The sequence below is a fragment of the Actinoplanes oryzae genome, assembly GCF_030757795.1.
Classification (GTDB): domain Bacteria; phylum Actinomycetota; class Actinomycetes; order Mycobacteriales; family Micromonosporaceae; genus Actinoplanes.
On the sequence record NZ_JAUQWH010000004.1, the window covers coordinates 1 to 57671 of the forward strand.

Annotated in this window: 54 protein-coding genes and 1 pseudogene; 28 read left to right on the top strand and 27 right to left on the bottom strand. The window is 72.7% G+C overall.

Translation table 11 applies throughout. The annotated features are described in order from the left end of the window. Positions 1-44: 44 nt before the first annotated feature. A pseudogene (locus RBH18_RS02510) lies at positions 45-1724 on the bottom strand (ATP-dependent helicase); the annotation flags it as partial. Beyond that, positions 1721-5545, bottom strand: coding sequence for an ATP-dependent helicase (locus RBH18_RS02515; RefSeq protein WP_306204328.1), 3825 nt, complete (start codon positions 5543-5545; stop codon positions 1721-1723). The pseudogene RBH18_RS02510 and the gene RBH18_RS02515, both read right to left, overlap by 4 nt. A 224-nt stretch (positions 5546-5769) precedes the next feature. Here RBH18_RS02515 and RBH18_RS02520 point away from each other — a divergent pair, with 224 nt between their 5' ends. After that, entirely contained in the window at positions 5770-6462 is a 693-nt protein-coding gene (locus tag RBH18_RS02520; RefSeq protein WP_306204189.1) for a DUF4433 domain-containing protein, read from the top strand. 16 nt (positions 6463-6478) lie between these two features. Further along, positions 6479-7534, top strand: a complete 1056-nt coding sequence (darG, locus tag RBH18_RS02525; RefSeq protein WP_306204190.1) for a type II toxin-antitoxin system antitoxin DNA ADP-ribosyl glycohydrolase DarG — start codon at positions 6479-6481, stop codon at positions 7532-7534. 62 nt (positions 7535-7596) lie between these two features. On the opposite strand, the gene RBH18_RS02530 is transcribed toward darG, so the two are convergent. Then, complete coding sequence (locus RBH18_RS02530) at positions 7597-8796, bottom strand: MFS transporter (protein ID WP_306204191.1); 1200 nt, start codon at positions 8794-8796, stop codon at positions 7597-7599. 58 nt (positions 8797-8854) lie between these two features. Here RBH18_RS02530 and RBH18_RS02535 point away from each other — a divergent pair, with 58 nt between their 5' ends. Then, positions 8855-9820, top strand: a complete 966-nt coding sequence (locus RBH18_RS02535) for a DUF5937 family protein (protein WP_306204193.1) — start codon at positions 8855-8857, stop codon at positions 9818-9820. Here the strand turns inward: RBH18_RS02535 and dapD are convergent. Then, the gene (gene dapD, locus RBH18_RS02540; RefSeq protein ID WP_306204194.1) at positions 9813-10757 is read right to left on the bottom strand and encodes a 2,3,4,5-tetrahydropyridine-2,6-dicarboxylate N-succinyltransferase; all 945 of its coding nucleotides are present in this window, start codon (positions 10755-10757) and stop codon (positions 9813-9815) included. The two genes, RBH18_RS02535 and dapD, sit on opposite strands and share 8 nt — an antisense overlap. 71 nt (positions 10758-10828) lie before the next feature. Here dapD and dapE point away from each other — a divergent pair, with 71 nt between their 5' ends. Then, the gene (dapE, locus tag RBH18_RS02545) at positions 10829-11902 is read left to right on the top strand and encodes a succinyl-diaminopimelate desuccinylase (RefSeq protein WP_306204195.1); all 1074 of its coding nucleotides are present in this window, start codon (positions 10829-10831) and stop codon (positions 11900-11902) included. Here the strand turns inward: dapE and RBH18_RS02550 are convergent. Continuing rightward, a complete protein-coding gene (locus RBH18_RS02550) occupies positions 11889-12044 on the bottom strand; it encodes a hypothetical protein (RefSeq protein ID WP_306204196.1) in 156 nt (51 codons plus the stop codon). The two genes, dapE and RBH18_RS02550, sit on opposite strands and share 14 nt — an antisense overlap. Positions 12045-12205: 161 nt before the next feature. Here RBH18_RS02550 and RBH18_RS02555 point away from each other — a divergent pair, with 161 nt between their 5' ends. Then, positions 12206-12979, top strand: a complete 774-nt coding sequence (locus tag RBH18_RS02555) for an LOG family protein (protein ID WP_306204197.1) — start codon at positions 12206-12208, stop codon at positions 12977-12979. A gap of 1 nt (position 12980) precedes the next feature. Then, the gene (locus tag RBH18_RS02560; RefSeq protein WP_306204198.1) at positions 12981-13529 is read left to right on the top strand and encodes an LOG family protein; all 549 of its coding nucleotides are present in this window, start codon (positions 12981-12983) and stop codon (positions 13527-13529) included. Here RBH18_RS02560 and RBH18_RS02565 read toward each other — a convergent pair. Next, positions 13518-14357: a LysR family transcriptional regulator ArgP gene (locus tag RBH18_RS02565; RefSeq protein WP_306204199.1), complete on the bottom strand. Its 840-nt coding sequence runs from the start codon at positions 14355-14357 to the stop codon at positions 13518-13520. The genes RBH18_RS02560 and RBH18_RS02565 overlap by 12 nt on opposite strands. Before the next feature lie 68 nt (positions 14358-14425). On the opposite strand from RBH18_RS02565, the gene RBH18_RS02570 reads away from it, so the two are divergent. The 7 genes from RBH18_RS02570 (at position 14426) to RBH18_RS02600 (ending at position 19752) form a co-directional block, all read left to right on the top strand. Next, positions 14426-15019, top strand: a complete 594-nt coding sequence (locus tag RBH18_RS02570; RefSeq protein ID WP_306204200.1) for a LysE/ArgO family amino acid transporter — start codon at positions 14426-14428, stop codon at positions 15017-15019. 215 nt (positions 15020-15234) lie between these two features. Continuing rightward, positions 15235-16257, top strand: coding sequence for a DNA polymerase III subunit beta family protein (locus RBH18_RS02575; protein ID WP_306204329.1), 1023 nt, complete (start codon positions 15235-15237; stop codon positions 16255-16257). 4 nt (positions 16258-16261) lie between these two features. Further along, on the top strand, positions 16262-17326 hold the full coding sequence (locus RBH18_RS02580) for a threonine aldolase family protein (protein ID WP_306204201.1): 1065 nt from the start codon (positions 16262-16264) through the stop codon (positions 17324-17326). A 31-nt stretch (positions 17327-17357) separates the two neighbouring features. After that, complete coding sequence (locus tag RBH18_RS02585; protein ID WP_306204202.1) at positions 17358-17666, top strand: ArsR/SmtB family transcription factor; 309 nt, start codon at positions 17358-17360, stop codon at positions 17664-17666. Then, positions 17663-18046: an SRPBCC family protein gene (locus RBH18_RS02590; protein ID WP_306204203.1), complete on the top strand. Its 384-nt coding sequence runs from the start codon at positions 17663-17665 to the stop codon at positions 18044-18046. The genes RBH18_RS02585 and RBH18_RS02590 overlap by 4 nt, the downstream gene beginning before the upstream one ends. 100 nt (positions 18047-18146) lie before the next feature. Then, on the top strand, positions 18147-18935 hold the full coding sequence (locus RBH18_RS02595; RefSeq protein WP_306204204.1) for a class I SAM-dependent methyltransferase: 789 nt from the start codon (positions 18147-18149) through the stop codon (positions 18933-18935). A 127-nt stretch (positions 18936-19062) separates the two neighbouring features. Next, on the top strand, positions 19063-19752 hold the full coding sequence (locus RBH18_RS02600) for a carbon-nitrogen hydrolase family protein (protein WP_306204205.1): 690 nt from the start codon (positions 19063-19065) through the stop codon (positions 19750-19752). Between the two features lie 29 nt (positions 19753-19781). Here the strand turns inward: RBH18_RS02600 and RBH18_RS02605 are convergent, their stop codons facing one another. Further along, positions 19782-20912, bottom strand: a complete 1131-nt coding sequence (locus RBH18_RS02605) for a sensor domain-containing phosphodiesterase (protein WP_306204206.1) — start codon at positions 20910-20912, stop codon at positions 19782-19784. 76 nt (positions 20913-20988) lie between these two features. Continuing rightward, the gene (locus tag RBH18_RS02610; RefSeq protein ID WP_306204207.1) at positions 20989-21375 is read right to left on the bottom strand and encodes a RidA family protein; all 387 of its coding nucleotides are present in this window, start codon (positions 21373-21375) and stop codon (positions 20989-20991) included. Between the two features lie 83 nt (positions 21376-21458). On the opposite strand from RBH18_RS02610, the gene RBH18_RS02615 reads away from it, so the two are divergent. Further along, entirely contained in the window at positions 21459-22586 is a 1128-nt protein-coding gene (locus RBH18_RS02615; protein WP_306204208.1) for a beta-galactosidase, read from the top strand. Here RBH18_RS02615 and RBH18_RS02620 read toward each other — a convergent pair. From RBH18_RS02620 to RBH18_RS02645, 6 genes are read right to left on the bottom strand one after another with little or no spacing between them, the layout of a single operon-like run. Then, positions 22565-23698 carry a glycosyltransferase family 4 protein gene (locus RBH18_RS02620; RefSeq protein WP_306204209.1) on the bottom strand — a complete coding sequence of 378 codons (1134 nt, stop codon included), beginning with the start codon at positions 23696-23698 and terminating at the stop codon, positions 22565-22567. The genes RBH18_RS02615 and RBH18_RS02620 overlap by 22 nt on opposite strands. Next, positions 23695-25086: a lipopolysaccharide biosynthesis protein gene (locus RBH18_RS02625; protein WP_306204210.1), complete on the bottom strand. Its 1392-nt coding sequence runs from the start codon at positions 25084-25086 to the stop codon at positions 23695-23697. Before RBH18_RS02625 ends, RBH18_RS02620 begins: the two co-directional genes overlap by 4 nt. After that, entirely contained in the window at positions 25083-26750 is a 1668-nt protein-coding gene (locus RBH18_RS02630; RefSeq protein ID WP_306204211.1) for a phospholipid carrier-dependent glycosyltransferase, read from the bottom strand. The genes RBH18_RS02625 and RBH18_RS02630 overlap by 4 nt, the downstream gene beginning before the upstream one ends. Next, positions 26747-27514, bottom strand: a complete 768-nt coding sequence (locus RBH18_RS02635; RefSeq protein WP_306204212.1) for an SGNH/GDSL hydrolase family protein — start codon at positions 27512-27514, stop codon at positions 26747-26749. The genes RBH18_RS02630 and RBH18_RS02635 overlap by 4 nt, the downstream gene beginning before the upstream one ends. Next, positions 27511-29001, bottom strand: a complete 1491-nt coding sequence (locus RBH18_RS02640; RefSeq protein WP_306204213.1) for a glycosyltransferase family 4 protein — start codon at positions 28999-29001, stop codon at positions 27511-27513. Before RBH18_RS02640 ends, RBH18_RS02635 begins: the two co-directional genes overlap by 4 nt. Beyond that, a complete protein-coding gene (locus RBH18_RS02645; protein ID WP_306204214.1) occupies positions 28998-29546 on the bottom strand; it encodes a glycosyltransferase family 2 protein in 549 nt (182 codons plus the stop codon). The genes RBH18_RS02640 and RBH18_RS02645 overlap by 4 nt, the downstream gene beginning before the upstream one ends. A gap of 274 nt (positions 29547-29820) precedes the next feature. On the opposite strand from RBH18_RS02645, the gene RBH18_RS02650 reads away from it, so the two are divergent. Next, positions 29821-30300, top strand: a complete 480-nt coding sequence (locus RBH18_RS02650) for a 2'-5' RNA ligase family protein (RefSeq protein WP_306204215.1) — start codon at positions 29821-29823, stop codon at positions 30298-30300. Here RBH18_RS02650 and RBH18_RS02655 read toward each other — a convergent pair. The 6 genes from RBH18_RS02655 to RBH18_RS02680 all read right to left on the bottom strand — a co-directional run bounded on the left by RBH18_RS02655 (position 30263) and on the right by RBH18_RS02680 (position 35967). Further along, positions 30263-30850: a hypothetical protein gene (locus RBH18_RS02655; protein WP_306204216.1), complete on the bottom strand. Its 588-nt coding sequence runs from the start codon at positions 30848-30850 to the stop codon at positions 30263-30265. The genes RBH18_RS02650 and RBH18_RS02655 overlap by 38 nt on opposite strands. Positions 30851-31341: 491 nt before the next feature. After that, the gene (locus RBH18_RS02660) at positions 31342-31992 is read right to left on the bottom strand and encodes a hypothetical protein (protein ID WP_306204217.1); all 651 of its coding nucleotides are present in this window, start codon (positions 31990-31992) and stop codon (positions 31342-31344) included. Beyond that, positions 31989-32453: a hypothetical protein gene (locus tag RBH18_RS02665; RefSeq protein WP_306204218.1), complete on the bottom strand. Its 465-nt coding sequence runs from the start codon at positions 32451-32453 to the stop codon at positions 31989-31991. The genes RBH18_RS02660 and RBH18_RS02665 overlap by 4 nt, the downstream gene beginning before the upstream one ends. Before the next feature lie 63 nt (positions 32454-32516). Continuing rightward, complete coding sequence (locus RBH18_RS02670; RefSeq protein ID WP_306204219.1) at positions 32517-33005, bottom strand: hypothetical protein; 489 nt, start codon at positions 33003-33005, stop codon at positions 32517-32519. 535 nt (positions 33006-33540) lie between these two features. Further along, complete coding sequence (locus tag RBH18_RS02675) at positions 33541-34866, bottom strand: DUF4407 domain-containing protein (protein ID WP_306204220.1); 1326 nt, start codon at positions 34864-34866, stop codon at positions 33541-33543. Between the two features lie 459 nt (positions 34867-35325). After that, on the bottom strand, positions 35326-35967 hold the full coding sequence (locus tag RBH18_RS02680) for an SIMPL domain-containing protein (RefSeq protein WP_306204221.1): 642 nt from the start codon (positions 35965-35967) through the stop codon (positions 35326-35328). Positions 35968-36103: 136 nt separating this feature from the next. On the opposite strand from RBH18_RS02680, the gene RBH18_RS02685 reads away from it, so the two are divergent. Then, on the top strand, positions 36104-36961 hold the full coding sequence (locus RBH18_RS02685; RefSeq protein ID WP_306204222.1) for a hypothetical protein: 858 nt from the start codon (positions 36104-36106) through the stop codon (positions 36959-36961). Positions 36962-36998: 37 nt separating this feature from the next. Here RBH18_RS02685 and dapC read toward each other — a convergent pair whose 3' ends face one another. Together dapC and fdxA are read right to left on the bottom strand one after the other, a co-directional pair. Next, a complete protein-coding gene (gene dapC / locus RBH18_RS02690; protein WP_306204330.1) occupies positions 36999-38174 on the bottom strand; it encodes a succinyldiaminopimelate transaminase in 1176 nt (391 codons plus the stop codon). Beyond that, positions 38171-38494 (bottom strand): ferredoxin, encoded by a 324-nt coding sequence (gene fdxA / locus RBH18_RS02695; RefSeq protein WP_306204223.1) that lies wholly within the window; start codon positions 38492-38494, stop codon positions 38171-38173. The genes dapC and fdxA overlap by 4 nt, the downstream gene beginning before the upstream one ends. A 182-nt stretch (positions 38495-38676) precedes the next feature. Between fdxA and RBH18_RS02700 the strand changes: the two genes are divergently transcribed. After that, entirely contained in the window at positions 38677-39687 is a 1011-nt protein-coding gene (locus tag RBH18_RS02700; protein WP_306204224.1) for a GNAT family N-acetyltransferase, read from the top strand. Positions 39688-39802: 115 nt separating this feature from the next. Here the strand turns inward: RBH18_RS02700 and RBH18_RS02705 are convergent, their stop codons facing one another. The 4 genes from RBH18_RS02705 to mshB form a co-directional block, all read right to left on the bottom strand. Further along, positions 39803-40267 carry a hypothetical protein gene (locus RBH18_RS02705; RefSeq protein WP_306204227.1) on the bottom strand — a complete coding sequence of 155 codons (465 nt, stop codon included), beginning with the start codon at positions 40265-40267 and terminating at the stop codon, positions 39803-39805. Between the two features lie 12 nt (positions 40268-40279). Then, positions 40280-42193 carry a VanW family protein gene (locus RBH18_RS02710; RefSeq protein WP_306204228.1) on the bottom strand — a complete coding sequence of 638 codons (1914 nt, stop codon included), beginning with the start codon at positions 42191-42193 and terminating at the stop codon, positions 40280-40282. Positions 42194-42275: 82 nt separating this feature from the next. Then, complete coding sequence (locus RBH18_RS02715) at positions 42276-42728, bottom strand: hypothetical protein (RefSeq protein WP_306204229.1); 453 nt, start codon at positions 42726-42728, stop codon at positions 42276-42278. Then, on the bottom strand, positions 42721-43602 hold the full coding sequence (gene mshB / locus RBH18_RS02720; RefSeq protein WP_306204230.1) for an N-acetyl-1-D-myo-inositol-2-amino-2-deoxy-alpha-D-glucopyranoside deacetylase: 882 nt from the start codon (positions 43600-43602) through the stop codon (positions 42721-42723). The genes RBH18_RS02715 and mshB overlap by 8 nt, the downstream gene beginning before the upstream one ends. A gap of 87 nt (positions 43603-43689) precedes the next feature. Here mshB and RBH18_RS02725 point away from each other — a divergent pair, with 87 nt between their 5' ends. The 4 genes from RBH18_RS02725 to RBH18_RS02740 are packed head-to-tail and all read left to right on the top strand — an operon-like array spanning position 43690 to position 47079. After that, positions 43690-45357 carry a prolyl oligopeptidase family serine peptidase gene (locus tag RBH18_RS02725; protein ID WP_306204231.1) on the top strand — a complete coding sequence of 556 codons (1668 nt, stop codon included), beginning with the start codon at positions 43690-43692 and terminating at the stop codon, positions 45355-45357. Further along, entirely contained in the window at positions 45354-45872 is a 519-nt protein-coding gene (locus RBH18_RS02730) for a Uma2 family endonuclease (RefSeq protein ID WP_306204232.1), read from the top strand. Before RBH18_RS02725 ends, RBH18_RS02730 begins: the two co-directional genes overlap by 4 nt. Before the next feature lie 53 nt (positions 45873-45925). Then, positions 45926-46474: a Uma2 family endonuclease gene (locus tag RBH18_RS02735; protein WP_306204241.1), complete on the top strand. Its 549-nt coding sequence runs from the start codon at positions 45926-45928 to the stop codon at positions 46472-46474. Next, a complete protein-coding gene (locus RBH18_RS02740) occupies positions 46471-47079 on the top strand; it encodes a Uma2 family endonuclease (protein WP_306204242.1) in 609 nt (202 codons plus the stop codon). The genes RBH18_RS02735 and RBH18_RS02740 overlap by 4 nt, the downstream gene beginning before the upstream one ends. Before the next feature lies 1 nt (position 47080). Here the strand turns inward: RBH18_RS02740 and RBH18_RS02745 are convergent, their stop codons facing one another. After that, complete coding sequence (locus RBH18_RS02745; RefSeq protein WP_306204246.1) at positions 47081-48628, bottom strand: GGDEF domain-containing protein; 1548 nt, start codon at positions 48626-48628, stop codon at positions 47081-47083. Positions 48629-48739: 111 nt separating this feature from the next. Here RBH18_RS02745 and RBH18_RS02750 point away from each other — a divergent pair, with 111 nt between their 5' ends. The 7 genes from RBH18_RS02750 to RBH18_RS02780 all read left to right on the top strand — a co-directional run bounded on the left by RBH18_RS02750 (position 48740) and on the right by RBH18_RS02780 (position 57379). After that, complete coding sequence (locus RBH18_RS02750) at positions 48740-50176, top strand: TldD/PmbA family protein (RefSeq protein ID WP_306204331.1); 1437 nt, start codon at positions 48740-48742, stop codon at positions 50174-50176. Beyond that, complete coding sequence (locus RBH18_RS02755; RefSeq protein WP_306204247.1) at positions 50173-51549, top strand: TldD/PmbA family protein; 1377 nt, start codon at positions 50173-50175, stop codon at positions 51547-51549. The genes RBH18_RS02750 and RBH18_RS02755 overlap by 4 nt, the downstream gene beginning before the upstream one ends. Positions 51550-51730: 181 nt before the next feature. Further along, entirely contained in the window at positions 51731-52501 is a 771-nt protein-coding gene (locus RBH18_RS02760) for a hypothetical protein (RefSeq protein WP_306204248.1), read from the top strand. Positions 52502-52684: 183 nt separating this feature from the next. After that, positions 52685-53479: a hypothetical protein gene (locus RBH18_RS02765; RefSeq protein ID WP_306204249.1), complete on the top strand. Its 795-nt coding sequence runs from the start codon at positions 52685-52687 to the stop codon at positions 53477-53479. 9 nt (positions 53480-53488) lie between these two features. Continuing rightward, positions 53489-55369, top strand: coding sequence for a fumarate reductase/succinate dehydrogenase flavoprotein subunit (locus RBH18_RS02770; RefSeq protein ID WP_306204250.1), 1881 nt, complete (start codon positions 53489-53491; stop codon positions 55367-55369). Further along, a complete protein-coding gene (locus RBH18_RS02775; RefSeq protein ID WP_306204253.1) occupies positions 55366-56436 on the top strand; it encodes a succinate dehydrogenase/fumarate reductase iron-sulfur subunit in 1071 nt (356 codons plus the stop codon). Before RBH18_RS02770 ends, RBH18_RS02775 begins: the two co-directional genes overlap by 4 nt. Before the next feature lie 235 nt (positions 56437-56671). After that, on the top strand, positions 56672-57379 hold the full coding sequence (locus RBH18_RS02780) for an alpha-ketoglutarate-dependent dioxygenase AlkB (protein WP_372338848.1): 708 nt from the start codon (positions 56672-56674) through the stop codon (positions 57377-57379). The last annotated feature ends 292 nt before the right edge of the window (positions 57380-57671 follow it).

A 57671-nucleotide genomic window follows, 5' to 3' on the forward strand; every position in this document is an offset into this window, starting at 1 on the left:
GCCATCGCCAGCGGGGCGTACTACGTGCAGACCAACCTTGGTGGGGCCGACCGCGCCGGCGACCCGGCGCTCCCAGCGGCGGCGCCCCCGGACAAGCTCTCATCGGGCGGCGACGAGAGGCCACTTGCCGCCGCTCGGGCTGCGGCGATCGCGCGCGAACGGCGGTGCAGGGCGACCAGGTCGCGGGGGCCGATGCGCCAGCGGGCGCCGGTCAGGAGGCGGAGGAGGGAGGCGCCGTCGGTGGGGTCGGCGAGGACTCGCATGGTGCAGACCACATCGCGTACCTCCGGGGTGTCGAGCAGACCGCCCAGGCCGACCACCTCGACCGGGAGGCCGCGGGCGCGCAGGGCCTCCTCGATGGCGGGGATCTGGCTGCGGACCCGGACCAGGACCGCGCTGGTCGGGCGCTGGTCGACGGGGATGTCGCCGGGCAGCGCGGCGGGGAGGCGGGCGGCGGTGCGCCAGGCGGCCAGCATGCTGTCGGCGATCCAGGAGGCCTCGTCCGCGTACGTCTCCAGCAGCGCGCACGCGACCGTGCGGCGGCCGACCTGGTCGGCGACGCGCTGGGCCGGGATGAGTTCGGCGACCCGGGCGCCGGCGGCGCGCAGCGGGCGGGACAGGGTGTTGGCGACCTGAAGGATCTCGGGGCGGTTGCGCCAGCTCCGGGTCAGCGACAGCACCCAGGCCTCGCGGCCGCCGGGGCCCGTGAACTCGGCCGGGAACCGGTCCAGCGTGCCCGCCGAGGCGCCCCGCCAGCCGTAGATCGACTGGCAGGGGTCGCCGACCGCCGTCACCGGGTGGCCGCCGCCGAAGAGGGCGTTGAGGAGGACGACCTGGGCGTGGCTGGTGTCCTGGTACTCGTCGAGGAGCACGATCTTGAACCGGCCGCGCTCGATCGCGCCGACCTCGGGGTGGTCGCGGGCCACGAGCGCCGCCCGGGCCATCTGGTCGCCGAAATCCATGGCTTCGAGGTCGAGCTTGCGCTGCTCGTACTTCCTGACCAGGGGCAGCAGCGTGAGCCGGTGCCGCTGGCGGCCCAGCATGTCGGCGACGTCCTTGTAGACGCGGCCGGGCAGCGACTGCACGTCGGCGAAGAAGCGGCCGGTCCAGGCGGCCAGGTCGTCCGGGGTGACCAGGTGCTCGGCCAGCTCGCCGGAGAGCGCGAGGACGTCGTCGGTCACGGTGCCGGGGGCGCGGTTCAGCCCGGTCATCTCCCCCGTGTACGAGCGGACGAGCGAGTCGACGATCTGCCACCGCGCCGCCTCGGTGAGCAGCCGGGCGGACGGCTCGTAACCGGCGCGCAGGCCGTGCTCGGTGACGACGCGGGCCGCGTACGAGTGGTAGGTCGCCACGGTCGGCTCGCCGGCCAGCGCGTCCTGGCGCCCGAGGCGGCGTACCAGCTGACCCAGCCGGACCCGGACGCGGTGCGCGAGCTCGCCGGCGGCCTTGCGGGTGAAGGTGAGGCCGAGGATCTCGTCGGGATGGGCGTAGCCGTTGGCGACCAGCCAGACCACCCGGGAGGCCATCGTCTCCGTCTTGCCGGAGCCGGCGCCCGCGACGACGAGCACCGGCTCGACGGGCGCCGAGATGATCGCGGCCTGCTCCGGCGTGGGCGCGTGCAGGCGCAGAAGTCTGGCCAGCTCCACCGGGGTGTAGCGGGGCCCGGCGTCGGCGCGGCGGCGCGGGCGGGGAGCGGCGTCGGGGAAGAGGGAGGGCTGCGTCACGGCTCCACTACCTGGCGGCCATGGCCACTGATCGGGCAACTGCTGCGTACGGGACAGACCCGGCATTTCGAGTTGGCGACCGCCGAGAACGTCGCGGCGGCCATCGTGTCGGCGGTGCGGCGGACCATCGCGTACGCCCAGGCGGGGTCCTCGGAGTCGGCCAGCGGCAGCTGCATCTGCTCGCGCGCCTCCTTGCCCGGCCCGAGCTGCACCAGCGCCGCGCCGCCGCTGGCCGCGCCCTTCTCCAGCCCGTCGAACGCCCCCGCGTCCACGGCCGCCTGGTAGCCCGCGAGCTGCGCGTGCTCCTCGAGATCCGCGCCGGACACCGTCGTGGTGCGGCCCGTCTTGAGGTCGATCACGACCAGCCGGCCCCGCTCGTCCACCTCGAGCCGGTCCACCCGGCCGGTGAGCTGGATCGGGCGGTCGGGGCCGTCCAGCCGTACGGTGAACTCGTGCTCGATCGCGAGCAGCCGCCGCGGGTTCTTGGCGAGCCAGCGCAGCAGCTTGTCCACCATGCCCTGCGCGCGCTCCTGCTCGGGGCCGGCCAGCCACCGCGCCGCCAGCTCGATCTCCTCGAAGCGGGCGGCGACATACTCGACCAGGCGCTCCCGGTCGGCGTTCGCGTCCTCGGCCAGCATCGCGGCAGCATGCACGAGGTTGCCGACGCCCTGCGCGGGACCGGCGGGAGCGGCGCCGCCGTGACGTTCGAGCAGCCAGCGCAGGCTGCACCGCATCGCACTCTCCATCGCGGACGGCGTCACCTTGACCGGCTGACCCGCATCCACCAGCGGCCGGTCGTCGGAGAGCGGCCGCAGCCCCCACCACTCGTCCGGGTGCGCGCCGGGCACGCCCGCCTTGGCCAGCTCGGCAAGCTGCACTGCCGCGGCATGCCGCCGGGCGGGCGTCTCCCCCGCCGACACCACGACGGTACGCAACTCCGCGACGAGAGCCGACAACGTCAGCGCCCGGGGCGGCCGCCCGACCGGCACCTCGAACTCCTCGCCCGATTCCGGCCCTGACGCCGTGGAGCCGTCCTCCTGGGGACCGCTGGCGGCGGACTCGTCCGGGACCAGGTCGGGGGCGGGCTCGTCCGGGTCGTAGTCGGGGTACGGCTCGGCCGGGCCGGGATCGCCGTCGTCGTCCGGGCCGCCCGGCGACGGGTCCCCGGCACCGCTCGGGCCGCGCGGCGGCGTATCGCCCGGGCCACTCGGGGGCGTATCGCCCGGACCGCCCGGGTCCTCCGGCGGCGGGTCGTCGCGGCGCACGGGCAGGGCCAGCTCGGTCAGGAAGCGGCTCGGCTGCTCCTCCCCGTCGGCGCCGCCCACCCCGGCCGACGCGACCGCCGTCACGAGCAGCTGCCGCCGCGCCCGGGTCGTCGCCACATAGAACAGTCGCCGCTCCTCGTCCAGCAGCGCCGACGTCTGCCCCACCACGGCCGCCGGACCGGCCGCGGGCCGCCCGGCGAGAAAGTCGACCAGGCGCTCCGAGCCGAGCAGGCTGCCCCGCAACCGCAGGTCGGGCCAGATGCCCTCCTGCACTCCGGCGAGCACCACGACATCCCACTCGAGGCCCTTGGCGGCGTGCGCGGTCAGCAGGCGCACGGCCTCGCCGCGGTCGGCGCTGGGCGCGATCGAGTCCGCGGGCAGCTCCTGCCCGAGCACATGGTCGAGGAAGACCTCGGTGCGCGCGCCCGGCAGCCGGTCCACGAACCGCGCGGCCGCGTCGAAGAGCACCACCATCGCGTCGAGATCCCGATCGGCCGCCTCGGCCCGCCACTGACGCGCGCGACCGCCCTCGCCGCCGGGCTCGACCGGGGCGCCGCGGGTGCTCAGGGCGTACCACTTCTCGGCCAGCCCGCTGGCCCGCCAGACCTCCCACAGCACGTGCTCGGCAGTCGCCCCGGCGACCGCCGCGGCCTGGCGCGCCGTCTCGATGAGCCGCGACACGTTCTGCGCGGGCAGGGCCCAGCGCCGCTCGACCATGTCCAGGCCGGCCGGGTCGCGTACGGCATCGACCAGCAGCTCCCCCGACGGCCGCCGGTCGCCCGCCGCCAGGGCCAGCGCGCGCAGCCCCTGCCGCAGCCGCCGCTCGGCCAGCGGATCGGCCCCGCCCAGCGGCGAGTGCAGCAATGCGACGGCGGCCTCCTCGTCGAGCACCTCGGGGTCGAGCGCGCACCGCAGCAGCAGCAGGAAGGGAGCCACGGCCGGCTGCAGGTGCAACGGCAGGTCCTCGGCGTGCGTCACGGTCGGCACGCCCGCCGCGGCGAGACCCCGCTGCAGCGAGGGCAGCTGGAGGCTGGTCGACCGCAGCAGCACGGCCATCCGCGACCACGGCACGCCGTGCAGGAGATGAGCCTCCCGCAGGGCATGAGCAATGTACGCAGTCTCACTCGTCGACGACCGGAACGTCCGCACGGTCGCCCGCGCCTCGCCGCCCCAGCCTCCCGGCGCCGCAGCCGACGCACCCGCGGCCTCGGAACCCGGCTCGCTGGACCCCGATCCCGCCGCCTCGCCGACGCCCTCCCGAGTGGACGAATCGCCGGATGCGGACGAATCGCCGGACTCGCGGGGCGCCGGAATCGCCGCGCCCGCAGGCGGCGCCGCGCCGGAACCCGCGCCCGGAGCCGCGCCGGAGGTGACGCCCGGCGCCGTGTCGGAGGTTACGCCCTCAGAGAGCGCATCCGGCGCCGTGTCAGAGGTCACGGCTGGGGCCGCATCGGAGAGCGCATCCGGAGCCGCGCCGGAGGTGCCACCCGCAGCGGCGTCGGCCGAGGGCGGCGGCGGGGGCGCGTGCAACGGCCGGTGCCGCATCCGCCCGCGCATCCGCCGCGCCACCCGGCTCGTCGACTCCAGCAGCGCCGGCACCGCCCGATAGCTCGTGTGCAACGTCACCGTCTCGGCCACCGCCCCCGACGCCGTCCGGAACCGCGCCGGGAACCCGTCCACCGCCTCCGGGTCCGCGCCCCGGAAGCCGAAGATCGACGAGTCCGGGTCGCCGAACGCCACCAGCGCCTTGCCGCCGCCCGCCACCAGGCCGAGCAGCTCGATCTGCGCCGGGTCGGTGTCGGCCAGCTCGTCCACGTAGATGTGCTCGAGCCGCCGCCGCTCCGCCTCCAGCAGCGCCGGGTCGTCGGCCAGCAGGCCCGCCGCGGCCCGGACCAGCTCCGCCGGGTCGTAGGCGGCCGAGCCCCGCGTCGTCACGTCCCGCAGCGCGAGCACCGCGACATACTCCCGGAGGAACCGGGCCGCCGCCGGCCAGTCGTCACGCCCCAGCCGCTCGCCGAGCCGCGCCAGCTCGACCGGCGTGACACCACGCTCGGCGGCCCGCTGCATCAGGTCGCGCAGCTGCTGGGCGAAGGCCCGGGTGGGCAGCGCCGGCCGCAGCGCGTCGGGCCACCCCACGGTGTCGGCGGCCTCGTCGTCGCCGACCACCTCCAGCAGCTCCCGGATGATCAGGTCCTGCTCGGGCCCGGTCAGCAGCCGCGGCGACGGCTCACCCCGCTCGGCCGCGGCCCGGCGCAACAGCCCGAAGGCGTACGCATGGAAGGTCCGCACCAGAGGCTCGTGGAACGCCGCCCCGCTGAGCCGCGCCTCGATCCTGTCCCGCAGCGCGGCCGCCCCGCGCCGCCCGAACGTCAGCACCAGGATCCGCTCGGGATCCACCCCGGACGCCACCCGCGCGGCGACCGCCTCCACAAGCGTCGTCGTCTTCCCCGTCCCCGGCCCCCCGACGACGAGCAGCGGCCCCTCCGTGTGCTCGATCACATGCCGCTGCAACTCGTCCGCGCGCAGCACATCGGCAGCCGGCGCACTGCGGCGCACAAGCCGGTACGCAGGCCGCCGCACGGCAGCAGGGGTCGAGGTCACGGCACCAATGAGACCACGCCCCTACGACAACTCCCACCAAGGCCCGGCCGCCATGAACCCGCGACCGTACACGCGGAGAATTGTCGGACCCCCGGCATAGGGTGACGGGCCACGGCTTGGTTCGGCGCCACCGCACCGGACCCTGGATCCGACGTGGGAGCGGAGAGGAGGAGGCATCCTTGGGCTTTCATGCGGAGTCAGGCTTCGTCGCGCGCGGGGCCGACCTGCCCCGCCGCGACAACGTCCGGGACTGGATCGCCTGGCACTTCATCCACCGCGACAACCTTGTCCAGCTTCGGGACACCGGCCACCTGCTGCCCTCCGCGCTGGTGACTCCCCAGCGCAGCGTGGCCGACCGTGCGGTCAAGGAGCGTCGCGTCTTCTCCGTCCAGCCCGATGCGGAATACCCGCCGAGCACCGTGCGCGAGCACGTCCCGTTCTATCTTGCCGCAAAATCGCCGATGCTTTTCAAGGTGACGTCTCCGGGTCCGGAAGAATATCGTGCGCCGCAGCGAGAGCTGGTATTTCTGGGATGTGCGGTAGGCGACGTGATGGACGCGGGTTTCACCTGGTGCTTCAGCAATGCGAACGCATCGTCCCCGCTCGCCGAGTTCAGTCGCGATCCGGAGCACATCGGCGACTTCGTGGACTTCGATCTGCTCTGCCGGCGGGTCTGGCGCAGGACGTCCGACGATGCCTTCCGGCCGAGCCGGCGCGCGGCGGAGTTCCTCGTGCTCGGCAGTGTGCCGCTCGCCCTGATCTCCCTCGTGGTGACCCGGCACGAGGAGAACCTTGCCCATGCCAGGGTTATCCTGGGCGACGGGATTCCCACCAGGCGCTACAGCGCCACGGACGCACTCTTCTACAGCTGAGGGAGGTGAGCGACAAGTGATCAATTCCGCAGAGGGCGACCTCCTGGCGGCGGACGTGGAAGCCCTGGTCAACACGGTGAACTGCGTCGGCGTCATGGGCAAGGGACTGGCTCTGCAATTCAAGCGCCGCTATCCCGGGGTGTTCCGCAAATACGAGCAGGCCTGCCGCAACGGCGATGTCCGCACGGGACATATGCACGTGGTTGTCACCGATGAACTGCACGGCCCCCGCTATGTCATCAACTTCCCGACCAAGAAACACTGGCGCTCGCCGTCCCGGCTGGAATATATCGACCAGGGCCTGACGGATCTGGTGCGGACGATCCGGGAGCTCGGCATAACGTCCATCGCCATTCCTCCGCTCGGTGCCGGTAACGGGGGGCTGCACTGGCCGGACGTGGCTGCCCTCATCGAAAGACACCTCGGCGCCCTGCCCGATGTCGATGTTCAGCTGTTCGCCCCGGCCACGGGACCGCGTCCGATCGAGGGCCGGCCGGACATTCGCATGACCTGGGGCCGGGCGGTCCTCATCGACCTGCTGCAGTCCTATGTCACTCGACGCGCAGCCGCTGAACCGTGGGAGGACCAGGCGGGTGCATCCCACCTGGAGATCCAGAAATTGATGTACTTCGCCAACGAGATCGAGCCCGCGCTGCGGCTGTCCTTCACGCCGGGCCGGTACGGCCCCTACAGCGAAAGGGTGCGGCACCTCATCCAGGAGATGGAGGGATCGCTGCTCATGGGCCATGGCGACGGCTCGGCCGCCGTCCTTTCCCTGGAACCCATCGCACCGACCGAGCGCGCACGCACGGAGCTGGCGAACTATCAGGAAAGCGAACGAGGGCCGGCCGAACAAGCTCTCGTTCACAAAGTGCTTGAGCAGGTGGCGGGCTTCGAAGGACCGTACGGCCTCGAGTTGCTGGCCAGCACTCATTGGGTGGTCCATCACGACCGGGCCACCGACGACGCCGCCGAGCGTGTACGCGGATGGACGAAACGCAAGGGTCGCATCTTCACCGACGCCCACGTCAGTGTCGCCTATGACCACCTTCAACGAGTCGGCGCTCTGTAGCCGTTCGGTGCTGTGGCCTGCCGGAAGCCGAGCGCAACGCGGTTCCCCATGCGGGGGCATGGTCAATGCACAGGACGCAGGGTGCGGTGCAGGGCGAGGGCGGCGATTGCCGAGCAGGCGCCCGCCGTGGCGATGGCCATTCCGGGCGGGACGAGTTCGGCCAGGGCGCCGGCTGCGGCGACGGCCAGGCCCTGGGCGACCATGATGCCCGTGGTGGCCAGGCCGAAGGCTTGGCCTCGGCGGTCGTCCGGGACGGCTTCGAGGAAGCGCCGCGCCAGCCCCAGCTGGTAGGCCGAGCCGAAGGTTGCCACCGTCAGCACGGCCGCCGCGAGGGTCAGGCCCGGGTTTCCCGCGTACGCGATCAGCGGCGCGCCCAGCAGCACAGCGAGCCAGGGCGTCAGCCGCTCGCGCCACGCGGGTGCGACGAATCGGGCGATGACCAGGTCGCCGAGCAGCATGCCGCCGGCCGCCGCGGCGAGGAGCAGGCCGGCGGCGGATTCGCGGCCGAGCGACGCCGTGTACGGGACCACGACGCCCTCGGCGCCGACGGCCAGCGAGGACGGCAGCCACTGGGCGAGCAGGAGGCGGCGGATCGTGGGCGTGCGGAGCAGGGCCTTGTTGACCTGCCAGGTCGCCTTGACGGTGCCGTGCGCGGCCGTCGTCCGGGGCGCGAGGTCGGGCAGGCCCCAGCGTGACAGGAGCGCGGAGCCGAGGCAGGCGGCCGCGGCGGCCCACAGCGCGCCGTACGGGCCGGTCGCCGTGATCAGCAGGCCGCCGACGGCCGCGCCGACGACCTGCATGGCGCCGGAGATGACGGTGAAGAGGGAGCGGCCCAGCACGTACGCGTCGCCGGTGAGCAGGTCGGCGGTGAGGGCGGCGCGGGCGGCCTGGGCGACCGGGGCGAAGACGCCCGCCGCGAAGACCAGCAGCATCGCGGTGGCCGGGGGCAGCACGCCGAGGGCGAGGACGATCACCACGGCCGCCCGGGCCACGTCGTAGCCGGCCATGAGCCTGCGGGGGCGCCAGCGGTCGGCGAGGGCGAGGAGGAACGTTCCGCCGAGGGCCTGCGGGAGGAAGCCCGACACGTACGCGACGGCGGCCAGCAGCGGGGAGCCGGTGCTCGCGTAGACGAGCACGGACAGCGCCAGCATCTTGACCGTGTCGCTGATCAGCATCAGGGAGAAGCCGCCGAGGACCGCTCGGAACGCGGGCACGGCGAACACGTCCGAGTAGCGGGCGCGGGGCGGGGCTGCGGTGCTCATGGGCTCACGATCACAGCGGGCGGCGTACCGGGGCTAAGGTTTCGGTGGTGAGCGAAACGTGCTGATCCAGGTCTCGCCCGCGGACGTCGCGGGGTGCCGCTACGCGATCTCTCCGCTGTTCGAGGTGGAGGGCGCGCTGTTCCTGCTCACCGGGTCGCTGCCGGCCGGGGCGCTGCACGACTGGGTGGTGCGCACGCGGCCCCGGCTGGCCGAGCTGCGCCGCGCCGAGCCGGCGGTCGGGGCACTGATCAGCCTGCAGCGCCGCGCGGAGAACGCCGACTTCCTGCACCCGCCGCCGCTCGGGCCGCGCCGGGAGTTCGCCGAGGAGCTGGCCGCCCTGCGGGCGACGCCGCTCGCGCGTGCCCGGGCCGAGCTGGCGCGCAACCTGCGCGGGCACAGGACCCCGCCCGAGTACGCCCGGCGGATCCTCGCCGCGGACGACGTCGTCGACCGGCTCGCCGACGCCCTGCAGGCGGCGTGGACGGCGTTCGTCGAGCCGCAGTGGCCGCGGCTGCGGGCGGTGCTGGAGCGGGACATCATGCACCGGGCCGGACGGATCGCCGCCTACGGCTGGGCCGCCGGGCTCGACGGCCTGCACCCGCGGCTGCGCTGGCTGCCGGAGGAGAGCACCATCGAGATCAGGCAGAGCACCGGCCGGTACCACTCCGGTGACCGGGGTCTCACGCTCGTGCCGACGGTCTTCGGGAACCTGGCGATCAGCACGGACCCCGAGCGGCCGGTCACGATCGCCTACCGGGCCCGGGGAGTCGCCGACGTCCTGGGCACCGCCCCGGCGGCGGACCCGCGGCTGGCGCCCCTGCTCGGGCCGGGGCGGGCCGCGGTGCTGCGGGCGCTCACCGTGCCGACGACCACGAGCCAGCTCGCCGCCCGGCTCGGGATGAGCCTGGGCGGCGTCGCGGGACATCTGAAGGTGCTCGCCGGGGCCGGGCTGATCAGCCGGACCCGTACCGGGAAAGCAGTGCTCTATGCCACGACGGAACGCGGCGATGCGCTGCTCAGTTAGCGTGCAGCTCGCTGTTGAGGGTGATGCCCTGGCCCTGGCGGGGCTTGGCCTCCAGCGCGCCGGTCACCGAGTTGCGCCAGAAGAGCAGGCCGTTCACCCCGGACAGCTCGCGGGCCTTGACCACCCGGCCGTCCGGGAGCGTGATCTTCGAGCCGGCCGTGATGTAGCAGCCGGCCTCGACCACGCAGTCGTCGCCGAGCGAGATGCCGATGCCGGCGTTGGCCCCGAGCAGGCTGCGCTCGCCGATGCGCACCTTGTCCTTGCCGCCGCCGGAGAGCGTGCCCATGATCGAGGAGCCCGCGCCCACGTCGGAGCCGTCGCCGACGACGACACCCTGGACGATGCGGCCCTCGACCATCGACGTGCCGAGCGTGCCGGCGTTGAAGTTGGTGAAGCCCTCGTGCATGACCGTGGTGCCGGCGGCCAGGTGGGCGCCGAGGCGGACCCGGTCGGCGTCGGCGATGCGCACGCCGGAGGGCACGACATAGTCGGTCATGCGCGGGAACTTGTCGACGCCGTGGACGGCCAGGTGGCGGCCCGCGGCGCGCTCGATCAGGCGCAGCTCGTCGACGCGGTCGGGCGGACACGGGCCGGCCGAGGTCCAGGCCACGTTGGCCAGCGCGCCGAAGATGCCGTCGAGGTTCTGCTCGTTCGGCTTGACCAGGCGGTGGGAGAGCAGGTGCAGCCGCAGGTACGCATCCGCGGAGTCCTTGATCGGGTCGGCCAGCGACGCAATCTCGGTGCGCACCTCGACGGTCGAGAGCCCGGACAGGGCCTTGGGGCCGGTGAGCCCGGCGGGCAGCGCCGGCGGCTCGGCGGGGAACTCCCCGAGGCCGAGGAAGCCGGACGGGTACCAGGTGTCGAGCACCGTCCCGTCCGAGGTCACGGTGGCGAGGCCGATGCCCCACGCGGGCGAGGTCGAGATCGCGGTGGTCACAGGTCAACCCTACTAGGCGGTCCCCGCCGGGTTCCGTTTCGGGTTCATGTTCGGACTGTAATGTGCGGCTCATGGCGAACCCGCTGACTCCGGACGTGCTTGTCGACCCGGTGGTGCTCACCCGCACCCTCGTCGACATCGAGTCCGTGTCCCGCGACGAGAAGGTCATCGCCGACTGCGTCGAGGACGTCCTGCGGCAGGCGCCGCACCTGAACACCGAGCGGCACGGCAACACCGTGATGGCGCGCACGGACCTCGGCCGCGAGCAACGCGTCGTGCTCGCCGGGCATCTGGACACCGTGCCGATCAACGGCAACTTCCCGTCGACGGTCGTGGACGACCTGATCTTCGGCTGTGGGACGGCCGACATGAAGTCCGGCGTCGCCCTGGCGCTGCACCTGGCGGCCACCCTGCCGGATCCCCGGTACGACCTGACCTACCTCTTCTACGAGGCCGAGGAGATCGAGAGCCGCTACAACGGGCTGGGCCTGGTCGCGGAGGCGCGCCCCGAGTGGTTGCGCGCGGACTTCGCGGTGCTGCTCGAGCCGACGTACGGGGTGGTGGAGGCGGGCTGTCAGGGCTTCATGAGCGCGACGATCCGTACCCATGGCAAGCGGGCGCACACCGCCCGGTCCTGGCGCGGGGTCAACGCCATCCACGCGGCGGGCGAGGCGCTGCGCCGCCTGGACGACTACCGGCCGCGGACAGTCACTATCGACGGATGTACGTACCGTGAGGGGCTCAACGCCGTCGGCATCTCGGGCGGCGTGGCCGGCAACGTCGTGCCGGACGAGTGCTCGATCGACATCAACCTGCGCTTCGCGCCCGACCGCTCCGAGCAGGACGCCCTGGCGCACCTGCACGAGGTGTTCAGCGGCTTCGACCTGGACGTGACCGACTCGGCGCCGGGCGCGCTGCCGCAGCTGGGCGCGGCGCCGGCCCGCGACTTCCTCACCGCGGTGGGCGAGCAGCCCGAGGCCAAGCTGGGCTGGACGGACGTGGCCCGGTTCGCCGCGATGGGCATCCCGGCGCTCAACTACGGGCCGGGCGATCCCCGGCTCGCCCACTCCCCCGACGAGCACGTGGAGATCGGCAGGATCCGCGACGGGGCCGCGACCCTGCACAGGTGGCTCACCGCGTACTGACGGGCTCCCCGTCGTCGGGGTCGGCGGCCGCCTCCGCGGGACGGCCCTGCTGGGCCAGCGCGATGCGGCGCTCCTCCACCACCAGGCGGATGCGCCGCTGCATGCGGCGCTGGATCTTCATGCGCTCATAGCGGGTCGTCACGGGCGGCTCCGTGCGGGAGGAGAAGTTGATAAACGGACGGAGACAGCAGAGCTACCGTCCGTTGCTTCAATCTGGCAAAAAGGTCGCGACGCCGCAATCCTCTTGCCGAAACCCATCCGGTTATTCACCGGTTACGGACCGTCCGCACTACGGTGGGTGCCATGACGGACGGAAACAACGGTCGCGGTCGCGTACCCCAGGAGCGTCATCGCGGCGCCGTCACTCTGCGACGCGAGTCGATCCCGCCGAGCACGGCCGACGAGAAGCTCCTCGACTCCGAGCACCGCGGCGAGTGGAAGACCAAGGACGCGTGGCGGGCGCTGCGCATCCTGTCGGAGTTCGTGGAGGGCTTCGACACCCTCGCCGACCTGCCGCCCGCGGTCAGCGTCTTCGGCTCGGCGCGCAGCCGGCCCGACAGCCCCGAGTGCGAGCTGGCCGCCGACCTGGGCGCCGCCCTCGCCGAGGCGGGCTACGCGGTGATCACCGGCGGCGGGCCCGGCGTGATGGAGGCCGCCAACCGCGGCGCCACCGAGGCCGGCGGCATGTCGGTGGGCCTGGGCATCGAGCTCCCCTTCGAGCAGGGCCTCAACGACTGGGTCGACATCGGCATCGACTTCCGCTACTTCTTCGTCCGCAAGACCATGTTCGTCAAGTACGCCCAGGCGTTCGTCGTCCTGCCCGGCGGCTTCGGCACGCTCGACGAGCTGTTCGAGGCGATCACCCTGGTCCAGACGCGCAAGGTGACCCGTTTCCCGGTGGTCCTCATGGGCACCGAATACTGGGGTGGCCTGCTCGACTGGATCAAGCAGCGCCTGCTCGCCGAGGGGAAGGTGAGCCCGGACGACATGGAGCTGATCATGCTGACCGACGACGTCGAGGAAGCCGTGCAGTACATCGTGGAGGCCGACAAGGCCCTCGCCGCGGGCAAGGAGTGACGTGGCGGCGATCTGCGTCTTCTGCGCCTCCTCCAACCGCCTCGACCAGAGCCACCTGGACCTGGCCACCGCCCTCGGCAAGGCCCTCGGACCGCGCGGGCACTCCCTCGTCTCCGGCGGCGGCTGCGTCGGCATGATGGGCGCGGTCGCCGACGGCGCCCGGGCCGGCGGCGCGCACACCCTCGGCATCATCCCGCAGTCGCTGGTCGACCTGGAGGTCGCCGACACCGCCTCGGACGAGCTGGTGGTCACCGCCGACATGGGCGAGCGCAAGAACGTGATGATCGAGCGCGCCGAGGCCTTCATCACCCTGCCGGGCGGCCTGGGCACGCTCGACGAACTCTTCGAGGTCTGGACCACGGCCACCCTCGACCTGCACCGCAAGCCGATCGTGGTGCTGGACCCGGAGGGCTTCTACTCGGGCCTGTGGACCTGGCTGCGCGAGATCACGGGCACGGCGTTCGTCCGCGAGGCCGCGCTGGCGCAGGTCACCGTGGTCACCTCGATCGACGCCGCGCTCGACCACATCGAGGCCTCGCTAGGGGCGTAACGCCGCGGCCGCGGCTGTGCGCACGGCGCTGGTCAGGGCGGTGAGGGCTGCCGACTCCATGCGCCAGCACTGCCAGTGCAGGGGGACGTCGAGGTGGTGGCCGGGGGCGATCTCGACCAGGCTGCCGACGGCGATGCCGGCGCCGGCGAGGTGCTCGGGCACCATGCCCCAGCCCAGGCCCATGCGGATGGCCTCGCCGAAGGCGGCCGCCGCGGGGACGTAGTGGATCGGCGGGTCGTCGAGGGTGCGGTGGGTCACGGCGGCGCGGAAGCGGTGCTGCAGCCGGTCCTTGCGGTTGAAGAGGACCATCGGGGTCGTCGCGAAGCCGGTGAAGGTCTCCGGGGCGGCCACGCCCAGGTAGCGCATCGCGCCGAGCCGCTCGACCCGGCAGCCCTGGACGGCGACCTGCTGGGTGGTGACGGCGGCCATCACCGTGCCGGCGCGCAGCAGGTCGGTGGTGTAGTCCTCGTCCTCCTGGTGCAGGTCGAACGCCAGGTCGGGCAGGGTGGCCAGGGCCGGCAGGAACCACGAGTGCAGCGAGTCGGCGTTGACCGAGACCGCGATCTTCGTCCGCGTGCTGCCCCGCACCGCGTCGAGCGCCTCCCGCTCCAGCAGCGCGATCTGCCCGGCCAGCCGCACCAGGGTCTCGCCGGCCGCCGTGGGAACGGCCGGCTTGGTCCGCCGGACCAGCACCTGGCCGACGGCCTGCTCCAGCGCTTTGATGCGCTGGCTGACCGCGGGCGGCGTCACGTGCAGCACCTTCGCCGCCGCATCGAAGCTACCCTCCGCGATCACGGCCTGGAAAGTGGCGAGCTGCAGCTGGTCCATAAGACTTCCTAATGTTCCATCAGAATCTTCAATTGGAGTACACCAGCAAACCGGCCTAGCGTCGAGGGGTGCTCACCTCCGCCCTCGCCGGGTTCGCCGCCTCCGCCGTGCTGATCATCGCCATCGGCGCGCAGAACGCCTTCGTGCTGCGGCAAGGTCTGCGCCGCGAGCACGTGCTGCCCGTGGTCGTGGTCTGCGCCGCCTCCGACCTGCTCCTGATCGCGGCGGGGATCGGCGGGCTGGGCGCGCTGGTCACCGCGCACCCCGTCGTGGTCACCGTCATCCGCTGGGCCGGGGCCGTCTTCCTGATCGGTTACGCCGTCCTGGCCGCCAGACGCGCGATCTCCCCGGGCACCCTGACGCCGACGGCCGGCGGCCCGGCGACCCTGCGCGCCACGCTGCTCGCCTGCCTGGCGATGACCTACCTCAACCCGCACGTCTATCTGGACACCGTGCTGCTGCTCGGCTCGGTGGCGCAGCAGCACCCCGACCGGTGGGCCTTCGGGGCGGGCGCGGCGGCGGCCAGCGTCGTATGGTTCAGCGCGCTCGGCCTGGGCGCGCAGCGGCTCGCCCCGGTCCTGCGCCGCCCGGCCGCGTGGCGGGTGCTGGACGGCCTGATAGCCGTGGTCATGGCCGCCCTCGGCATCGGGCTGCTCCTCTAGGATCCCGTGTCCGACAGCCCCGGCGCTCGGGGCCGGTCGAGCTCCGGCCCGGCGGCGGCCACCGTGGCCAGGGAGACGGACCTCGGTTGACTCTCGACCAGGTCGAGGCATCAGGTCGTGCGACGTTGACTCCCGACCAGGTCGAGGCATCAGGTCGTGCGGACGTTGACTCTCGACCAGGTCGAGGCATCAGGGTGACGGGGGTGGAGAGCGGCATGCGGGGGATCGGCGAGGTGTCCCGGGCGAGCGGGCTGGGCGTGAGCGCCCTGCGGTTCTACGACCGGGCCGGGGTGCTCGTGCCGGCCGAGGTCGACGCGGCGACCGGCTACCGGCGTTACAGCGACGCCCAGATCCGGGCGGCGCGGCTGGTGGCCGGGCTGCGCCGGGTCGGGATGCCGGTGGCGGGCATCGCGCGGGCGGTCGCGGCGCTGGACCGGCCGGAGCTGGTCCGGGCGCTGCTCGACGAGCACCTGTCCCGGCTGGAGGACGGGCTCGCCGACGCCCGGCGCGAGCTCTCCCGGCTGCACCAGCTGCTGGGAGGGTCCACCATGACCACGATCACGCTGCCGGCCGCGGAGTTGGCCGCGGCGCTCGACTTCGTCCGCTTCGCCGCCGGCGCCGACCCGGAGCTGCCGATGATCAACGGCGTCCTGGTGGAGGCCGATGAGGCGACGATCACGCTCGTGGCGACCGATCGCTACCGCCTGGCCGTGGCGTCGGCCGGCGCCACGGTGTCGGGACCCCCGGTGCGGGTCGTCGCGCCGCTGCCGTTCGCCGACGCACTGCGCCCGCTGCTGACCGGCGACGTCACCCTTACGGTGGCCGGCGCGCTCGACGTCGGGACCAGCGCCGGGCGGCTGTCCGCCACGCCGCTCGACGTGGACTTCCCGGACTATCGGCGCCTCACCGAGCTGCCGGCGGCAAACCCGCGCCGGATTGCTGTCGACCCGGCGGCGCTGCGGGCGACAGTCACCGCGGCAGCGACCGACGAGCTGGCGGTCCTGGCCGTCGACGAGCAGGGCGCCGTCCGGACGGTCACGGCGGACGAGTGGGCCGCCGACCCGGCCGGCCACGTGGCGGTGAACAGGGAGTTCCTGTTGCAGGCGCTCGACGCGGGTGGCCCGGGCCAGCTGGAGCTGCACCTGGACGGGCCGATCAAGCCCCTCGTGCTGCGCGGCGGGGCGGGATATTCACTGCTGATGCCCGTCCGCGAGGAGAGATCGGCGGGCGCACACTGAAGCCGTGGATGACGAGATTCGAGCGCGGCGCGCCGCCTGCACCGACACCTTCCTCGGCAACGGCCTGGGCCGGCCCCGCGACCTGCTGGCCACGATCGACCCCGACGCGGGCGACGACGTGTACGGCGACGGGGGCGCCGTGACGGCCCTGGAGCGGCACATCGCGACGCTGCTCGGCAAGCCTGCCGCCGTGTTCCTGCCCAGCGGCACGATGGCGCAGGGCGCGACGCTGCGGGTGCACGCCGATCGCCGGGGCGTCCGCACGGTGCTCTGGCACCCGTACTCCCATCTGGAGCAGCACGAGGGCCAGGCGCACCAGCGGTTGCACCAGCTCACCGGCCGGGCCGTGGGCACGGCCGAGCGGCTGCTGACCCTGGACGACCTCACCGGCACCGCCGAGCCGTTCGCCGCGCTGCTGCTCGAGCTCCCCCAGCGTGACCTCGGCGGCCAGCTGCCCGAGTGGGACGACCTGGTCGCGCAGACCGAGTGGGCCCGCGGCCGGGGCGCGGCCGTGCACCTCGACGGCGCCCGCATCTGGGAGGCGAGTGCCGGCTACGCGCGCCCGCCCGCCGAGATCGCCGCGCTCTTCGACACCGTCTACGTGTCGTTCTACAAGGGCGTCGGCGCGCTCCCGGGCTGCGGCGTCGCCGGCTCGGAGGAGGACGTCGCCCAGGTGCGCGAGTGGCGCTCCCGGCTCGGCGGCACCCTCTACGCCCTCTGGCCCCACGCCTCGTCCGCCCTGAGCCTCGTCGACGCCGCCCTGGCCGAGATGCCCGAGCGGATGGCGCACGCCCTGGCGATCGCCGCGGCCCTCGACGCGGTCCCCGAGGTGCGCGTGGTGCCCGGCCCGCCGCAGACCCCGATGATGCACCTGCTGCTGAGCACCACCGACGAGCGCTTCCGGGCCGGCGCGAAGCGGCTCGCCGAGGAGACCGGCCTGTGGGTGTGGCCGCGCCCGTTCGCGACCGGGGACCCGCGGGTCGTCCGGGTGGAGCTCAGCGTCGGCAGCGCCACCCTGCGCCACGAGCCGGCGGCGATCGCCGAGATCATCGGCGGCCTCTGCGCTTGACGTGTCGGCTTTTTCCGACGCATTATGAGGCGTGGCCGAGGACGTGTTCGGAGCGCTCGCTCATCCCGTACGCCGCCAGCTGCTCGTCGCCCTCCGCGACGGCCCCCGCGCGGCAGGCGAGCTTGCCGGCCTGTTCGACCTGAGCAGGCCGGCGGTGTCCGAGCACCTCGCCGTCCTCCGCCACGCCGAGCTCGTCCGCGAGGAGCCCCGCGGCCGCCACCGCTACTACCACCTGGCGGCCGCGCCACTGGCCGGCGTCCAGGACTGGCTCGCGCCGTTCGAGCACTACTGGCGTGCACGCCTGCGCACGCTGGCCGACCTGGAGTGGGAGGACGAGTGACCCGCGACATCGAGCTGGACCAGTTCATCGCGCGACCCCCGGCAGCGGTCTGGCGGGCCCTCACCGAACCGGAGCTGCTCGCCCGCTGGTGGGCGGAGGGCGACATCAAGCCCGTCGAGGGGCACCGCTTCACGCTGGACATGGGCTCGTGGGGCAAGCAGCAGTGCGAGATCCTGGCGGTCGACCCCGGCCGCATGCTGCGCTTCCTCTTCGCCGAAGGCGTGCTCGACACGACAATCACCTGGCGGCTCGAGGCGGAGGGCACGGGAACGCGGCTCTTCCTCACGCAGGCCGGCTTCCCGGACGAGCGCTCCTTCACAGGGATGAGCCGCGGCTGGCCCGCGGTCCTCACCCGCATCGAGGCGGCCGCCGTGGCCTGAGCTGGTTCAGTACCGGCCCGGCGGCGGATGCATCACCGGATGGTAAACCTCCGGCCAACCTGGTCGCGCCCTGCGTGGTCGTGCGGTTACCGTCGCTGCCATGGGTTTCGCACGGCAGTACGAGCAGCTCGTGAGCGAGGCGGCCGGCGTACCGATCACGGGGTGGGAATTCGCCTGGCTGGACGGGCGGGCGGTGGGCTCGGACCCCTCGTGGGCGTTCCCGGAGCTGGCCCGCCCCCTGGTCCGGCACGCGGGCAGCCTGCTCGACCTGGACACCGGCGGCGGTGAGCTGCTGGCCGAGCTGGCGCCGCTGCCCGCGCACACGGTCGCGGTGGAGAGCTGGGCGCCGAACGTGCCCGTGGCCCGCGACCGGCTGCGGCCCTTCGGGGTGTCGGTGGTCACCGAGCTGCCCGGCGGGGAGAACGAGTTCGACGTGGTGCTGAGCCGGCACGGCCGGCTGCCCGCCGACGACGTGGCCCGGCTGCTCGCACCCGGCGGCACGCTGCTCAGCCAGCAGGTGGGCAGCGACGACCTGGCCGACCTGAACGCCGAGCTCGGCGCGCCGCCCCCGCACCCGCGCGCCTGGGACGCCGAGACGGCGGTCCGCGCCCTCCAGGCCGCCGGGCTGACGGTGACGGACGTGCGCGAGGAGCGGGTGCCGCTCACGTTCCACGACATAGGAGCCGTCGTCTACCAGCTGCGGGCGGTGCCGTGGCAGGTCCGCGACTTCAGTGTGGAGAAGTACGACCGGGCGCTGCGCCGGATGGACGCGCTGATCCGCACGTACGGGCACTTCACCGCGACCGCCCACCGCTTCCTCGTCCAGGCCTCCCGCCTCGAGACCTCCCTGGCCGGCGCGGCACGAGCAGGCGTCCGTGCCCACCACTGAGCCACGCGACGGGTCCACCGCCGAGCCGCATGCGCGGGAGAGTGGGTCCACCGCTGAGCCACGCGACGGGTCCACCACCGAGCCGCATGCGCGGGAGGGTGGGTCCGCCGCTGAGCTTGTTCTCGCCGTGGCTCAGCCGGTCTGCCGGGCCCTCGACGTCGAGGCGAACGCCCACGCGCACGCCGGCCTGGTCCGGGCCGCCCGGGCGCGCGTGGTCGTCTTCCCCGAGCTGTCCCTCACCGGGTACGAACTGGACGCCCCGGCCGTGGCCATGGACGATCCACGCCTGCGTCCCCTGATCGAGGCGTGCGCGGACACCGGCACGGTCGCGATCGCCAGTGCGCCCGTCGAGGACCGCTTCCTGGCGCTGCTCGCTGTGGACGGCGCCGGGGCGCGGGTGGCGTACCGGAAGATGAATGTGGCCGGGCACGAGCCGCAGCACTTCCGCCCGGGCCCGGCCCCCGCGGTGCTCGAAGTGGACGGCTGGCGGCTGGGCCTCGCCCTCTGCAAGGACACCGGCGTGCCCGCTCACCAGGAGCAGACCGCGGCCCTGGGCATGGACGCGTACGTCGCGGGTGCGCTCGACCTGGCCGAGGACGCACACGTGCACGAGCAGCGCGCCCGGCGCATCAGCACCGAGCACGGCGTGTGGGTGGCGATCGCCAGCTTCGCCGGCCCGACGGGCGACGGCTACCTGGACAATGCGGGCCGCTCGGGCATCTGGTCCCCGTCCGGCGTTGAAGTGGCCCGCGCGGGCACTGAGCCTGGCGACTTTGCCCGGGCCACCCTCCGGCGGGAGGCGGAGCGGGCCGCCTGAACCGGCGGTCGATCCCCCCGCACAGCCGATCAGGGCAGCGGGCCGGGCTTGGCGAGGTAGTAGCCCTGGCCCAGGTCGACGCCGATGGCGCGAAGCTTGTCGTGCTCGGCCTCGGTCTCGATGCCCTCGGCGACCAGGCGGGCGCCCACCTCGCCGGCGAAGGAGACCAGCGAGCGGGCCAGGGCCGTGCGGACGGGGTCGCGGTCGATGTCGCGGGTGAGGCTGATGTCGAGTTTGATGATGTCCGGGCGCAGCTGGAGGATGTGCTGGAGGCTGGCGAAGCCCGCGCCCGCGTCGTCGACGACGATCTGGACCCCCGCGGCGCGCAGGCGGTTGGTGACCTCGTTGAGGGCGGGATAGTCCTCGACCTGGGTGTGCTCGGTGACCTCGACGCAGATGTCGCTGTCCGCGTGGGCCAGCACGGTCTCCTGCACCGCGGGGTTGAGCAGCGCCTCGGCGGAGAGGTTGACGCCCAGCGTGCGGCCGGGCGGCACGTCGGGCAGCGCCTCGAAGGCCCGCTCGATCGCCAGCAGCTCCAGGGCGACGCCGAGGCCGGTCTGGCCCGCCGCGGCGAAGGCGTGCGCCGGGGTCGGGAAGGTCGCCAGGTCGAAGCGGGCCAGCGCCTCGTAGCCGACGGTGGTCGCGTCGGCGAGGCGCACCACGGGCTGGAAGACGACCCGCAGGGCGCGCTCGCGCAGGACGTCGCGCAGCGCCCGGGCGTCCTCGTGCTCGGGCTGGGCGGACGAGCTGTCCACCTGCTCGCCGATGAGGCCGCCCAGCAGGCTCAGGAAGCGGATCGAGTCGTCGCCGAGGCGCGGGTCGGGCGTCCGGCTCAGGCAGCACAGGACCCCGGTGCGGGTGCCGTCCTCGTTCTGCCAGGGCACGCCCGCGTACGAGCCGATGCCCTGCCGCGTCGTGATCTCCAGGTCCCGGGTCGCGAAGTCGCGCCGCGTGTCGGTGACCATGGCGGGCAGCAGCCCGTGGAACACCCGCAGGCAGAACGAGTCGGTGAGCACCGAGCCGGGCTCGAACAGGTCGGTGTCGCCGCTGACCGCCCGGACCACCTGCCGGCCGCCCTCGATGTCGGAGAGCACGGCGATCTCGCAGCCGAGGTGTGCACGGGCGAGATCGAGCAGGCGCTCGACCATCGTCCAGTCCACGCTCGTCCTCCGGCTCGGCGGGTGGCCGCCGGGCCACCGCGTAGGGGGGAAGAGTATCGGGACCCGGGTCCGCGGCTCAGGGGCGGGCCGCGATCGCCTCCACCTCGATCCGGAAATCCGGGTGCACCAGCCCGCTGACCTGCACCAGCGAGCTCGCCGGCGGCCGCGCCGGGTCGATCAGCTCGTCCCGCACCCGGCGGAAGTCGGCGAGATCACCCATGTTGACGAGGAACACCGTCAGCTTGACGACGTGGCTCAGGTCACACCCTGCCGCGGCGAGGGCCGCCCGCAGATTCCGGAACACCTGCCGCGTCTGCTCGGCCGCGTCGTCGGCACCGACCAGCCGCCCGTCCTCGTCGAGCGGCACCTGCCCGGAGACCACGACCATCGTGCCGGTGAACGACACCGCGTGGCTGTAGTTGTGCGTCGGCGGCATGCCGGCCGGCCGGGTGTGGTGTTCCATGCGCGGCAGCGTAGTGCGACCCGCTACCCGCCCGCACCCCGTCGTCAACCCGCCCCGCCCCCGGCCGCGCCGAAGGTCCCGGTGTGAAGTCAAAGATCGCCGCCGTGGCCGCCGCCGCTCTCGCCCTTGCCTCCTTCGTCCCCAGCGCGGCCCGGGCCGCCTCCGCCACGCCGGCCACGGCTCCGTCCCTCGGCATCATCGGCAACTACTCCGACGCGGACATGACGAGCATGCACTCGGCGGGAAGTGCCGCCGACGCGCTCGTCGAGATGGAGTGGGCGAAGGCGGAGCCCGTCCGCGGTCAGTACGACGAGAGGTACCTGGACTCGGTCGCCGCCCGCATCGCCGGCCTCAAGGCGCTCGGCTACACGATCTCCTTCAACACCGGCGTCCAGAACGCCCCGGCCTGGCTGCTGGCGCTGCCCGGTGCCCGCTACGTGGACCAGAACGGCGAAACCTACGCCGACTCGGACGAGCCCAACCTGGTCTTCGGGACCCAGTACCGCCCGCTGGCGACGCGTTACCTCAAGAAGGTCTTCGCGCGCCTCGGCACGGGGTTCTCCATCGTGCGGGTGGGCGGAGGTCACTGGGGCGAGTTGACCTACCCGTTCAAGCTGGACCCGGCGACGGGCAAGCTGCGCAACCTCTACTACGCGTTCGACATCAACGCCAGGCTGAGCAACCCGGCGCCTCAGTGGAAGCCGGGGCAGCCGAGCCCGAAGGGACAGGCGGGCCGATTCCTCAAGTGGTACCTGAACTCGCTCGCCGCGTACCAGAACTGGCAGATCGCCGCGCTGCGGCAGGCCGGCTTCGCGGGAACCGCCGCGGTCCTCTACCCCTCCTACGGCATGCGGAGCGGTGACTTCGACAAGGCCGTCGCCACCAACCTCGCCGGCACGTCGAGCCCGGAGATCAACGGCGAGGTGCAGCGAGGGTACGACGCCACACGCCAGGTCGCCGCGCTGAAGGACCCGAAGGTCGTGGTCTACGGCACCTGGGCGGAGAACGCGAACACCGTTGCCTATCTGGCCGGGCTCGCGCGCGGCAAGGGTCTGCGGGCCATGGCCGAGACCAGCCACGTCTGCCTGCCCGCCCAGCTGCCCGCCGTCATGGCGCAGGCCCAGCAGAACGACCTGGCTACGCTCTACATCGTGCGGCTGGCAGCCACCGACATCATCGGCAGCTCGCGCTATCTGGCGGCGGCCCGATAGTCCTTCGCCAGGGCGCCGCAGGCACCGGCCAGCCGCGCCGCGGCGGCACACCACGTGAACTGTGCGGCGTGGGCGGCACCGGCGGCCACCAGTCTGGACCGGAGCTCGGCATCGGTGTGCAGGCCGGCGATCGCAGCCGCCCACGCCGTCGCACTTTCCGGAGTGACGTACTGCGCCGCATCGCCGCCGACCTCCCGCAGCACGGGGACATCGGCGGCGAGCACCGGCGTATCCGCCACCATCGCCTCGAGCACGGGCAGGCCGAAGCCCTCGACCAGGGACGGGTACGCGAACATCCCGGCCGCCGCGTACAGGCTCCCCAGCAGGTCCTCGGGCACGAAGGACAACCGGGTGACGCGGTCCCCCACGCCATGCCGGGTGATCGCGGCACCCACCTCGTCGGAAAAGCGCTCGTCGGCGCTCCCGACGAGAACCAGCCGGGTCTCCGGCACCTTCGCGATCGCCTCCACCAGCACCGGTACGTTCTTGTGCGGTCGCTGGGCTCCGACATGCAGGACGTACCCGGGTTCCAGGCCGAACTCGTCCCGCAGCCGTCGCCTGCCGTCGGGGGTGCCGCGCCGGTCCAGGTCCACGCCGTTCGGGATGACATGGCCGCTGGGCACCCGGCGGCCGTACCATCGCTCGACCTCTCGGCCGGAGGCCGCGCTGACCGTCGCCACCGCCGAGGTCCGGACGATCAACGATGTGAACAGCCGATAGGCCAGCCGGACCCGGGGCGAGGGAGCGAAGCGCGGGTCGGCCTCGAATATGCAGTCGTGCACCAGGGCCAGGCTCGGCGTTCCGGCTATCGGCGAGGCGCCGAGGTGGTACGGATACACCATCACCTGCACCCCGGAACTCCGCAGCAGCCGGCGCCAGCGCCACCACTGCCGCACGTCGACCGGGCCTGCCGGCACGGGCCTGACACTGACCGAAGGCTCACGCGCCAGAGCGCCCAGGTCGAACCGGCGAGTGTGGCCGGTCCCGGTGAACACCACCAGCCGGACGTCCGGCATGCGGGACAGCTCGCGGATCCACTCGTAGGCGACCCGCCCGATCCCGTGGTAGCGGTCGGTGAGCACCCGTCCGTCGATGCCGATGCACACGGTCATCGGCGTCTCCGGGGCAAGAGCTCGGGAAAGCTGCTCGCCAGGACCGTCAGGCCGCCGAGAACTGCGATGCCGGACCAGAGGACCGGATCACCGACGACCGCGAGCACTCCCGCGAAAGCCAGCACCCCCGCGACCGCACCGAGGTCTCGGCGGGACGCGATCAAGACGTGCCAGCCCGGCCGCACCGCGGGAAGCATCGACAAGGTCACCACCGCGAGTGCTCCGGCGACGACCGCGCTGCGAGCGAGACCCGGCACGCCGGCCACCGTCGCGGCGGATGTCACCGTGCCGAGATAGGCCACCGTGATCCCGGTCAGCAATCGGGCGGTATGCCTGTGCCCGTCTTCGGCCTGCAGGAAGGTGACACACAGATTGAAGAGACCGATCAACAGCCCCAGAATCGCCGCGTACGGCAACCAGCGCCCGACGGCCGCGAAGGTGTCCGGGAAGAGGACGGACCGGAGCTCCGGCGGCAACGTCACCAGCACCCCGGTCATCGCCGTGCCCACGAGCAGGTACGTCCGCAGCGCACCCGCCTTCCGTTCGGCCGATCCGTCCCGGCTGAGCTGGGGGAACACCGCGGTCGACACGGCGTTGGCGGCGAACAGCGGCACCCGGCCGAGGGCGGAGGCTGCCTGATAGGGCGCCCCTCCAGCCGGGCCGAGGCCGAGCACGCCGACGAGCACGGTGTCCCCGGCAGCGGTGACGGCGACCGACGCCTGCATCCGCGTCTGCCGGAGCACAGCGGTACACAATCCGGCTTCGGCCGCGCGCCACCTCGGGCGGCCTACCAGGCGCCGGAACATCGGCACCGGGATCAGCAGCACAGCACTGCCCGCGACGAACCCGGCCAGGGCGCCGGCCGAGCCGAGATGGCAGGCGAAGACCAGCGCGATGCCGGTACCGGCCTTGATCACCGCTTCCAAGGTCAGCAGGGCCGCCATCAGCTCCATCCGGCCGGCCCCCTGCAGGAAGCCCATGCCGGTCGATCCCATCGACATGAGCAGCGAGGCGCAGGCCACGACGGCAGCGTCCCGGACATCGCCGAAGATCAGCACCGCACCGGTGACAGGAACGGTGAGCGCGGTGCCCAGGGCGACGTTGGCCCAGAACGCGAAGCTCGTCACCGTGACGTGCCACCGGCGATCGTCCGGCCTCCGGCTCAGCTCGCGAGCGAGGAGCCAGGGGACGCCGGCACCGGACACGGCCGCCCGGACCATGAGCAGAGCCTGCCCCGCGGCGAAGGCTGCGTACTGGGTGGGCGCGAGGCCGTGGGTGAGCAGCAGGGCGTACCCGTAGTTGACAACTCCCGCTCCGCTCGTCGCCAGCAGCAGCCAGCCCGCACCGCTGCCCCGGGCGCGGACCGGCTCCTCGAGAACGGCGGTCACGAAGCACGCCGCCGGGCTGCACGGGCGCCCGTCGAGGCCGTGGCTCCCAGGAGGAGCACAGCGCCGAACAACATGAGGAAGCTTGGCGCCGACGCCTGGGACGAGACCGGCGGCCGAGAGTTTCCGCAGGTGACAGCCGCTTCGCCCCGGATCGGGCCGGAGACCTGCCACAGCTCGATCCGCTCGTAACGGCGGCTTGCGAACGCGACGACCGGCGCCCCGTGGCTGCGGACGAACGCGTCCAGCTCCGGCGAGCTCGTGCCGTACCGCATCCTGCTGTCCTTGGGCGAGAGCAGAAAGAGGCGTACACCGGCCGCCACGGCAGTGTCTCCGTCGCGGTAGGCCTCGACGTGGTTTCGAGACAGCACCGGCGCCCACCGCAGAGCGTTGCCAGTGGCATTGACAGGTGCACATGCCGCGTTCGCGGTGAGATAACGACCCATCCGCGCCGTGGCGTCATCGCGCGCGAGCGCCACGGTGAAGGTCCAGGTGGCCACCCCCACCAGCGCGGCAATGAGCCATGCGGCCACGAGCGCCTTCGGTGGGCGCGAACCCCAGGCGAGCACTGTGAGCAGCACCGCGGGCACGGCGGAATACGCGGTCAGTTGTTCGTTCGCCTGGCCGAGCACGACACAGTAGGCCAGGAAGGCGTAGCTCAGCAGGCCGAAGGCGACCAGGGTCGCGGGCCCTGCCGCGAGCCGGCGCCGGTGGAAGAGCCCGCCACGGTAGGCGAGCGCCAGCAGACCGGCAGCACCCAGAGCGAAGATCAGATACCCGCCCGCGTACGTGACGAAGGTGTCCCCGAAGACGCCGGTCGACGAGACTCCGGGCCGGTTGAGCCCGCTCACCTGGAGCAGTCCGCTGATCCGTCGCAGGCTGATGTCGTGCTCGGACAGCCACCATGCCCCGGCGCCGCCGGTGACTGCCCACAGCGGGAAAACCCCCCAGACCAGCAGTCCGACCAGGACGGCGGCCGCCGACCGGCGCACCTGCCGCCCGTCGTGCTCCAGCACGGCGGCGGCGACCGGCACGAGGACGGTGAAGAGCAGCGGCTCCTTGACGAGCAGCGCGACACCTGAAGCGAGCCCGACCACGACGACGTACCGGGGCTCGGACGCGGTCCGCAGCCGTACGGCCAGGTAGACGACCACGACACCGGCCAGGACCGCGGTGGGCTCGATCAGAGCAGTCCGGCCGAAGCGCACGAGGAAGCCGTCGAGCGCGACCAGTCCCATCGCCGCCGCGATCAACCGGCTGTCGGTGGTGAACCGGCGCGCCAGCAGGCCCGTCATGGCGACGGTCAGGATGCTGAACACCGCGCCGAGCAGGCGTGCCGCGTAAAGGGCATCGATGATCGGCCCATGGGCCGTTCCGGTGACCAACGTCCAGAGCCCGACCAGCAGAAAGTGCATCGGAGGATGCACGCTGACCGGCTCAGCTCCCCATGACACCGAGCCCGAGGCGGCGACGTTCTGCCCGGCAAGGGAATACATGACTTCATCGAGATCGAAGTCGAGGGCTTGATCGAGGTTGACCAGATAGACCGCCGCGGCGACGACCATGATGCTCGCGTACGCCCAGCGGCTCCTCCCCGGTGACAGGGAGGCAGCCGCCTGCCCGGCGTCGCCGTTGTCCCCGGGCGCACGGACGTCGAGGAGGCTCACCGGGCGGTGGCGGCGCGCTTGCCGGACGTACGGCCGCTTGTCCCGCCCGGAGCCGGAAGCTCGGGCAGCATCCCGGCGACCCGGTCATGACCGGCATCGTTGAGGTGAGCCCGGTCCTCAAGAAAGTCGTCCCAGTAGCGGACCAGGCCGGCAGTCGCGACGAACGACACGTCCACCCTCTCGGCGGCGATCGCCTGCAACAGGTCGTCGTGGTGCCTGAGCAACGCGTTGGTCCTCGGAAACATGACCTCGTCGACCTGCCACAACCCGACCAGCACCTTCGGGACGCCGCCCAACGCGTCGAGCACCTCACGCAGGCGGGCCGCGAACTGGTCCGACGGCATCCGGTGAAAACCTCCGGTGGCCCGGATGATGAGCCGCTTCAGGGCGACCTTGGACCGGGACATCACCAGCTGCCGGAGCCGCTTCGCCCGGCCGCGCGAGAAGTACGGCCGGGGGTTCAACCCCGCCGGCCCCCGCCAGCCGGCCGGACCGTACCGGTCCAGCAGCGCCTGGAGCAGCCGGCTCGGGTGCACGTGTCCCTCAGCAGCGCCGAAGGAGAGAACCACTACGTCCGGCCGGAAATCGCGGACCTGCCGGATCATCTCGTCGGTGACCTCCGCCACCGTCAGCGCCGAGCGGGAGAGCTGGAGGACCTCCGTCTCCGGCCCGAGCCGCTCGGCGTACCGGACCGCGTAGGAGTGCCCGCCCACGCCGAGCCCCAAGGAACTGCTGCTGCCCAGGATGGCGACCCTGCTCGTCATGTCGTCCTCTGCATGCTCGTCGTCGCGGCGCTGTGGCCTCGGAAAAAGTCCTGCAAGGGGCGGCCCCGGTCGCCGCCCGTACGCCGCCAGCCCAGCAGATCGGCGGGGCGCGCCACCCGGATGTCCGCAGCCGCCGGATCGGCTCCGAAGCGGCGCAGCAGAGCCGCCGCGTCGCCCTCGTCATAGCCGGCTAGCAGCAGCCTGACCCGCATGCCCTCCGGTGCCCCGGCGCCGTCCCAGTCGATCTGGTCGACGCCGCGCAACCGTCCGAAGTCGATCCGGGCGGCCTGCTCCACGGGCAGCTCCACCACGGTCGAGAGATCGCACGTCGGGCGGCGGTCGTCGCCGGCCCGCCGGGCGTCCTCCGTGCTGAGCAGGCCCGCGATCCGATCGGCAGTCGCGTCCCAGGTGAAGCGGGCCGCCCAGGTACGGCATCGCCGCGCCCAGGCCGCTACCGCCCCTCGGTCCTCCAGCTCGAACAGGGCCGAGGTGATCTGTCCGGCCAGGTGCTGGTGCCGGTCGACGACCCAGCCTGTCGAGCGGTCACGCACCGAGTCGCGAAGCCCCGGCGAGGCCAGAACCACTGCGGGGACGCCCAGGCTCATGGCCTCCGTGACCGCGAGTCCCCACCCCTCGACCTCGGAGGTGCACACCGTGAGCCAGGCGGAGGCAAGCAGCCGGTTCCGACGCTCGTGCGAGAGCCGCCCGTGCAATGTCACTCGGTCGGACAAACCCAGCCGGCCGATCAACATCTCCAGCTCACCGCGGCAGGGACCGTCGCCGATGAGGTGCAACTCGACGTCCGGGATCAGCTCGGCCACCCGGGGCATCGACCGCAGCAGCAGGTCCCAGCGCTTGTGCGGCGCCAACCGGCCGACGCTGACGATGCGGGGTGCGGCCGAGCGCACGGCGTCCGGTACGGCCAGCGGTTCCTGCCCGTTGGCGGCGACGAAGACGGGCCCCGACAGACCCAGCACCCGGCGTACCTCGGTCCGGGAGGACGGCGACACGACCGCGATGGTGCGGTCGCCGTAGACCCGGCGATTGCCCACGCGTTCGAGCCAGCGGCCGATCTGCGCCAGCGGAAAGCGAAAGTGCTGGGCGAACATGGACTGGTGCACGTGGTGGATGAGCACCAGCACGGGCACCCGGCGGCCGACGGCGAGGGGCGCGAAGAACGGGATGCCGTTGCAGGTGTCGACGATGCCGTCGATCTCATGGCGGTGGCGGAGCAGCCACAGCAGCGCGAGTGGGTAGACCGAGTACGAGCCGCCCAGCCGGCGGATCATCGCACCCGGCACGTGCGCTCTGCGGGCCGCGCCGCGCGGCCGTGACGTCACGATGGTGACGCGCTGCCCCTCGTTCGCGAGCCGCGCGGTGACTTGATGCATGTACTCCTCGGCGCCTCCGGCATGCGGGTGCACCGAGTCCTTGAAGTTGAGCCAGACCAGATGGTCCCCGGGCTCGGCGCGATACCGCCGGCTCACCTCGCCACCATTTCCAGGACTGCGTACCGATCTCCGTCTTCCGCTTCCCGCATTTCTGCCGCGAGAGTCACCGAGCGGATTCCCGCATGCCCCGGCACATCCTTGACCTCGGGGAGGAGCAACGGCTCGTCCGGCAGTTGTTCACCAAACAGCAGCATCGCGACCGACGTCTCGAAAAGGGCCCCGCCGCACTCTTCCGTGGCGATGGAAACGACATGATCACCCGTACGCAGGAGCCGCAGGGCCCGCTCCAGGCCGGGCCTGACGTCCGGCAGGAGCGCCTCCGGCACCCCACAGAGCACCCAGCGGGCGGCAGTGGTCGTGATGCCACGCAGCATCGCGCTGCCCCACCCCGGAGCCGAGCAGCCCAGCACCCGGATGGGCACGTCGCACCTGGCCATGACCCGGTCCACGGTCTCGACGGTGCGGTCGCTGGAGCCTCGGTCCACCACAGCGATCGACGCCGGCACGGTCAGCCGCCGCAGGCAGCCCGCGGCGCCGGCGAGAAGACGGTCGATGTCGTCCTCTCGGTCGAGCACGGGCATAATCAATTCCACCGCAGGCCGCCCCACCGCTGCCGCCCGGCCGGTGAGAGCATTTCGCATTCGTCCGCCGATCACTCTGTCTTCCGATTCCTGACCATGATGACCATCGTGCTGCAAAATCGGACATCAGACGCACGGGAAACCACCTGGAAGCCAGCCGACCAGCTTTTTCCCACCACCGGACGTTCCGCCGATGATGAGCCTTAAGTTTTGGTAAAAACGGCCCGCGGGGGTGTTGCCTGTGATATCCGCCCAGCTCCCTTAGGGTGGGCCGGTGCACACCGTCGAGCTGACCTTGGACGACGAGCTGGACCGGACGGTGCGGGCCGTGTGGGAGCGGTTGCGGGCGGCCGGGCTCAAGAGCCTCGCCACCCACGGGCACCCGACGAACAGGCCGCACCTGACGCTGGCCACGGGCGCCTCGCTGACCCCTGAGGCGGTGGCTGCGGTGGCGGGGCTGCCGCTGCCGGCCGTACTGGAAGGGGTGGTCCTTTTCGGGCATGCGGTCGCGTGGCGGGTGAGCGCCTCGGCGGAGCTGGAGGCCATGCGGGCCGCGGTGGCCGAGGCGATGGGGAGCGATCGGCCGTGGGTGCCGCACGTGAGCCTGGCGCTGCGGGTGAAGGACCCCGGCGAGTACGAGCCGGTGCTGCGCGGGCTGGCGCCGGCTCGCGGGATGTTCGTCGCCGCGCGCAGCTACGACAGCGAGACGCGGACGGTCAGTCCCTGTCGCCCGAGGCCTGCACCGGAATCGTGAAGTAGCCGCCGCGGCAGGCCGGGTCGGCGTTCGTGCTCATGCTGAGGCCGCCGGGGACCGTGAAGACCGCGACGTTGTTGGCGGCGACCCGCCAGTCGACCGGGAAGGCCGGGCGGGTGAAGGCGACGCCGGTGCGCTCGCAGCCCGCGTCGCGGCGTTCGGCGTCGGCGACGGCGTTGCCCGTGCCGGGACGCACCTCGGCGATCCGGATCGGGAAGCCGTTGGCGTTGGCGACGGTCACGGTCAGGTCGCCGGTGGCGCCGGGCCGCAGCGGGACGGCATAGTCCGAGCGGCCCCGCAGCTGCAGCACGACCTCAGCCGTGGCGCTGCCGGCGGCGGGCTCGTCGCCGGTCAGACGCCAGTAGGTCCAGCCGGCGCCCGCGTTGACCGCCGCCGCCGCGATCGCCGCCACGGCCAGGATCATCCGGGTACGCCGGTCGAAGCGGGACCGCTTGCGGGCGCCCAGCTCGACCGTCTCTTCCTCGCCGCGCTCGAGGGTGATGTGCGACGCCGGAACGCCGCGGCTTGCTACGCCATCCTCGGTCCGCATGGGGTCTTCCTCCTGCACGACGGTGGTTCGGGGTTCGTGGAACTACGGTGCCCGAAACCGGCCCCCGCTGCGATCGGTGAACCGTCCGTACAGGAGCGGGCAGAAAATGGGCAGGAGCGCCCGAGCGGCCTAATCCGCGAGAGGGACGAACGCGCAAGGTCACGGGGTTGCCGCGGGCCGGATGAAAGGTTTTAGCGGGCCGCGTTAACCCAGCGCCCGCGGAAACGCAAACTGCAACTTGCGACCCGGCCGGAAACGGCTCTCACGTCCCCGTTGCGCCGTCCTGCCGACCACTGTGGCAAACGCGCGGGCCGGCCGCATCCGGGAATCGTTTGTGCGTTCGCTGCCGACCGGCCTAATTCCTCGGAGTGGGTTTGTGCGACGCGGTCGGTGATCGGTGCAGATGGTGCACGAAGGGTGCCGCATGGTGGCACGGCACAGCCCCGGCCCCCATGGTGCGTGGGGACCGGGGCTGCGACCCGGGGAGGGACTTATTCACCGCCGGCGGTGCCGGTGCCGTCGCTCGGCGCCGGGACCACGGACGGCAGAGCGGGCACGGCGGTCGTCGGCACCGGCACCTCGGGCTCGTCCGAGGGCGGCGCCGGCTCGCTCGGCGCGACCTTCGCGGGTGCGGGACTCGCCGTGGTGACCGACGGGACCGGCGGCCGGGTCGTGGCGGCCGGCGACCCCTCCGGCGACGGAGACCCCATCCGCGCCACCGCCGCGATCTCCGGCGGGCCGGCGAAGGTCAGGGGCACGCTCGGACCGCTGAGCTCGCCGGTCCACCCCTCGTACGCGGGCCGGACCTGCCACGCCCACGTCCCGCCGGGCACCGCCAGGTCGCGGCACGTCGTCGTGGTGACCTTCGGGCAGACGACGGCCGGGCCGCCGGCGCCTGTCCGCACGACGGTGTAGCTCTGCGCCCGTACCCCCGCGGCCAGGGTGGACGGTGCCCAGGTGACGACGGCGTTCCGGCCGGCCTTCGCGACGCTGGGCACGTTCCCGGCCGGCATCTCGGCCGTGCGCAGCCGCAGGACAGCGGTGGGCGTGGCCGCCGACCAGCCGGCGAACGCGTACACGCTGCCCCCGAGGGCCACGGCGACGGCCACGGACACCGTGGCGAGGGTCTTCGCGGTCCTCATCGGGCCACCCTGGTCGCCCGGCCGGTCACCAGCACCTCGAACGTGGTCCGCCGGCACCGCTCCGGGGCCTCGGGCGACATCGCGATCGGCACGGCGCCCACCTCCCTCGTGCTGCGCGCCGGCACGACCACCGGGAGGCGCCCGGCATAGGGTCGCGCCGACACGGTTCGCCCGCCCGGGCGGCAGGAGCGCCTCGACGAGTCGGTCACCTTGCCGCCGAGGGTGGTGACGCGCAGATCGAAGTCGTACGGATTCCGCAGCGTCACCACCATCGGCTTCACCACCCCCGGATAGAGGCCCGTCACCGGGCGGGCCCGCACCGAGAAGGTGCCGCCGTGCGAGGCCGGGGTGCCGCGGGAGGCCAGCTCGATGGTTCCGTCGGTCGCGGGACCGTTCCCGCCTGTGGCCAGCACGACCGCCACGAGGCCGGCGCCGACGGCACCGATGCGCCAGTACGGCACACCCATCTCCTTCCGGGGGTAGGACGGTGGGCGGAGCCCCTCTCCGCCCACCGGGTCATGGGGTCAGACCACGCTGGTGCCACCGAACTTCATGGTCATGCTGAGCTCGGATCCGGCGCAGGCCTGGTCGATGTCGAGGATCTCGACCGGCAGCTTGATCTCCTGGCCCTCCGCCTTGCCCGCAATCGTGGTCGAGCCGTCCAGCCCACCGAACTTGATGACGCTCGCCGTCAACTTGCTGGCACAGGCAGTGTTGTTCGAGTTGTCGCTCAGCTTCCTCGCGGTGAACGTCGGCGCCTCTGCCTTGTTGAGCGCGACCTTGAACTCGTTCGGGTTGTTCACCTTGACGATCGCGTTGCGCTTCGCACCCGGGAAGATCTTGCCGTCGAGGGTGATCGTCGCCGAGAGAGGCTTGATGTCCTCGCTTTGCGCGGTGCCGGTCGCGGTGCCCTCGGCGAACCAGCCGGCGGCCCAAGCGGTGACGCCCAGCCCGCCCACCGCGATGGCGGCGACGGTGGCGATGACGGCGGAACGCTTGGCGGTCTTGCTCATGGATGTTCCTCCCGGAACGAATTGGTCGCGCACGGTCGCACCACCGGCGTCGGCCGACGGTGGGATGCGCGGAAGAATCGGGTGAGGCCGGGGCTCGAAGCGTTCCGGCGCTGCGACAAAGATGGACGATCGGCGTGGGTGGGTCGATCGTTCTTCCGGCCCCCGGTGACGGGCTTGCCGGACTAATCCGCCCGGGGGACGCGGTGTTTTCACGGCCTTCTAGGAAGGACGGGACGACCCCGGTTGATCAGGGGCGGAGCCGGGCTAGCACAGTTTGGTCGCGGCGGGCTGCCGGAGCGGCTCCGGACGGGCCGCCGGAAATGAATGACCTTGCGCCGGGAGCGGCCGTGGGGAAACTGCTTGTCCGGAAGGATTAGGCCGATCGGCGAGCCGCTCCCCTGAAAGAGATAAACGGCTTACGGCTCTTTCAAACGATGACGGGCCCCTCGCGTGAGGGGCCCGCCGGTGGAGCGGGCGCGCCGCCGATGACAGAGCGTGGGCAGGCGGAGCGCCGGAGTGACATGGTAGTCCGCCGTCAGGCCCGGAGGCGATCCGCCACTTCGTGAGCCGGCTGAGCGGCGGGGTGAACGGCCGAGCGGGCGGACGGACGGGTCGCGGGGCGGGCTGCTGGGTGCCGCTCCAGGAAGGCGACGGGCGACAGCGGCGGGAGGACGCTCGAGGCGACGCTGTCGTACAGGTGGGTGCGGGCGCGTTCCATGGCCATCTCGGCGAGCTCCTCGTCGCGGGACGCCTTGCCGATGCTCTCGGCCATGACCCGGGCGGCCGCCTCGGCGTAGCGGCGGGCGTCGCGCAGGCCCTGCTCGTAGCCGATGGCGGCCTCGTGCTCCTGGCCCCGGGCGGCGCGGGCCTCGATCCGCTCGTAGGCGTTGCCGTGCGAGGCGAACTTCAGCCCGACCGCCGCGCAGTCCAGGGCCACGAGCAGCAGGGCGATGCCGATGTAGAAGATGCCGATGCCCCAGAAGTCGCTGCTGACCAGGTACCACATGGCCGCCGTGCGGGCGCCGAAGCCGGAGTCGGCGCGGATGGCCTCCGCGTTGGCCGTACGCTGATTGCTGATCTTGGCCGTGAGGTCCGCCGCCTCGCGGGCGCGGGAGTCGCGCGCCTCCTGCTGCGACCGCTGCAGCTCCGCGGCCTGCTTGTCCAGCGCGGCGGCCTGGTCGTCGAGGCCGCGGGAGCGCTGCACGAGCTTGTCGCAGTAGCCGCCCGCCGGGCAGCCCGACTTGCGCGACACGCCGTCGCCCTCCGAGTCGGCGAGCGCCTGCTGGTAGAGCTGGCGGGCGTCCCGGCGCTTCTCGGCGGCGCGCGTGTTGAGCGCCTGCACGGCGGCGTCGTCGGCGGCGGTCTCGCGCTTGAGGATCTGCAGCCGGGCGTCGTACGCGGCGATCGCCCCGCTGACCTCGATCTCGCTGATCTGCTCGTTGTGCACCTCGTTGAGCCGCGCGTCGATCTCGCCCTGGTAGCGGGCCAGCATCAGCGGCTCGGTGATCAGCGCGGCGAACAGCAGCGCCAGGCAGAGGCGGCCGGCGTAGAGTCCGACGGTCGGCTTGCGGAGCAGGTCCGCCGGGTCGGGCGACTCGAGGTTCTGATAGTTGATCGCCACGCGGCCGACCACCGCCCGGTCGTACGCGATGACGCCGCTCGCCACGACCGCGCCCACCAGCCACTGCCACCACGGGTGCGTGTAGTTGGAGCTGGCGTCGACGAACGCGGCGCCGCCCACCGTCCCGTACCCGAAGTAGAGGATCATGAAGATCCCGATCGAGCAGTAGAGCACCCGGTCGGAGTGCGTGGTCACGCTGTCCGGGTTCACGTTGGCGATCCGGAGCAACAAACGACGCATGAGCCCGAGTCTGGCCGATCCGGGGCGCCCCGCGTGGCGAAACGTCCGGATCAGCCCGCCGCCGGCCCGGCTCCGCTCGCGCCCCCGATCACCGCCCCGCCCCCGCCGGCCCGGCGACCATCACACGCACGGTCACCGCCCCGCCCCCGCTGGCCCGGCTCGTCTCAGGCGCCCGGCCACCGCCCCGCCGGCCGTCACGCACACGGTCACCACCTCCGGCCGCGCCGGCCCACTGATCACCAGGTGCGCGCTCACCGCCCCGGCCGCGCCGGCCCACTGATCACCACGTGCGCGCTCACCGCCCCGGCCCCGCCGGCCCACTGATCACCGCGTGCGCGGTCACCGCCCCGGCCGAACCGCCTCGGTCATCACCACGCGCACAGTCACCGCGCCAGCGGCGCCGGCGCCGCGGGCATCACGCCCAAGACCGGCGTGGTCCGGGACCCGCGTCGCGCGCGGTCACTGGCTCGGCAGCGTCGGCTCGGTGATGGTCACGCGGACGGTCACCGCGGCGTGGACGGTCTGCTGCTGGGGATCCAGGTCGAGCTCCTCGCTGCCGGTGTCCTTGGCGAACGCCATCGTGCGCATCATCGGGCCGCCCCCGCCGGCGCCCTCGTCGCTGATCTCGACGAGCCGGTCGACCCGGGCGCCGACCGCCGCCGCATATTCATGGGCCCGGCGCAACGCCTCGGCCACGGCCTCCTGCCGCACCCCGGCGCCCGCGCGGCTGCCCGGCCGCAGCTGCCACCAGGGCCCGGAGATGCTGGTCAGCTCGGTGTCGGCCAGGCGCAGCAGCAGCTCGCCCAGGGCGGCGAAGTCGCTCACGGTGACGGTCGTGCTCACACTGCCCACATAGGCGGCGACGCGCTCGCCCTTCTTGAACTCCGGATGCACCTGCACCCCGCTCGTCTCGCGGCGCTCGATCACGTCCCCGTGGTCGTCGAGGAGAGTCCGCAGCTCCGCGGAGCGCTCGGCGAGGCGGCTCAGGGCGGTCTCGCGGGCCTTGTCCCGGGCGGACACGGTGACCGAGAACTGGGCGATCTCCGGCGGCACCTCCCGCACGGCCTCGCCCCGGACGACGATCATCGCTTGCTCAGGCATGCGCCAACGCTAGCCCGTCCCGGGGCGAGACGTGAGTGACAAAAATCAGCCAGGACCATGCCGTTCCCGCCTACTGCCCCGTTATGCCGCTGACCGGCCCGGAGCGGCGGCCCAGTGACGTCACAGGAGGTCCCACGTGAGCGAGAACCAGGCAGCGGAACGCCTCAAGGTCATTCTGCAGGCGCAGTCCCCGGAGACGAAGACCTCCGAGCACCCGATGGTGGTGCCCGCGGTGATGCCGCCGAACCAGGCCCTGCAGGTGCTCACCCTGGCGCAGCGCACCGCCGAGGAGCACGTCGCCATCGCGCACCGGCAGGCGGACAAGATCCGGACAGACGCGCAGGCCGCCGCGGAGAAGATCGCCGACGACGCGCGGGAGCACTCGCGGGAGGTGCGCGGTCAGGCCGACCAGGTGCTCGCCGAGGCGCGCCGGAACGCCGAGAAGTCGGCGCGCGAGGTCCGGCAGCGCAACGACGAGGCCCGCCGGTCCGCGGACAAGATCGTGTCGGAGGCCCGGGCCCAGGCCCACAAGATCACGAGCGCGGCCCGGGAGCAGGCCGAGCAGCTGCGGGCGCAGGCCCAGCAGCGGTACGAGGACGTGGTCGGCAGCCTCGGCACCCGGCGCGAGGACCTGCAGCGGCAGATCGAGTGCCTGGAGGAGTTCGACCGGGAGTACCGGGCGCGGCTGACCACGTTCATGCAGGGGCAACTGCGGGCGCTCTGGGTGGACCAGCCGCAGGTGAGCCGGGAACTGCAGGCCTCAGCGACGGCGATCCAGGGGGAAGCGGCCGGGTCGGCGACGGTCGGTCAGGGGGAAGCGGCCGGGGCGGCGACGGCGGTTCAGGGAGAAGTGGCCGGGGCGGCGACGGCCGGCGACGGCGAGGCGGCCGGGACGGAGCCGGTGGATGCTGCCGGGGACATGACCGAAGAGGCCGAGCAGGACGGCGCCCGGATCCCGGGGCAGCGCGCGGACAAGACGCCCGGCGACGCCTGAGCGGACGCCGGGCCCGGGATGATCCGGGCCCGGCGGCTCAGGCCTGGAGGCGGGCGACCGCAGCGGCGACGCGCTCGTCGGTGGCGGTGAGGGCGATGCGGACGTGCTGGGCCGCGGCCGGGCCGTAGAAGGCGCCCGGGGCGGCGAGGATGCCGCGCTCGGCCAGCCAGTCGACGGTCTTCCAGCAGTCCTCGTCGCGGGTCGACCACAGGTAGAGGCCCGCGGTCGAGTGCTCGATGCGGAACCCGGCCGCGGTCAGCGCCGCGCGCAGGGCGGACCGGCGGGACTCGTAGCGGGCCCGCTGCTCGGCCACGTGCTCCTCGTCCGCCAGCGCCGCAATCATGGCCGCCTGGACGGGCGCGGGGACGATCATGCCCGCGTGCTTGCGGACCGCGAGCAGCTCCTTGACCACCGCGGGGTCCCCGGCGACGAAGCCGGCCCGGTAGCCCGCGAGGTTCGACCGCTTCGAGAGCGAGTGCACGGCGAGGAGCCCGGTGTGGTCACCGTCGCTGACCTCGTCGGACAGGATCGAGACCGGCGTCTCCTCCCAGCCCAGCGAGAGGTAGCACTCGTCGCTGACGATCAGGGCGCCGCGCTCGCGACCCCAGGCGACGACCTTGCGCAGGTGCTCCCGGGGCAGGACGCGACCGGACGGGTTGCCCGGCGAGTTGATCCAGACCAGCTTCACGCGCGGGTCGGGGCCCAGGGCGGTCAGCGAGTCGGAGCGGACCACCTCGGCACCGGCGAGCCGGGCGCCCACCTCGTAGGTCGGATAGCAGACCTGCGGGATCACGACCACGTCGCCGGGCTTCACCCCGAGCAGCGTCGGCAGCCACGCGACCAGCTCCTTGGAGCCGATCGTGGGCAGCACACCCGGCGCGACCCGGCCGCCGAGCGACGAGCCGCCGGGCAACGAGCCGCCCGAGGCGCCCGAATTGTCGCGCGTGATCGGGTCGGTGCCGGCGCCGACGCCGCACGCACGCTGCAGCCAGGCGGAGATCGCGGCGCGCAGGGCCGGCGTGCCGGCGGTCAGCGGATAGCCGGGGGCGTCGGACGCGTCGGCCAGGGCGGCCCGGATCGCCGCCGGCACCGGGTCGACGGGCGTGCCGACCGAGAGGTCGACGATGCCGTCCGGGTGCGCGGCGGCGACGGCCTTGGCCGGCTCCAGCAGGTCCCAGGGGAAGTCGGGAAGCGCGACCGACAGCACGGTCAGTGCGCGTCCTTCGGCGGCTGCGCCACGACGAACGTCGCGTCCTTGTCGACCTTGCCGAGCTTCGAGGCGCCGCCGGGCGAGCCCAGGTCCTCGAAGAACTCGTAGTTCGCGTTCGTGTAGTCCTTCCACTGCTCCGGGACGTCGTCCTCGTAGAAGATCGCCTCGACCGGGCAGACCGGCTCGCAGGCCCCGCAGTCGACGCACTCATCGGGGTGGATGTAGAGCATCCGGTTGCCCTCGTAGATGCAGTCGACCGGGCACTCTTCGATGCACGCCTTGTCGAGCACATCGAGGCAGGGCTCAGCGATGATGTAGGTCACGGGTCAGTCCTTCCAGGGCCGAGCTCCTCGCGCCAGGCCGGCGCCTGTCACGAGCATTGTCATGTCCCATATCGGTGGTCGCACGTCTGCCTTCCCCACCGGCCGGGCGCCTCACACCCGGGCAGCGCGGAAAGCAGAACCGTACGGGCAGAGCCTAGTATCTCGCCCGAGGGAGGTGGCACGTGCTCCGACGGCAGGATGTGGGACACCGGGTCGTGGTTCGCCGAATTGTGGGTGTTTCCCGGGATCGGCCCCTTTTCTCGGACGCGCTGGGCGAGCTGGTCGAGCTGACCGAGACCGAACTCACTCTCGCCACCGCCAAGGGTCCCCTGCGCGTGCCGCTCAAAGACGTGCACCGGGCGAAACGGGTGCCCGCCGCGCGCCGCCCGCCCGCCGCCGACGTCGTCGACCTCGAGCTGGCCGCCAACGCCGCCTGGCCCGCGCCCGTGCAGGCCCGCCTCGGCTCCTGGCTGCTGCGCTCGGCCGACGGCTGGACCGGCCGCGCCAACTCGGCGCTGCCCATCGGCGACCCCGACCGCACGCTCGATGCGGCCGTCGACGCCGTCGAGGAGTGGTACGCGGCCCGCGGCCGCCGGGCGCTCATCAACACGCCCATGCCCCTGGCCGCCCCGGTCAGCGCCGCCCTGGACGAGCGCGGCTGGACTTCCCGGCCGCTCACGCTGGTGCAGACCATGCGGGTCGACGCCCTGGTCGACGCCGTCCCCGCCCGCACCGACCTGCCGCCCGCCGAGCTGGCCGACCGCCCGTCCGACGACTGGTACGCGATGGTCGCCGAGCACAAGGGCACGCTCCCCGCCGCGGCGGAGCGGATCCTGACGGGCACGCCCGAGGCGGTCTTCGCCCATGTCCGCGACGCCGCCGGCACGCTCGTCGCCGTGGCGCGCGGGGCGGTGACCAGCAGCGCGGACGGCGCTCCCCGCTGGCTGGGCATCGCGCTGCTGCAGACCGCCCCGGCGGCCCGGCGGCAGGGGCTGGCGGCGCACGTGACCCGGGCGCTCGGGCAGTGGGCCCTGCAGCGCGGCGCGCCCCGGGCCTATCTGCAGGTCGAGGAGCGCAACACCGGCGCGGTCGCCCTCTATCAGCGGCTGGGCTTCACCACGCACCACACCTATCTGACCCGGGAAGCCCCCGCGGCGACCGCTGCGCGCCTGGGGGAGCGCCGCGCGCACTGAATCAGGGTGAGGCGCTGCACGCGCCGGGACCACCGCCCGGGCCGCGCCGCCACTGCGGCGGCCCGCCCCGGGCGAACGCTCGACGCTCCGGGCGTACGTGTGAATCGAAACGGCCTCAGCGCCGCACGACCCTGCGCTGGCGCGCCCGGGCCGTCTGATAGGCCTTCAGCGTGCGCGAGCGGAAGTCGCGGCCCAGCATGATCGCGGTCCAGAAGCCGATCAGCGTGCCCAGCACCGCGAAGCCGACGTAGAGCGCGATCTGCGAGAAGAAGTAGTCGCCGGACTCCGTGAACGGGTTCGCGCCGCTGATGAACGGGCCCACCAGGACGGTCAGCAGCATGCCACCGAGCGCGCCGCCGCCGATCTCGGGCAGCCACTCGGCGGGGGCGACCCGCTGGGAGCGGACGAAGGCCACCGCGGCCAGGATCAGGCCGATCGCGCCGAACATGGCGATCGACGCGCCGCTCTGCGCGGTGTCGTCGCCGTCGAAGCCGAACCGGATGATCAGGCGGGCGATGACGTTGACGGCGAACAGGGCCGCCACCAGCACCACGATCGACATTCCCCGGTGCCGCAGCATGGTTCCTCCCAGCTACTCCTGCGGGGCGGGCCCGCAGACGAATCGTGGCTCGGGATCGTAGCGCCAAGTGAACTTCTCGCGCTTGACCTCCTTGCCATCCTGGCGAATGACGCGCCAAGCGTCCTGGGTGAAACCTGGGAGTCCGCTGCTAGTTATGCACTTGGGGCCGGGCTCGCGGTGCACGGTCGGCGGCGAGGTGATGTTGCGCCGGGGGCTGTAGACGGTCTTCACGCTGTCGTAGACCTTGGTGCTCCACATGGTGACGGTCACGGAACTGCTGGTGTACGAGGTGTCGACCAGGATCCCGTAGTCCGTGGTGTTCTTGAACCGCAGGTCGAGCGTCGGATAGAAGATCGTCGACTCGATCACCGCCGGGTAGCGGTCGAAGTAGAACGAGTGCGGCTTGTGCTCGACGTCCTGCAGCCCGGCGTAGTACGCGGCGTTGAACAGCGTGGTCGTGAACTGCGACGCCCCGCCGCCGACGCCCGGCTCGAGCTTGCCGCCGACGATGACCGGCGCGTCCTGGTAGCCCTGCGCGTAGCTCCGCTCGCCGGTGTGCTTGTTGAGCGAGAAGGTCTGCCCGGGCTTGACGATCGCGCCGTCCACCTCGCGCGCGATCGTCATGATGTTCTGGCTGCGCGGGGAGCTCGCGCCGCCGGTGAACTTGGTGGTGAAGCTCGACACCTTCTCCCTGATGCCGAGCTTGGCGACGTCGGCGGCGGTCAGGTCGGCGGGCTGCTCGGTCAGGCTCGCCGTCACCTCGCGCGGCGCCGGGTTGCGCAGCACCGCCAGCAGCGACGATCCGAGCGCTGTGAGGTCGACCCGGTCGCCGGGCTTCGCCGCGACGACGGTCGGCTTGCCGCCGGCGAGCGTGACCTTCGCGTCGACGGGCTCGGTCTCGACCTTGGCGAACTCCGTCGCGGCCGCGGCCCGCAGCTTCGCCCCGTCGACCGCGGGACTCAGCCGGCCGTCGTCGTCGGCCTTGAAGACCAGGCCCTTCGCGATGGCTCGGGGCGGCAGGGAGAAGGACTTCCCACCCACGCGTACGGTCACCGGGGCGGCCACCGCGGGCCGCGCCAGATCCGCCACCAGCGCGTCCACGTCCTCCCGGGTCGACGCGGCCGGCCGGGGAACGAGGTCCACCCGGGCGGGCGCGCCGCTGGGCCAGGCCGCCCGGACGGCGGTCGCCGCGGCCGCCGCGTCGATCCCGTTGCCCGCCGCGGGGTAGGCCGGCTTCGGCGTGGTGCCGGTGTAGGTGATGGCCGGCTTTTTGAGGGACAGCTTCGTGGGGTCGACCTGTTTGCGGAGGGCCGCTTCGAGCTTGGCCTCGTCGAGGTCGACGACCGGCGTCACCGCGCGGGGGCCGAGGAGGCTCGGGCCGCCGGAGCGCATGGCCGCGCCGACGGTGCGGTCGACGTCGAGCGACAGGGCGATGTCGGCGGGCGCGATGGTGACACGCTTGCCGTCGAGGTCGACCTGCACGGGCTCGGTGGCCAGGCCGCGGGCGGCCAGGGCCTCGGTGAGGGTGCGCTCGGCGTCGGTGCGGGACTTGCCGCCGAGGTCGACGCCGAGGACCTGGACGCCGCGGGGGACGTCGCCGGTGTAGGCCCAGGCGGTCGCGGCGGCGCCGGCGACCAGGACGGCGGCTGCCGTGGCGACGGCGATCAGGCGGCGGCGGTTGAGCGGGCCGGGCGGGGTGGACACGCTCGGCGTGTCGGATGACGCGCTCGGCGTGGCGGGCCCGGCGGGCGGCGTGGCGAGCCCGGCCGGCGGCGGGGACAGCGACACGCCGGGCGCGGCGGGCGACACACGCGGCGCGGCGACAGGGCCGCTGGGCAGGGCGCGCGGCGAGCCGGCGGACCGCGGCAGGGGCACGGTCGGCTCGGCGGCGGTGGTGGCGTCGGAGGCTTCGGGCGTGGAGGTCAACTGGTCACCTTCACCGGCGGCGTCGGGGATGCGCGCAAGTCTGCACGCGGCGCCCCGGCCCGCCAACCGCCGCGACCAGATGTCACAGCTTTGTGACTGTCGGCCCCTTCAAGATCAGCCGGTAGGTGTAAACCGCGAAGCTCAGGCTGCCCGCCAGGACCGTGATCAGCGCGATCCAGTCGTTCCCGGCGACGAGGCGGTCGCCCTCGGGGCGGCCGGTGCCGACGGCCAGGAACATGATCAGCGTCCAGAGCGCCCACGGCGGCGCGACCGACCAGCGCCGGCCGGTCGTCGTCAGGGCGAACCAGCAGAGCGCCCAGTTGACCACCACGGCGGCGAGCACGGCCACGCCGGTCAGCACGCCGCCGACGCGCAGCGGGGTCAGGAAGATCTCCAGGACCGCCGAGCACGCCGCGGCGGCCAGCGACACGATCACGCCGGCGACGCGGACCAGCCGCTCGAGGCCGGGCCGCGGGCGCGGGGGCACCTGCTCCGGCGCGGCCGCCGGAGGCGTCTCGACCGCCTGCTCAGGCACCGGTCACCACGTTGCTGAACAAGTCGTCCTCCCACTTGTGCGGGCCGGTGGTCTCGCCCCGGGCCCCCTTCACCAGGCGGAAGTATTCAACACCCATGAACTCGCCGCCGAAGTCGCCCGCGATGCCGTAGAGCCAGGAATTGTCCGGGATCTGGGTGGCGTGCGCGCGCATGGCCGCGACCTTGTGCTCGTAGAAGTCGGTGCCGTCGATGCGCGCCGCGATCTCGTCGTCGTCGTGACCGAACGGCAGGTCGTCGACCGTCTCGGCGTCCGCGAACGGGTTGTCGTCCATGTCCTTGAACGCCTCCATGCCCCCGATGAGCACGCTCTTCGGCATGGCGGTCCAGTAGATCTTCTCCGGGCCGAAGCCCTCCGCCTCGGCCAGCTCCGCGGCGCGCATGGCGACGCGGTGCGCCTGGATGTGGTCGGGGTGGCCGTAGAAGCCGTTCTCGTCGTAGGTGATCAGCACCTGGGGCCGCACCTCCCGCATGACCTCGAGGCAGAGCCGCGCGGCCTCCTCGAGGTCGGCCTGCCAGAAGGCCCGTGGGTGATCATTGGTCGCCAGGCCCATCATGCCGGAGTCGCGGTAGCGGCCGGCCCCGCCGAGGAAGCGGTGATCGGTCACGCCCAGCGCGGCACAGGCGCGCTCGAGCTCCACGATGCGCCAGCCGCCGAGCTGGTCGGCCTGGCGCGCCTCGAGCTGGGCCAGCGCGGGCACGTGGATCTCGCCCTCCTCGCCCAGCGTGCATGTGACGAGCGTCACCTGAGCGCCCTCGGCGACGTACCGGGCCATGGTGGCGCCGGTGCCGGTCACCTCGTCGTCCGGGTGGGCGTGCACCAGCATGAGGCGGCGTTCGGACAGCTGATCGGTCACCCGCGCCACTTTACGCGCGCACCGTCCCGCCGCCGCGTCTGCTGTTTGCCCCCCGCGGCGAGGGCCCGATCAGCGATGCTGGGAGTCGTGGAGCATCGCAGAAGGTCCCCGGCGGTCACGGTCGGCACGGACGGCGCCCGCGTCGCCTTCCTGCACGCCTCGGCGCTCCGCACCCTGACCGTCGCCACGGGCGAGGTGACGACGATCGCGGAGGGCGTCGGCGCGTACGCCGGCTCGGCCGACCTGTCCGTCCTGACCTGGGCCCGCGACGGCCGCCTGGAAAGTTCCGGCGCCACGTTCCACGCCACCGCGCCGGTCGTGGGCCCGCGCCCCGACCCGGCCGGGCGCAACGTGGGCTACACCACGCCCGACGGCACCCTGCGCGTCACCGGGCCCGACCTGCCCGACCAGCTGCTGGCCGGCGAGCCCGGCTCCGGCGTGACCTGGGGCGTCGCCGATCCGGCGGCCGAGTGGCTGGGGCGCGCCCGCGGCTGGTGGTGGTCCCCCGACGGCAGCCAGATCCTCGCCGCCCGGCACGCCGGCGGGGTGAGCCTGCACCTGCTCGACCTGTACGGCGGGTGGGTCGACGTGCACTGGGACCGCGAGACCTATCCCTACCTCGCCGGCGTGCGCTGGACCGCCGGGCACCCGCTGATCACGGTGCTGCGCCGCAGCCAGCAGCACGGGCTGGTGCTCTCCGTCGACCCGCGCACCGGCGAGACGCAGGTGCACGCCGAGCTGGCCGACGCCCGCTGGGTCGAGCCGGTCCCGGGCACCCCGCTGCTGCTCCCCGACGGCCGGGTCGTCATCGGCGGCGAGCTGGCCCACGACGGCTTCGACGCCCGCTGCCTCTTCGCCGACGGCAGCCTCCTGACCCAGCCCGAGCTCTACGTGCGCCGCGTCGCCGGGGTGCTCGCCGACACCCACGAGATCATCGTCGAGGCGAGCGAGGGCGACCCCGCCGAGCACCACGTGTACGCGATCCGCACGACGATGGGCGGGGGCGGCGACCGTACCCGGCGGCTCACCTCGGGCCCCGGCCGCCACGTCGCCGAGGTGGGCGGGGACGTGCTGGTCATCGACGACACGGTCCGGCGCGGCGCGGCGGTGGTCCCCCTGCCCGTCGCCGGGCCGCCCGCGCCGGCGCCGCGGCCGATCCTGGAGCGGGTGACCGACCGACGCCTGCCCGCCGGCGTGCTGTACCCGCCCGGGCATGTCACCGGCACCCGCCTGCCCGTGCTCGTCGAGTTCGGCGACGGCCCGGGACACCAGCAGGTGGTCGCCGACCCGGCCGCGTGGGCGGACCGGCAGCGGTGGGCCGACGCCGGCTTCGCGGTGGTCAGCGTCGATTCCCGGGGTACGCCGGGAGTGGCCCCGAGCTTCGAGAAGGTCGTCCACCGCCGGCTCGCCGACGTCGCCCTCACCGACCAGGTCGAGGCCCTCCAGGCCCTCACCGGCAAGCACCCCGACCTGGACCTGACCCGGGTCGCCGCCCGGGGCACCGGCCTCGGCGGCTGGCTCGCGATCCTCGCCGTCCAGCGCCGCCCCGCCGTCTTCGCCCGCGGCATCGCCCACGACCCGGTGCTCGACTGGGTCGGCCTGCCGCCCGTCGTGGCCGAGCGCTATCTCGGCAGCCGCGACGCCAACCCGGACATCTACGACCACCACGCCGTGGCGCCGCCCGGCCCCGAGCTGCTCATCTCCCCCGCCGGGGGGCTGTCCGAAGAACTCGATTTCCTCCAGGAGCGCCCATGACGTCAGCCTTGATCGGCCGCAGCCTGCCCTTGGAAGCCATGCCGACCTCGGAGGTCGACTACCTCCAGCTCGGCGAGACGTCGGCGGTCTCGGAGCTCTGGGACGGCAACGTCCTGACCTGCCCCCGCGACACCCCCCGCCACCAGATGATCCTCAGCGCCCTGGCCAACGCCCTCCGCGCCGGCCGCAGCGACCTGAACGTCATCACCGGCGTCCCGGTCCGCCTCGCCCCGGGCCGCATCACGGTCCCCGACCTCATCATCGCGGGCGCCATCGACCCGGACGCCCCCCTGGTCGAGGCCACCTCGGTCCGCCTCGTCTGCGAGATCACGTCCGCCGCGAGCGCCACCGTGGACTGGACACTGAAGATGCACGCCTACGCCCAGGCCCGCATCCCGTGCTACCTCGTGGCCGAGCCGGATCGAGGGCTGCTGCACAGCAACATGCTGTCGTCGCAGGGGTACGTTGAGCAGTCAGTCATGCAGCTGGTGCGAGTGACGGGCCTGAACCTATGACAGGATGACATATGACAAGACATCCGGACGCCGACGGTGAAGACTCCCTTCCCATGACGTCCGCGACTCTGGGCTCGGAAACCCGACTGACCGAAGAGCAGTACTTCGCGCTGCCGCCTACCTCGGAGCGCGTCGAACTCTTCGACGGGAAGCGTGTAGTGACCCCGGCCCCCAACAACACACACCAATACATTGCCACCAAGCTGACGACGGCGTTCGACCTGGCGGCGGAGCCGAGAGGGCTCATCGTCATGGCGACGATCAACCTGCGTCTCTGGCAGGACACCGTTCCCATCCCCGACCTGGTGATCGTCACGCACGCCCCGTCGGACGAGACTTCCGACGCCGATGCGGCGGTGCTCGTCTGCGAGATCGTGTCGCCCTCCAAGCCCAGTCGCGACAAAGTTAAGAAAATGCGTGCGTATGCCCGGGCCCGCATCCCGTGGTACCTCGTGGCCGAGCAGACCGGTGACCTGCACCTCTACCGCCTCGAGGGCAAGCACTACGTCCAGCACTCTGTTGCACTTCAGGGTGAGACCCTGCACTTGACCGAGCCCGTCGAGGTGAGTATCGACACGACCAAGCTTCGCCTGCCAAAATGAGTGCAGCAGGCTCCTTTCCTCACGACAGGACATCGTCGTTCAAGTATTTCGATGACGGTTTCGAACTCTCGCCCTTTCCCTATCCGGCGCCCGCCGACGAGGACGAGTACATGCGGCTGGGCGAGACGATGGATCGGCTCGAACTTGTCGACGACGCCCTGCTTCTCTCCGACTGGCGGACAGTCGGACACCAGTACATGGTCACGAGCCTTTGCCGGCTCCTCAAGGTCGAGCACGGCTTGGCGCTCCACGCCGTGGGTGTCCGGCTCTCAGCACGCCGGCTTGTCATCCCCGACGTCGTGGTGTTTAACGACACCGCTGATCTGCACGCGGACATGAACGACGCCTCGTCGGTCAAGCTCGTGGCGGAGGTCGCCTACCCCGAGGACGCCGTCCCGTCGATCCTCAAGCGAGCGTGCTACGCAGCGGCGGGCATCCCGTTGTACCTGCTCATCGATCAGCGAACCGGCGCGGTGACGGTGCACGAGCTGTGCGGCTCCGAGTATGTGACCCGCGTGTGCACCGGTGAGGTCGAGTTGCCTGAGCCCGTGCCGGTGAGATTTCGAGGTACAGATCTGATGATGCCGTCGCAGCGGCGGGGGTGAGTCAGGCGGCGGAGAGGCGGTTGCGGCCGGCTCGCTTGGCGGCGTAGAGCTGGGCGTCCGCGCGATCGTAGAGGAGGTGGCCCGGCTCGCCCGGGCGGCCCGTGGCGAGGCCCATGCTGACCGTGACGCGCAGGCCCGGGGCGATGGCCGTCCAGTCGCGGGTGAGGAGGACGGCTCGGACGCGCTCGGCGATGCGGCGGGCGTCCGGGGCGGTGGCGGTCAGGAACATGGCGAACTCGTCGCCGCCGAAGCGGATGGCCACGTCGTCGTCGCGGCGGCAGTGAGTGCGCAGGACGGCGGCGATCTCGGCGAGGACGCGGTCGCCGACGCTGTGGGAGAAGTCGTCGTTGATGGACTTGAAGCGGTCGACGTCGATGAGGAGCAGGGCGCCCGCGGGGACGGCGAGGCGGCGGTCGAAGAGGCGGCGGTTGCCCAGGCCGGTGAGCGGGTCGGAGGTGGCGGCGTGGTCGGCCCTGGTGCGGGCCGCCTCCAGCTCGACGCGGCGGTAGGCCTGCTGGAGCATCTTGCGGCGGTCGAGGCGCAGCTGCCACAGCACCTGGGCGTGGGCGTCGAGGGCGGCCAGGAGCGGCTGGGCGGCCTCGTCGGGGAGCTGGGCGGCGGCGAGGGAGGCGAGCTCGTACTTGAAGAGCAGGCGCTGGCTGGGCTGCACCGCGAGCTCGTCGGCGGCCACCAGCTCGCGGCGGGCTCCGCGCAGGTCACCGTCGGCGCGCAGGACGAGGGCGTGGGCCAGGTGCAGGAGGCGGGCCTCGTGGTGCTGGCCGGCGGCGCGCAGCGGGACCAGGAGATCGCCCACGATCTTGGTGGCTTCGTCGGGGCGGCCGGTCTTGGCGAGGCCCGCGGCGAGCAGGGCGGCGGCCAGCGGCGCGCCGGGGAGGCGATCGGTCCAGTGCTCGAGGAGGGCGACGCTGGTGGCGTACAGCCGGGCAGCCTCCGCGGACCGGCCCACCTGCTCCAGCCGCAGCCCCCACTCGAGGAGCAGCTCGGCGCGCTGCAGGTCGAACGACGACCGGTAGATGTCGCTGAAGTCCAGCGCGTCGACCGGCCCGCGCAGGCACTCGTCGGCAAGCTCGAACAGCTCGGCGGCGCGGGCGGCCTCGCACAGCGAGGACATCGCCGACAGCCGGCGGACGCTGCCGGTGGGCACGGTGTCCAGGACGAGCAGGGCGCGGGCGAGATGCAGCAACCCGTCATCCGTACGCCCCATGCGGATCAGCACCTCGGCGGTGTCCGCGAGGATCTTCGCGTCCGTGGCGCGCGGGCCGCACATGCTGCTGTCGGCCACCAGCCGCTCGCCGACCGAGAGCGCTTCCTGGAGGCGGCCGAGGGCGGTCAGCGCGTACATCCGGGCGAGCCGGATCGACCGCACGGTGCGCAGGTCGCCGAGCAGCGTGGCTGTCCACTCCGCACGGTCGGCGCCGGCGAGCGTCTCGGCGTGCCGCCCCTGGATGGTGAGATCGTGCACCTCCAGGGCCAGTCCCGCCCAGGGCCCGTGCGGCTGGACGACGACCGGCAGGCGCTCCGACGTCACGTCCCACCTCCGTCCACCAGTCGATCTCCCAGGGAACGGTACCGGTCCGGGCCGCCCGAAACGAGCTGAGCTGTTTTCGTCGTACCTGTCGCATAGGGTCGTCGCATGAGTGTGGATCACTTCGACGAAGCCGGGGCGGCGGTGCAGGCCGCGCTGGATGCGGGCGCGCGCTACGCCGATGCGCGCGTCATGCTGCGGCGCACCGAGAGCATGAGCGCCAGGGACGGGGACGTGGAGGACCTGAGCTCCGGCGAGAGCGCCGGCCTCGGCGTGCGGGCCCTGGTCGGGTCGAGCTGGGGCTTCTATGCCGTGCCCGACCTGGACGACGCGGCCGCGCGGGCGGCCGGGCGCCGCGCCGCGGAGATCGCCGCCGCGAGCGCCCGCGTGCCCGGCCCGGCGATCGATCTGGTGCGCTCCGAGCCGGTGACCGCGAGCTGGGCCAGCGACTGCGAGATCGATCCGCTGTCGGTGCCGCTCTCGGAGAAGGGCGACCTCCTGGTGGCGGCCACCGCCGCGGCGCGGGACGCGGGCGCCGACCTGGCCGAGGGCATCTATCAGATCTGGGACACCCGAAAGTGGTTCGTCTCCAGCGACGGTCACCGCATCGACCAGCACATCCGTGAGTGCGGCGCCGGGGTGACCGCGAGCGCGTTCGGCGACGGCGAGATCCAGCGCCGCTCCTGGCCCTCCCACCGCGGGCAGTACGCCACGCGCGGCTGGGAGCTGGTCCACGAGCTGGCCCTGACGGACAACGCCGCCCGCATGGCCGAGGAGGCGCGGGCGCTGCTCACCGCCCCGCTGTGCCCGGCCGGCGAGACGACGCTGATCCTCGGCGGCGAGCAGCTGGCCCTGCAGATTCACGAGTCCGTGGGACACGCGATCGAGCTCGACCGCATCCTCGGCTGGGAGGCGGCCTTCGCCGGCACGTCCTGGCTGGACCTCGCCCAGCTGGGCAGCCTGCGCTACGGCTCCGACCTCATGAACATCACGATCGACCCGGGCCTGCCGGGGGCGCTCGGCAGCTTCGGCTACGACGACGAGGGCTCGCCGGCAGCGAAGCGCGACGCGGTCCGCAACGGCATCTGGGTGGGCGTCCTCGCCGGGCGCGACTCGGCGGCGATGGCCGGGCTCGACTATGCGGGCAGCGTGCGCTCCGACGGGTGGGCGCGGCTGCCCATGGTCCGCATGACGAATGTCGGGCTGGAGCCCGGGCCGCACACGCTCGACGAGATCATCGCCGCGACCGACGACGGCATCCTCATGGACATCAACCGGTCGTGGTCCATCGACGACCGGCGGCTCAACTTCCAGTTCGGCTGCGAGATCGGCTGGGAGATCAAGAACGGCAGGCGCGGGCGCATGCTGCGCAACCCGACCTACACCGGCATCGGCCCCAAGTTCTGGCAGTCGATGGACATGCTCTCGTCCGAGACGGTCGCGTGGGGCACACCGAATTGCGGCAAGGGCCAGCCCGGGCAGGTCGGTCACACCGGCCACCCGGCGGCCCCGGCCCGCTTCACCAACGTACGCGTGGGGGTGCGCGGATGAGTGCGGAGCTGGATCTCGCGGGGCGCGTGGTGGAGCTCACCCGGCAGCTGGCCGGGCCGGGCGCCGAGGCCGAGGTGGTCGCGGTGCACTCGGCGGAGGCGCTGACCCGGTTCGCCAATTCGGCGATCCACCAGAATGTCGCCGAGGCCACCACCTCGGTGCAGCTGCGGTTGCACATCGACGGGCGCACGGCCGGCGGGTCGACGACCGTGACGAGCGCTGAGGGGCTGTCGTCCCTCGTGGAGCGCACCCTCGCCGCGGCCCGGCTGGCGCCGCGCGACCCGGGCTGGGCCGGCCTGACCGCGCCCACGCCGCTGCCGGCCGGCGCTGGATTCGACGAGGCGACCGCCGCGGCCGGGCCGCAGGAGCGCGCCGCCCGCGTGCGCGACTTCGTGGACGCGGCGGGCGGGCTGGAGACGGCGGGCTTCTGCCGGACGACGTATGTCTCCGGTGGGTTCGCCAACTCCGCCGGTCAGGCGGTCGCCGGGCGGTCGGCCGAGGCGGCCATGGACGGCATCGCCCGCTTCGAGGGCGCCGACGGCGTGGCCCGGCTGGCCGGCGGCCGGCTCGACGCGATCGACGGCGGGCCGCTGGGGGCCGGCGCCGCCGCCAAGGCCCGCGCCGGGGCGCGGCCCGTCGAGCTGCCACCCGGGCACTACGAGGTGGTCCTCGAGCCGACCGCCGTGTCCGACCTCATCGACAACCTGGCCACGTGGGGCTTCAACGGCAAGGCGTTCGCGCAGCACCAGTCGTTCGCGGAGCTGGGCGCCCACCAGTTCGACGAGAAGATCACCCTCACCGACGAGCCGCTCGGCGCGACCCTCCCGTTCGACCTGGAGGGCACCCCGCGCGACACCCTGGTCCTCGTCCGCGACGGCGTGACCCAGGCGGTCAGCCACGACCGCACCTCCGCCGCCGAGGCGGGCGGCGTCTCGACCGGGCACGCCTCCGCGGCCTCCCGGTCGTGGGGTCCCATGGCCACCAATCTGTCCCTCACCCCCGGCCCGGTGACCAACGCCGTCCCCGAGGAGGCGACCGGCCCCATCGCCGCGCCGGCCCGGGCGCTCGTCTCCCGGATGCGGCGCGGGCTGCTGATCACCGACCTCTGGTACACCCGGGTCCTCGATCAGAAGAGCCTCGTCCTCACCGGCCTGACCCGCAACGGCGTCTGGCTCGTCGAGGACGGCGAGGTGACGGCGGCGGTAAGCAACATGCGCTTCACCCAGTCCTACCCGCAGGCGCTCGCCCCGGGTGCCGTCCTCGCAGTCGGCGCGGACGCGCTGCCGCTGCCGGACCGGTGGTCGGGCGTGCGCTACACGGCCCCGGCCCTGCACCTCGCCGCCTGGAACCTCACGGGCAACGCCTCGGGCTGACCGCCGGCTCTCCGACCGCGGGCCGGCTCGCCCGATCGGGTGCGGACGGTCCGCTCCGCCGATGAACCGGTCGCGCGGCGCGGCCACGGCCTGGCGGCGCGGCCACGGTCGCGCGGTGCGGCCATGGCTCGGGGGAGATCGACGGCGAGCGGTGGGTGTGGCGGCGTGCTTCACTGGGCCGGTGAGTGACGCGCCGCGTGACCAGCAGTCTCCGCTCGATCCGCCCGGGCCCGCCGGCGGACCGTCCGCTGTGGGCGAGCCGACCGACGGCGGCGCGGCAACGAGCCATCCGGGCGACCCGGACGAGCTGCACGCCGGCGATCCCACTGACGGTGGGGCCGACGCGAGCGGCCCCGCGGCGACCAGCGCCGCCGCGGGCGACCGCGGGGCGGGACCGGGGCGGCGGAGCCGGGCGGCGCGGTTCTCGTTCGGCGGGCCGGAGGAGGATCCGAGGAAGCGGCACCGCCGGCGCTGGTTCGTCGGGGCCATCATCGCTGGGGCGGCGCTCGTCGTCGTCGCGCTCTGTGCGGGCGGGCTGGCGGTCCTCGGCGCCGTGTCCGGCTTCAACGAGGATGCCGACGAGGCCCGGGAGGAGCGCCAGCTGCGGGACGCCTCCTGCCTGGAGCTGGAGCAGCGGCTCAACCGGCTGACCCCGCCCGGCGCGACGGCGTCGCCGCAGGCCAGGGCCACGGCTGTCCGGGACGAGAACGCGGCGCTGCGGCTCTATCTGGCCCAGGTGCGCGACGGCAAGGCGGTCGACGGGTGGCGGCAGCTGCTCGATGCTCGCACCTCCTACGCGGAGGCGCTGGACGCCCAGGCCGCGGCCAAGACTCCGGCGTTCTTCGTCGCTCCCCGGAGTGCGGACGGCAAGGCCGTCGCGGGCGAGCTCGCGCGGCTCTCCCCCGGCTCCTGCGCCGGGCCGATCCGGCGCCTTCAGGCTCCCGATCTCTGACCGTCGATCAATTCCAGGAATTGATCTTCCCGGCGCCGAGCAAATTGATCTTCGCCAAAGTCTGATACAGACAGCATCCTGACCTTCGTTGTAACGTGTGCCACACATTGCGGACGCACAACCCCCGGCTGCAAGTGGGTCGATCCTGCGCGCCCGTAGGCACACGGAAACCGTTGGGGAGCTTTGATGACGACGGCAACGAGGCCGGAGGCGGGGCGGTCGCGGGCCGCGATCGCGGCGCGGACGTTGCGGACGGACCGGTGGTGGTTTCCGCCGCTGGTGACGTTTACCGGGCTGAGCGCCTGGGTGATCTACGCGACCGTCCGCGTGTTCATGCACAAGTGGTACTACGTCGACGACTACCACTATCTGACGCCGTTCTACTCGCCGTGCCTCACCGACCGGTGCGTCGAGGGGTCCGCCGAGTTCGGGACGCCGCTGCCGAGTTTCTGGCTCATTCCCGAGGCCGCTTTCACGCTGCCTTTCCTGCTGCTCTTCCGGCTGACGTGCTACTACTACCGGAAGGCGTACTACCGGGCGTTCTGGCTCTCCCCACCGGCCTGCGCGGTGCCCGACGGCCACGCGCGCTACACCGGCGAGACCCGCTTCCCGCTGATTTTCCAAAATGCTCACCGGTACGCCTTCTACGCCGCGGTGATCATCTCGTTCGTCAACACCTGGGACGCCGCACGCGCGTTCCAGACCGGCATCGGGCTCGGCAACGTGATCCTGCTCGGCAACGTCGTGATGCTCTGGGCGTACACGTTGTCCTGTCATTCCTGCCGGCACATCGCGGGCGGGCGGCTGAAGCACTTCTCGAAGCACCCGGTGCGCTATCGCTTCTGGACCTTCGTGTCGAAGCTCAACGCCCGGCACATGCAGCTCGCCTGGATCACCCTCGGCACGCTGGCCGTGACCGACTTCTACGTCATGGCAGTCGCCGCCGGCTGGTGGCCCGACCTGCGCTTCGTGAGCTGAGGAGGCGACATGACGGAACGGGTGGAAAGGCACCTCTACGACGTCGTGGTCATCGGCGCGGGCGGCGCCGGGCTGCGGGCGGCGATCGAGGCGCGGCTCGCGGGGAAGCGTACGGCGATCATCTCGAAGTCCTTGTTCGGCAAGGCCCACACGGTCATGGCCGAGGGCGGGGCGGCCGCGGCCATGGGCAACGCGAACAGTCGCGACAACTGGATGGTGCACTTCCGCGACACCATGCGCGGCGGCAAGTTCCTGAACAACTATCGGATGGCGGAATTGCACGCCAAGGAGGCTCCCGAGCGCATCTGGGAGCTGGAGACGTACGGCGCCCTCTTCGACCGCACGAAGGACGGCAAGATCTCGCAGCGCAACTTCGGCGGCCACGAGTATCCGCGGCTCGCGCACGTCGGGGACCGTACCGGGCTCGAGATGATCCGGACCCTGCAGCAGAAGATCGTGTCCCTGCAGCAGGAGGACCACGCCGAGACCGGTGACTACGAGTCGCGGATCCGGGTGTTCGCGGAGACGACGATCACCGAGCTGGTGCTGAGCGGCGACAGGATCGCCGGGGCGTTCGGCTACTACCGCGAGTCGGGACAGTTCCTGCTGCTCGAGGCGCCGGCGGTGGTGCTGGCGACGGGCGGCGTCGGGCGCTCGTACAAGGTGACGTCGAACTCCTGGGAGTACACCGGCGACGGCCACGCCCTCGCGCTGCGGGCCGGGGCGACGCTGATCAACATGGAGTTCCTGCAGTTCCATCCGACCGGCATGGTCTGGCCGCCGTCCGTCAAGGGGATCCTCGTCACCGAGTCGGTCCGCGGCGACGGCGGCGTGCTGCGCAACTCCGAGGGCAAGCGCTTCATGTTCGAGTACGTCCCCGACGTGTTCCGCAAGCAGTACGCGGACACCGAGGAGGAGGCCGACCGCTGGTACGCCGACCCCGACGCCAACCGGCGCCCGCCCGAGCTGCTGCCCCGCGACGAGGTCGCGCGCGCCATCAACAGCGAGGTCAAGGCGGGCCGGGGCACCAAGTCGGGCGGGGTGTTCCTCGATGTCTCCACCCGGATGCCCGCCGAGCAGATCGTGCGGCGGCTGCCGTCGATGCACCACCAGTTCAAGGAGCTGGCCGACGTCGACATCACCAAGGAACCCATGGAGGTCGGGCCGACCTGCCACTACGTGATGGGCGGCGTCGAGGTCGACCCCGACACCACGGCCGCCCTGGGTACGGTGCAGGGCCTCTTCGCCGCGGGCGAGGTCTCCGGCGGGATGCACGGCTCGAACCGGCTGGGCGGCAACTCGCTCTCGGACCTGCTCGTGTTCGGCAAACGGGCGGGTGAGCACGCGGCCGCGTACGTGTCGGGGCTCGACAGCCGCCCGAAGCTCCGGCCCGCCGACGTGGAGGCCGCGACGGAGACAGCGCTGGCGCCGTTGTCGCGCGAGGGCGGCGAGAACCCGTACACCCTGCAGCAGGATCTTCAGGCCGTGATGGGTGACCTGGTCGGGATCATCCGGCGCGAGGCCGAGCTGACCGACGCGCTGAAGCGGCTGCAGGAGCTCAAGCAGCGCGTCGCGAACGTCGGCGCCCCCGGCGGCCGCCGTTACAACCCGGCCTGGCACCTCGCGCTCGACCTGCGCAACATGCTGGTGGTCTCCGAGTGCACGGCCCGGGCGGCGCTCGAGCGCGAGGAGTCCCGCGGCGGCCACACGCGCGAGGACTTCCCGAGGATGAGCCCCGAGTGGCGGCAGGTCAACCTGGTCTGCTCGCTCGACGAGGCGGGCGACGTGCACCTCGATCGCAAGGCCCTCCCGACCATGCCGCCGGAGCTCTTCGAGCTGTTCGACCGGGCCGAACTGAGCAAGTACATGACCGATCAGGAGCTGTCATGAACCGTCACTTCCGGGTCTGGCGCGGGGACGAGAGCGGCGGCGAAATCCGCGACTACGACGTCGAGGTCAACGACGGCGAGGTCGTGCTCGACGTCATCCACCGGCTGCAGGCGACCCAGACTCCCGACCTCGCGTGCCGCTGGAACTGCAAGGCGGGCAAGTGCGGCTCGTGCTCGATGGAGATCAACGGCAAGCCGCGGCTGGGGTGCATGACGCGCATGTCGACCTTCGGCGACGACGAGACGGTGACGATCACGCCGCTGCGCACGTTCCCGGTGATCCGGGACCTCGTGACGGATGTCTCCTTCAACTATGCCAAGGCCCGCGAGACCCCGGCCTTCGCGCCGCCGGACCTGCCGCCGGGTGCGTACCGGATGCAGCAGGTGGACGTCGAGCGCTCGCAGGAGTTCCGCAAGTGCATCGAGTGCTATCTCTGCCAGAACACCTGCCATGTCGTACGGGACCACGAGGAGAACAAGGCGGCCTTCAGCGGCCCGCGCTACTTCATCCGCGCCGCCGAGCTCGACATGCACCCGCTCGACACCCGTGCGGACCGCAAGGAGTACGCGCAGGCCGCGCAGGGCCTGGGCTACTGCAACATCACCAAATGTTGTACGGAGGTCTGTCCCGAACACATCAAGATCACTGACAACGCGATCATCCCGATGAAGGAACGCGTCGTCGACAAGCGCTACGACCCCCTGGTCTGGCTGGGGCGCAAGATCCTACGCCGCGACCAGGTGCCCGGGGCCACGCCGGCGCCCGTGGGCGAGGGCGGCATCCCGCTTCGCGGCGCGAACGGCAAGCCGCCCGCCTTCTCGCCCGCTCCCGCGCCCGCCGGGGATCCGATGGCGCCCAGCTCCACGGCCGGCGTGACGGACGTCGCCTCCGGCCTGGGCGACGGTCACGCGCGCCTGCCCGAGGCTCCCGCGGTCGGCGACGACGGCCGCCTGGACGTCGCGGAGTTGCTGGCCACGAACGCGGGCGGGCCGTCGCCCTTCGGCGACGACGTCCAGTTCCCGCTGCCGAAGGTCACCTACCGGCCGCCGGAGCCGGACAAGGACTGATTCGCACACGCGTTCTAACCGGAGTAATGTGGCGGCCGTGAGCAGCTATCAGCCGTCGATGCTCGACATGATGGGTGGCGCCGGGGCCACGCTGGAGCCCCTGCCCGGCCGCCTCGTGCGCCACCACCTGAGCGCGGGTGCGTGGGTCGACGTCCTGCCCGGCTTCGTCCAGAGCTCCGACGCGGTCTTCGACACGCTGCTCCACGACGTCGACTGGCGAGCCGAGCGCCGGGCCATGTATGACGGCGTGGTCGACGTGCCGCGCCTGCTCCGGTGGTTCGGCCGGGGCGAGCCCCTGCCCCACCCGTTGCTCACCGAGGCCCGCGACCGCCTCACCGCCTATTACGCGGCCGAGCTGGGCGAGCCCTTCGTCACCGCCGGCATGTGCCTCTACCGCGACGGCCGCGACTCCGTCGCCTGGCACGGCGACACCCTGGGCCGCTCCTCCCGCGAGGACACCATGGTCGCCATCGTCTCCTTCGGCTCCCCCCGCAACCTCATGCTCCGCCCCCGCGCGGGCGTCGCCCCTCCCGGCCCCGGCACCACCGCGACAGCCCGCGCCACCGAAGCCGCGCGCGCCGCCCACGCCCCCGCCGAGGGCCGCCGCCTCGGGGCCGAGCCCACCCACGCCGCCGGGGCCGCCCGCGCTGCCGGGGCCGCCCGCGCCTACGCTGAGGGCCGCCGCTCCGGAGCCGGGCCGGGCGAAGCTGCCCGCGCCGCCGAGGCCGCCCGCGCCGACCGTGAGGGCCGCCGCTCCGGAGCGCGCGTCGCCGAGGCGGCGCCGGTCGGTGCCGGCGGGACGCTTCGCTTCCCCCAGGGCCACGGCGACCTCATCGTCATGGGCGGCTCCTGCCAGCGCACCTGGGAGCACGCCATCCCCAAGACCGCCAAGCCGGTCGGCCCCCGCGTCAGCGTCCAGTTCCGCCCCATCAACGTCGCCTGAAACCCCGCCGGACGCCTGGGCCGAGCTCCGGCCCGGCCGCACCCATCAGCGACCGGGTCACGCACGCGACGCCAGCTTGCTTCGATCCCGGCGCAAGCCCTCCGCCGGCCGGATCCTGTGCTCCCGCGCGCGTCGTCCATGCCGACCGTCCCACACCCCAGCGCCAGCCACGCAAGCCATCCGAGCCGCCGAGCGGGCCGGGCACCATCCGGACGTCAACCTGCGCCATACCCATGCGTGACCGAGCGCGACATTGAGTTGGCGCGGATATTCACCGTCAGCGACGCGCAGG

Excerpts from the sequence above, each read along its gene's own strand:
- RBH18_RS02675 (WP_306204220.1), bottom strand. The coding sequence starts at position 34,866 with ATGCGTCGTTTGTTGCTCCGGATCGCCAACGTGAACCCGGACAGCGTG.
- RBH18_RS02755 (WP_306204247.1), top strand. The coding sequence starts at position 50,173 with ATGAGTGCGGAGCTGGATCTCGCGGGGCGCGTGGTGGAGCTCACCCGG.
- RBH18_RS02705 (WP_306204227.1), bottom strand. The coding sequence starts at position 40,267 with ATGCTGCGGCACCGGGGAATGTCGATCGTGGTGCTGGTGGCGGCCCTG.
- RBH18_RS02740 (WP_306204242.1), top strand. The coding sequence starts at position 46,471 with ATGAGTGCAGCAGGCTCCTTTCCTCACGACAGGACATCGTCGTTCAAG.
- RBH18_RS02660 (WP_306204217.1), bottom strand. The coding sequence starts at position 31,992 with ATGAGGACCGCGAAGACCCTCGCCACGGTGTCCGTGGCCGTCGCCGTG.
- RBH18_RS02530 (WP_306204191.1), bottom strand. The coding sequence starts at position 8,796 with ATGAGCACCGCAGCCCCGCCCCGCGCCCGCTACTCGGACGTGTTCGCC.
- RBH18_RS02775 (WP_306204253.1), top strand. The coding sequence starts at position 55,366 with ATGAACCGTCACTTCCGGGTCTGGCGCGGGGACGAGAGCGGCGGCGAA.
- RBH18_RS02735 (WP_306204241.1), top strand. The coding sequence starts at position 45,926 with ATGACGTCCGCGACTCTGGGCTCGGAAACCCGACTGACCGAAGAGCAG.
- RBH18_RS02780 (WP_372338848.1), top strand. The coding sequence starts at position 56,672 with ATGTATGACGGCGTGGTCGACGTGCCGCGCCTGCTCCGGTGGTTCGGC.
- RBH18_RS02635 (WP_306204212.1), bottom strand. The coding sequence starts at position 27,514 with ATGACGAGCAGGGTCGCCATCCTGGGCAGCAGCAGTTCCTTGGGGCTC.
- RBH18_RS02670 (WP_306204219.1), bottom strand. The coding sequence starts at position 33,005 with ATGAGCAAGACCGCCAAGCGTTCCGCCGTCATCGCCACCGTCGCCGCC.
- RBH18_RS02770 (WP_306204250.1), top strand. The coding sequence starts at position 53,489 with ATGACGGAACGGGTGGAAAGGCACCTCTACGACGTCGTGGTCATCGGC.
- RBH18_RS02565 (WP_306204199.1), bottom strand. The coding sequence starts at position 14,357 with ATGGACCAGCTGCAGCTCGCCACTTTCCAGGCCGTGATCGCGGAGGGT.
- RBH18_RS02655 (WP_306204216.1), bottom strand. The coding sequence starts at position 30,850 with ATGCGGACCGAGGATGGCGTAGCAAGCCGCGGCGTTCCGGCGTCGCAC.
- RBH18_RS02645 (WP_306204214.1), bottom strand. The coding sequence starts at position 29,546 with ATGCCCGTGCTCGACCGAGAGGACGACATCGACCGTCTTCTCGCCGGC.
- RBH18_RS02555 (WP_306204197.1), top strand. The coding sequence starts at position 12,206 with ATGACGGACGGAAACAACGGTCGCGGTCGCGTACCCCAGGAGCGTCAT.
- RBH18_RS02575 (WP_306204329.1), top strand. The coding sequence starts at position 15,235 with ATGCGGGGGATCGGCGAGGTGTCCCGGGCGAGCGGGCTGGGCGTGAGC.
- RBH18_RS02680 (WP_306204221.1), bottom strand. The coding sequence starts at position 35,967 with ATGCCTGAGCAAGCGATGATCGTCGTCCGGGGCGAGGCCGTGCGGGAG.
- RBH18_RS02595 (WP_306204204.1), top strand. The coding sequence starts at position 18,147 with ATGGGTTTCGCACGGCAGTACGAGCAGCTCGTGAGCGAGGCGGCCGGC.
- RBH18_RS02730 (WP_306204232.1), top strand. The coding sequence starts at position 45,354 with ATGACGTCAGCCTTGATCGGCCGCAGCCTGCCCTTGGAAGCCATGCCG.
- RBH18_RS02610 (WP_306204207.1), bottom strand. The coding sequence starts at position 21,375 with ATGGAACACCACACCCGGCCGGCCGGCATGCCGCCGACGCACAACTAC.
- dapE (WP_306204195.1), top strand. The coding sequence starts at position 10,829 with ATGGCGAACCCGCTGACTCCGGACGTGCTTGTCGACCCGGTGGTGCTC.
- RBH18_RS02620 (WP_306204209.1), bottom strand. The coding sequence starts at position 23,698 with ATGACCGTGTGCATCGGCATCGACGGACGGGTGCTCACCGACCGCTAC.